Annotated in this window: 52 protein-coding genes and 1 riboswitch (2 of these 53 only partly in view); of the genes, 9 read left to right on the forward strand and 43 right to left on the reverse strand. The window is 63.7% G+C overall.

Annotated elements, in window-relative coordinates; genetic code table 11:
* Nucleotides 1-277: the beginning of a sugar ABC transporter substrate-binding protein gene (locus AC097A_RS16300; RefSeq protein WP_315480507.1), read on the reverse strand. 710 nt of this gene lie to the left of the window's left edge; the window shows 277 of its 987 coding nt (coding positions 1-277); its start codon is at nt 275-277; its stop codon lies beyond the left edge, outside the window.
* Nucleotides 278-411: 134 nt separating this feature from the next.
* Between AC097A_RS16300 and AC097A_RS16305 the strand changes: the two genes are divergently transcribed.
* The gene (locus AC097A_RS16305; protein ID WP_479621640.1) at nt 412-1,056 is read left to right on the forward strand and encodes a nucleoside/nucleotide kinase family protein; all 645 of its coding nucleotides are present in this window, start codon (nt 412-414) and stop codon (nt 1,054-1,056) included.
* Nucleotides 1,057-1,379: 323 nt separating this feature from the next.
* Here AC097A_RS16305 and waaF read toward each other — a convergent pair whose 3' ends face one another.
* The 10 genes from waaF to radA all read right to left on the reverse strand — a co-directional run bounded on the left by waaF (nt 1,380) and on the right by radA (nt 9,336).
* A complete protein-coding gene (gene waaF / locus AC097A_RS16310; protein WP_479621641.1) occupies nt 1,380-2,384 on the reverse strand; it encodes a lipopolysaccharide heptosyltransferase II in 1,005 nt (334 codons plus the stop codon).
* Nucleotides 2,374-2,580 carry a zinc-finger domain-containing protein gene (locus AC097A_RS16315; RefSeq protein ID WP_105261762.1) on the reverse strand — a complete coding sequence of 69 codons (207 nt, stop codon included), beginning with the start codon at nt 2,578-2,580 and terminating at the stop codon, nt 2,374-2,376. Before AC097A_RS16315 ends, waaF begins: the two co-directional genes overlap by 11 nt.
* Before the next feature lie 5 nt (nt 2,581-2,585).
* On the reverse strand, nt 2,586-3,536 hold the full coding sequence (locus AC097A_RS16320; RefSeq protein WP_296510026.1) for a branched-chain amino acid transaminase: 951 nt from the start codon (nt 3,534-3,536) through the stop codon (nt 2,586-2,588).
* Between the two features lie 48 nt (nt 3,537-3,584).
* Entirely contained in the window at nt 3,585-4,019 is a 435-nt protein-coding gene (locus AC097A_RS16325; protein WP_479621642.1) for a glycerate kinase, read from the reverse strand.
* 4 nt (nt 4,020-4,023) lie between these two features.
* Complete coding sequence (locus AC097A_RS16330) at nt 4,024-5,370, reverse strand: ATP-binding protein (protein ID WP_479621643.1); 1,347 nt, start codon at nt 5,368-5,370, stop codon at nt 4,024-4,026.
* 2 nt (nt 5,371-5,372) lie between these two features.
* Nucleotides 5,373-6,041 (reverse strand): winged helix-turn-helix domain-containing protein, encoded by a 669-nt coding sequence (locus tag AC097A_RS16335; protein WP_479621644.1) that lies wholly within the window; start codon nt 6,039-6,041, stop codon nt 5,373-5,375.
* Between the two features lie 48 nt (nt 6,042-6,089).
* Nucleotides 6,090-6,857, reverse strand: a complete 768-nt coding sequence (locus AC097A_RS16340; protein WP_479621645.1) for a cytochrome b/b6 domain-containing protein — start codon at nt 6,855-6,857, stop codon at nt 6,090-6,092.
* Nucleotides 6,858-6,897: 40 nt separating this feature from the next.
* Nucleotides 6,898-7,425 carry a diheme cytochrome c gene (locus AC097A_RS16345; protein WP_479621776.1) on the reverse strand — a complete coding sequence of 176 codons (528 nt, stop codon included), beginning with the start codon at nt 7,423-7,425 and terminating at the stop codon, nt 6,898-6,900.
* 41 nt (nt 7,426-7,466) lie between these two features.
* Nucleotides 7,467-7,865 (reverse strand): DUF1924 domain-containing protein, encoded by a 399-nt coding sequence (locus AC097A_RS16350; protein WP_236635365.1) that lies wholly within the window; start codon nt 7,863-7,865, stop codon nt 7,467-7,469.
* A gap of 103 nt (nt 7,866-7,968) precedes the next feature.
* Nucleotides 7,969-9,336: a DNA repair protein RadA gene (gene radA / locus AC097A_RS16355; protein WP_479621646.1), complete on the reverse strand. Its 1,368-nt coding sequence runs from the start codon at nt 9,334-9,336 to the stop codon at nt 7,969-7,971.
* Nucleotides 9,337-9,573: 237 nt separating this feature from the next.
* Between radA and AC097A_RS16360 the strand changes: the two genes are divergently transcribed.
* Nucleotides 9,574-12,153, forward strand: a complete 2,580-nt coding sequence (locus AC097A_RS16360; RefSeq protein ID WP_479621647.1) for a cation-translocating P-type ATPase — start codon at nt 9,574-9,576, stop codon at nt 12,151-12,153.
* Between the two features lie 3 nt (nt 12,154-12,156).
* Here AC097A_RS16360 and AC097A_RS16365 read toward each other — a convergent pair whose 3' ends face one another.
* Both AC097A_RS16365 and alr read right to left on the reverse strand, forming a co-directional pair.
* A complete protein-coding gene (locus AC097A_RS16365; protein ID WP_479621648.1) occupies nt 12,157-13,368 on the reverse strand; it encodes an HD-GYP domain-containing protein in 1,212 nt (403 codons plus the stop codon).
* 10 nt (nt 13,369-13,378) lie between these two features.
* Nucleotides 13,379-14,473, reverse strand: coding sequence for an alanine racemase (gene alr, locus AC097A_RS16370; RefSeq protein WP_479621649.1), 1,095 nt, complete (start codon nt 14,471-14,473; stop codon nt 13,379-13,381).
* 127 nt (nt 14,474-14,600) lie between these two features.
* On the opposite strand from alr, the gene lplT reads away from it, so the two are divergent.
* Nucleotides 14,601-15,884 (forward strand): lysophospholipid transporter LplT, encoded by a 1,284-nt coding sequence (gene lplT / locus AC097A_RS16375; protein ID WP_479621650.1) that lies wholly within the window; start codon nt 14,601-14,603, stop codon nt 15,882-15,884.
* On the opposite strand, the gene AC097A_RS16380 is transcribed toward lplT, so the two are convergent.
* The gene (locus AC097A_RS16380; protein ID WP_479621651.1) at nt 15,881-17,107 is read right to left on the reverse strand and encodes a GGDEF domain-containing protein; all 1,227 of its coding nucleotides are present in this window, start codon (nt 17,105-17,107) and stop codon (nt 15,881-15,883) included. The two genes, lplT and AC097A_RS16380, sit on opposite strands and share 4 nt — an antisense overlap.
* Before the next feature lie 103 nt (nt 17,108-17,210).
* Between AC097A_RS16380 and AC097A_RS16385 the strand changes: the two genes are divergently transcribed.
* The 3 genes from AC097A_RS16385 to AC097A_RS16395 all read left to right on the forward strand — a co-directional run bounded on the left by AC097A_RS16385 (nt 17,211) and on the right by AC097A_RS16395 (nt 20,671).
* Nucleotides 17,211-17,696 carry a glutathione peroxidase gene (locus AC097A_RS16385; protein ID WP_315494262.1) on the forward strand — a complete coding sequence of 162 codons (486 nt, stop codon included), beginning with the start codon at nt 17,211-17,213 and terminating at the stop codon, nt 17,694-17,696.
* A gap of 81 nt (nt 17,697-17,777) precedes the next feature.
* Entirely contained in the window at nt 17,778-18,698 is a 921-nt protein-coding gene (locus AC097A_RS16390) for a hypothetical protein (protein WP_315480494.1), read from the forward strand.
* 11 nt (nt 18,699-18,709) lie between these two features.
* On the forward strand, nt 18,710-20,671 hold the full coding sequence (locus AC097A_RS16395; RefSeq protein ID WP_479621652.1) for a hypothetical protein: 1,962 nt from the start codon (nt 18,710-18,712) through the stop codon (nt 20,669-20,671).
* A gap of 21 nt (nt 20,672-20,692) precedes the next feature.
* Here the strand turns inward: AC097A_RS16395 and AC097A_RS16400 are convergent, their stop codons facing one another.
* The 7 genes from AC097A_RS16400 to glnK all read right to left on the reverse strand — a co-directional run bounded on the left by AC097A_RS16400 (nt 20,693) and on the right by glnK (nt 27,831).
* Nucleotides 20,693-21,439: a FecR family protein gene (locus AC097A_RS16400; RefSeq protein WP_479621653.1), complete on the reverse strand. Its 747-nt coding sequence runs from the start codon at nt 21,437-21,439 to the stop codon at nt 20,693-20,695.
* Nucleotides 21,440-21,503: 64 nt separating this feature from the next.
* Nucleotides 21,504-22,757, reverse strand: coding sequence for a glycolate oxidase subunit GlcF (gene glcF / locus AC097A_RS16405; protein WP_479621654.1), 1,254 nt, complete (start codon nt 22,755-22,757; stop codon nt 21,504-21,506).
* Between the two features lie 9 nt (nt 22,758-22,766).
* Nucleotides 22,767-23,918 (reverse strand): glycolate oxidase subunit GlcE, encoded by a 1,152-nt coding sequence (gene glcE, locus AC097A_RS16410; protein ID WP_479621655.1) that lies wholly within the window; start codon nt 23,916-23,918, stop codon nt 22,767-22,769.
* 151 nt (nt 23,919-24,069) lie between these two features.
* Entirely contained in the window at nt 24,070-24,981 is a 912-nt protein-coding gene (locus AC097A_RS16415) for an SMP-30/gluconolactonase/LRE family protein (protein WP_479621656.1), read from the reverse strand.
* Nucleotides 24,978-25,844, reverse strand: coding sequence for an aldose 1-epimerase (locus AC097A_RS16420; protein ID WP_479621657.1), 867 nt, complete (start codon nt 25,842-25,844; stop codon nt 24,978-24,980). Before AC097A_RS16420 ends, AC097A_RS16415 begins: the two co-directional genes overlap by 4 nt.
* Nucleotides 25,845-25,954: 110 nt before the next feature.
* Nucleotides 25,955-27,472, reverse strand: a complete 1,518-nt coding sequence (locus AC097A_RS16425; protein ID WP_479621658.1) for an ammonium transporter — start codon at nt 27,470-27,472, stop codon at nt 25,955-25,957.
* A 20-nt stretch (nt 27,473-27,492) separates the two neighbouring features.
* Nucleotides 27,493-27,831 (reverse strand): P-II family nitrogen regulator, encoded by a 339-nt coding sequence (glnK, locus tag AC097A_RS16430; RefSeq protein ID WP_094476942.1) that lies wholly within the window; start codon nt 27,829-27,831, stop codon nt 27,493-27,495.
* A gap of 251 nt (nt 27,832-28,082) precedes the next feature.
* Between glnK and AC097A_RS16435 the strand changes: the two genes are divergently transcribed.
* Nucleotides 28,083-29,627, forward strand: a complete 1,545-nt coding sequence (locus AC097A_RS16435; protein ID WP_479621659.1) for a YifB family Mg chelatase-like AAA ATPase — start codon at nt 28,083-28,085, stop codon at nt 29,625-29,627.
* Nucleotides 29,628-29,690: 63 nt separating this feature from the next.
* On the opposite strand, the gene AC097A_RS16440 is transcribed toward AC097A_RS16435, so the two are convergent.
* The 13 genes from AC097A_RS16440 to AC097A_RS16500 all read right to left on the reverse strand — a co-directional run bounded on the left by AC097A_RS16440 (nt 29,691) and on the right by AC097A_RS16500 (nt 42,903).
* The gene (locus tag AC097A_RS16440; protein ID WP_479621660.1) at nt 29,691-30,452 is read right to left on the reverse strand and encodes a substrate-binding periplasmic protein; all 762 of its coding nucleotides are present in this window, start codon (nt 30,450-30,452) and stop codon (nt 29,691-29,693) included.
* An 8-nt stretch (nt 30,453-30,460) separates the two neighbouring features.
* Nucleotides 30,461-31,582: a tetratricopeptide repeat protein gene (locus AC097A_RS16445; protein WP_479621661.1), complete on the reverse strand. Its 1,122-nt coding sequence runs from the start codon at nt 31,580-31,582 to the stop codon at nt 30,461-30,463.
* On the reverse strand, nt 31,579-32,478 hold the full coding sequence (locus AC097A_RS16450; RefSeq protein ID WP_105261782.1) for an ExeA family protein: 900 nt from the start codon (nt 32,476-32,478) through the stop codon (nt 31,579-31,581). Before AC097A_RS16450 ends, AC097A_RS16445 begins: the two co-directional genes overlap by 4 nt.
* Nucleotides 32,478-34,229, reverse strand: a complete 1,752-nt coding sequence (locus AC097A_RS16455; RefSeq protein WP_479621662.1) for a secretin N-terminal domain-containing protein — start codon at nt 34,227-34,229, stop codon at nt 32,478-32,480. The genes AC097A_RS16450 and AC097A_RS16455 overlap by 1 nt, the downstream gene beginning before the upstream one ends.
* Nucleotides 34,226-34,687: a hypothetical protein gene (locus tag AC097A_RS16460; protein ID WP_479621663.1), complete on the reverse strand. Its 462-nt coding sequence runs from the start codon at nt 34,685-34,687 to the stop codon at nt 34,226-34,228. The genes AC097A_RS16455 and AC097A_RS16460 overlap by 4 nt, the downstream gene beginning before the upstream one ends.
* Entirely contained in the window at nt 34,684-35,301 is a 618-nt protein-coding gene (locus tag AC097A_RS16465; protein ID WP_479621664.1) for a hypothetical protein, read from the reverse strand. Before AC097A_RS16465 ends, AC097A_RS16460 begins: the two co-directional genes overlap by 4 nt.
* A complete protein-coding gene (locus tag AC097A_RS16470; protein WP_479621665.1) occupies nt 35,298-35,951 on the reverse strand; it encodes a PilN domain-containing protein in 654 nt (217 codons plus the stop codon). The genes AC097A_RS16465 and AC097A_RS16470 overlap by 4 nt, the downstream gene beginning before the upstream one ends.
* A gap of 8 nt (nt 35,952-35,959) precedes the next feature.
* Nucleotides 35,960-37,051, reverse strand: a complete 1,092-nt coding sequence (gene pilM, locus AC097A_RS16475; RefSeq protein ID WP_479621666.1) for a pilus assembly protein PilM — start codon at nt 37,049-37,051, stop codon at nt 35,960-35,962.
* 167 nt (nt 37,052-37,218) lie between these two features.
* Complete coding sequence (locus AC097A_RS16480) at nt 37,219-40,647, reverse strand: DUF6701 domain-containing protein (RefSeq protein ID WP_479621667.1); 3,429 nt, start codon at nt 40,645-40,647, stop codon at nt 37,219-37,221.
* A gap of 73 nt (nt 40,648-40,720) precedes the next feature.
* Nucleotides 40,721-41,056, reverse strand: coding sequence for a hypothetical protein (locus tag AC097A_RS16485; RefSeq protein ID WP_315494187.1), 336 nt, complete (start codon nt 41,054-41,056; stop codon nt 40,721-40,723).
* Between the two features lie 32 nt (nt 41,057-41,088).
* Nucleotides 41,089-41,943, reverse strand: a complete 855-nt coding sequence (locus AC097A_RS16490; RefSeq protein WP_255413709.1) for a prepilin-type N-terminal cleavage/methylation domain-containing protein — start codon at nt 41,941-41,943, stop codon at nt 41,089-41,091.
* Nucleotides 41,940-42,392: a prepilin-type N-terminal cleavage/methylation domain-containing protein gene (locus tag AC097A_RS16495; protein ID WP_479621668.1), complete on the reverse strand. Its 453-nt coding sequence runs from the start codon at nt 42,390-42,392 to the stop codon at nt 41,940-41,942. Before AC097A_RS16495 ends, AC097A_RS16490 begins: the two co-directional genes overlap by 4 nt.
* On the reverse strand, nt 42,385-42,903 hold the full coding sequence (locus AC097A_RS16500; protein WP_479621669.1) for a pilus assembly FimT family protein: 519 nt from the start codon (nt 42,901-42,903) through the stop codon (nt 42,385-42,387). Before AC097A_RS16500 ends, AC097A_RS16495 begins: the two co-directional genes overlap by 8 nt.
* A gap of 130 nt (nt 42,904-43,033) precedes the next feature.
* On the opposite strand from AC097A_RS16500, the gene AC097A_RS16505 reads away from it, so the two are divergent.
* Complete coding sequence (locus AC097A_RS16505) at nt 43,034-45,193, forward strand: O-antigen ligase family protein (RefSeq protein ID WP_479621670.1); 2,160 nt, start codon at nt 43,034-43,036, stop codon at nt 45,191-45,193.
* Nucleotides 45,194-45,237: 44 nt separating this feature from the next.
* Here the strand turns inward: AC097A_RS16505 and AC097A_RS16510 are convergent, their stop codons facing one another.
* From AC097A_RS16510 to AC097A_RS16545, 8 genes are all read right to left on the reverse strand, one after another.
* Nucleotides 45,238-45,624 (reverse strand): prepilin-type N-terminal cleavage/methylation domain-containing protein, encoded by a 387-nt coding sequence (locus AC097A_RS16510; RefSeq protein ID WP_315494182.1) that lies wholly within the window; start codon nt 45,622-45,624, stop codon nt 45,238-45,240.
* A gap of 192 nt (nt 45,625-45,816) precedes the next feature.
* On the reverse strand, nt 45,817-46,332 hold the full coding sequence (locus tag AC097A_RS16515; protein WP_479621671.1) for a hypothetical protein: 516 nt from the start codon (nt 46,330-46,332) through the stop codon (nt 45,817-45,819).
* A gap of 3 nt (nt 46,333-46,335) precedes the next feature.
* Complete coding sequence (locus AC097A_RS16520; RefSeq protein ID WP_479621672.1) at nt 46,336-47,574, reverse strand: type II secretion system F family protein; 1,239 nt, start codon at nt 47,572-47,574, stop codon at nt 46,336-46,338.
* 2 nt (nt 47,575-47,576) lie between these two features.
* Complete coding sequence (locus AC097A_RS16525) at nt 47,577-49,352, reverse strand: GspE/PulE family protein (protein WP_479621777.1); 1,776 nt, start codon at nt 49,350-49,352, stop codon at nt 47,577-47,579.
* Nucleotides 49,353-49,405: 53 nt separating this feature from the next.
* Nucleotides 49,406-50,209 carry an outer membrane lipoprotein gene (locus AC097A_RS16530; RefSeq protein WP_479621673.1) on the reverse strand — a complete coding sequence of 268 codons (804 nt, stop codon included), beginning with the start codon at nt 50,207-50,209 and terminating at the stop codon, nt 49,406-49,408.
* A 161-nt stretch (nt 50,210-50,370) separates the two neighbouring features.
* Entirely contained in the window at nt 50,371-53,136 is a 2,766-nt protein-coding gene (gene metH, locus AC097A_RS16535; protein ID WP_479621674.1) for a methionine synthase, read from the reverse strand.
* A gap of 29 nt (nt 53,137-53,165) precedes the next feature.
* Nucleotides 53,166-54,164, reverse strand: a complete 999-nt coding sequence (locus AC097A_RS16540) for a Gfo/Idh/MocA family protein (protein ID WP_479621675.1) — start codon at nt 54,162-54,164, stop codon at nt 53,166-53,168.
* Between the two features lie 15 nt (nt 54,165-54,179).
* The gene (locus AC097A_RS16545) at nt 54,180-55,256 is read right to left on the reverse strand and encodes a homocysteine S-methyltransferase family protein (protein WP_479621676.1); all 1,077 of its coding nucleotides are present in this window, start codon (nt 55,254-55,256) and stop codon (nt 54,180-54,182) included.
* Between the two features lie 24 nt (nt 55,257-55,280).
* A riboswitch (S-adenosyl-L-homocysteine riboswitch) is annotated at nt 55,281-55,380 on the reverse strand.
* A 152-nt stretch (nt 55,381-55,532) separates the two neighbouring features.
* Here AC097A_RS16545 and recQ point away from each other — a divergent pair.
* Entirely contained in the window at nt 55,533-57,380 is a 1,848-nt protein-coding gene (gene recQ, locus AC097A_RS16550; protein ID WP_479621677.1) for a DNA helicase RecQ, read from the forward strand.
* A gap of 53 nt (nt 57,381-57,433) precedes the next feature.
* Here the strand turns inward: recQ and AC097A_RS16555 are convergent, their stop codons facing one another.
* Nucleotides 57,434-57,671 carry the 3' portion of a hypothetical protein gene (locus tag AC097A_RS16555; protein ID WP_479621678.1) on the reverse strand. 35 nt of this gene lie beyond the right edge of the window, so only the last 238 of its 273 coding nucleotides appear in the window; the start codon falls outside the window, past its right edge; the stop codon is at nt 57,434-57,436.

Below are 57,671 nucleotides of genomic sequence, written 5' to 3' on the forward strand. Positions count from 1 at the left end.
CGCCGGACGAGGTGATCAGGATGGTCTTGGCGCCGCGGGCGGTCATGTTCTCAATGGCGGCGATCTGAGAGGCGGTGTCACCGTCTTTCTTGCCAGAGGCGCTCATCAGCTTGGCGCCCAGTTTTTTGGCTTCGGCTTCGGCGCCTTCCTTCATCTTCACGAAGAAGGGGTTGGTTTCGGTTTTGGTGATCAGGCCGATGACGGGCTCACCGGCGGCAAACGCGCTGGAAGCGGCCAGGGCCAATGCGGACAGGATCAGGGGGGTGGACTTCTTCATCAGGTATCTCCTCGGTCTGTGCGACCTTTTTCTGGCTGGGTGGTCAGGGGAACGGGCCCCCGGGAAATTACGCTCTCTCACGGCGTGGCTGGACTATAGTTCCATTCATTTACTTAAATCAAGTTACTTTAATTATGGAAAACCCTAATCCACCGGTACTTTTTTTATCCCCCGTCGATACCCAGCAGCGCATAGCCGCCCTGCTCGCCACCGGGCAGCGCAAGGTATTGGGCATCGTGGCGCCACCCGGGGCCGGCAAGTCCACCCTGGCCCAGGCGCTGCAGGCGCAGTACCCCGGCCAGAGCCAGTACCTGCCCATGGACGGTTTCCATTTGGCGCAAGCCGAACTGGAACGCCTGGGCCGCGCCCAGCGCAAGGGCGCGCCCGACACCTTTGACAGCGCGGGCTTCATCGCCCTGCTGCAACGTATCCGCCAGCAAACCGCGGGCGAAACGGTCTATGCGCCCGACTTCAACCGCGCCCTCGAAGAGCCGATTGCCGGCGCCATCCCCATCACGCATGGCGTCCCTTTGGTCATTACCGAAGGCAACTACCTGCTGCTGGAGGACGATGGCTGGGCTGGTGTACGCGCGCTGCTGGACGAGGTCTGGTACCTGGACGTGGCCCCTGCCGTGCGCCACAGTCGCCTGCTGGCGCGCCACATGTTGTTTGGCCGTACACGGGAAGAGGCGCTGCAGTGGATGGCGCAGACCGACGAACCCAACGCAAGGCGTATTGAGGCCAGCCGGCACCGGGCGGATGGGGTGGTGACGGGGTGAAACGGGTGATTTCGGCACTTAGGTGGCCCCAAAAATGACGACGCAGGTCAAAAACTCCCATTTATTTGCAAAAAAGACTGCAAATTCACCCGAATGGGGGATACCGCTTTTGCCGGCCAAGGCAGAAAATTCATCCCAGCTGCTGTCACAGTTCACAAGGATCGAAGCGAAACCAGCCAAATAGGTTTCCTTCAACAGGTTCCAACGACGTCCCTTCGGGGACTTTACAAAGCCACCTTCGGGTGGCTTTTTTTTGTGCGCTGTTGGCGGGCACAGTTTGATGCCAAATTGGCACTTGGCGCCCGTGGATACTGCGCAAACAGCTACAAATAAGATAGCACTTTCGCAGGGGCAATGTCGTTCAGGCAGCGTGTGTGGCCCAGCGGGCAGTCGCGCGCAAAGCAGGGGGCGCAGTCCAGCGGCGGCTGGTAGCTGGGGTCGTTCTTGAGCCAGAGCACCGTGGCCTTGTCACTCAGCGGTGGTGTGTGCAGCGGGCTGGACGAGCCGAACACCGCCACCTGGGGCACGCCAAAGGCGGCGGCTACGTGCATCAGGCCTGAATCGTTGCTGACCATGGCTTTGGCCGAGGCTATCAGCGCAATCGCCTGGTCCAAAGAGGTTTTGCCGGCCAGGTCCACACAATGGCCGGGCTGGCGGGTATTCACCGCGCTGGCGATTTCGGCGCATACCGCCGCATCTTTGCCCGAACCCAAGAGCAACACGGGCAGCGTCAATTGGCTGGCGAGTGCGGCAAAGTGGGCCGCCGGCCAGCGTTTGGCCGGGCCGTATTCGGCGCCAGGCGCCAGCACATAAAAACCTTGGGCCGGCAGGCCCTGCGCAGCCAAGGCCTGCTCGGCCGCGCCAGGGGCCAGTTGCAGCTGCGGCTGGTCGGCATCCAGTCCAGCTTCACCACTCAACGCCGAATAAAACGCCACCATGGGCGGGCGTTCGCCCTCCGGCGGATTGGGCAGGCGCTGGTTCAGCAGGCCCCAGCGGACCTCGCCGGAGTACCCCACCCGTTTGGGAATACCGGCCCACCAGGGGATCAGCGCACTTTTGAGGGAGTTAGGCCCCACGTAGGCCACATCGAAGCGGCCACGCAGACTGTGGGCCATGGCCCGGCGCGCCGCCCATTGCAGACCGCCGCGGGCGAACGGAAACTCCATCACCTCGGCCACCTGGGGCATGGCCCGGTACACCGGTGCCACCCAGGGTAAGGCCCCGACCGTGAGTCGCTCGCCCCGCGCCGCCAAGCGGCGCATCAGCGGCTCGGTCATCACCGCATCCCCAATCCATTGGGGCGCGATGATCAGGGACTTAATGTCCACCCGCGAAGTGCTCGCCGTCTTTCAGTTTGTAGACCGTGCCGCAGTAGGGGCACTTGGCTTCGCCCGTGCGGCCTACATCCAGGTACACCTTGGGGTGGGTGTTCCAGGTTTTCATGTCGGCCAGCGGGCTGGGGCAGAACACGCCACCTTGGTGGTTCAGGTCTTTGGCCAGCAGTTCAATTTTTGCGTTTGTCATGGGTCTCAGACCTTCGTGAGCCAGTGGGCGTATTTCGGGTTGCGGCCGTTGACGATGTCAAAGAACGCAGATTGGATTTTTTCAGTGATCGGGCCACGGCTACCCACGTAGTCACCCTTGCCCATGGCGATGCGGTCCAGCTCGCGAATGGGGGTCACTTCAGCCGCAGTACCGGTGAAGAAGGCTTCGTCAGCGATGTAGACCTCGTCACGCGTGATGCGTTTTTGCACGATCTCCAGGCCCAGGTCTTTGGCGATGTGGAACACGGTGTTGCGGGTGATGCCGTTCAGCGCACCAGCCGACAGGTCGGGGGTGTAGATCACGCCGTTTTTGATGACAAAGATGTTTTCACCCGCGCCTTCGGACACAAAACCCGAGCTGTCCAGCAACAGGGCTTCGTCGTAGCCGTCGTCGGTGGCTTCCATGTTGGCGAGGATGGAGTTGGTGTAGTTGCTCACCGCCTTGGCCTGCGTCATGGTGATGTTGACGTGGTGGCGGGTGTAGCTGCTGGTCTTCACGCGGATGCCGCGCTTCATGCCCTCTTCGCCCAGGTAGGCGCCCCAGGGCCAGGCAGCCACCATCAGGTGGATGGTGTTGCCCTTGGGGGACACACCCAGCTTCTTGTCACCGATCCAGGTCAGCGGCCGCAGGTAGCCAGACTCCAACTTGTTCTCGCGGATCACGGCGCACTGGGCTTCGTTCACCTGTTCCTGGGTAAACGGGATGGTCATGCGCAGGATCTTGGCGCTGTTGAACAGGCGCTCCGTGTGCTCCTGCAGGCGGAAGATGGCCGGACCGTTGACCGTGTTGTAGGCGCGCACGCCTTCAAACGCGCCGCAGCCGTAGTGCAGCGTGTGGCTCAGCACGTGGATCTTGGCGTCGCGCCATTCCACCATCTGGCCATCCATCCAGATTTTTCCGTCGCGGTCAGACATGGAGGGAGGAAGTACGCTCATCGGGGTGTCCTTGGTTGGGTGGGCTGCAAACAATACAAAACGCCGATTTTACGGGGCCAGCGCCACATCATCGGCCCGCGCAGTGGGCGCCTCCGTGGCCGGTCGTGTCAGCTCCCAGCTCTGCAGCTTGCCCCCCAGAAACACACACAACACGCTGGACTGCGACGTGTCGGTCCAGCGGAACCGCTCGGGTTGGGTGTCCTTGGGCGACTCCAGCAAGCCCAGCGACCGCGTAAGTGCGACCACGTGCAGCAGCGGCTGGCCGGCCGCCAGCTTGGCGTGCAGCATGACCGCGCTGTCCACATGGCCGATAGGGCGGTGGGCCGCCCGCTTGAGGATTTGCAGCATGCGCGTGAAGTGCAACAGCTGCCACATCACCAGACCACCCGCCACCAAGGCCAGACCCGCCCAACCATACGCCCGGTAGCCGGCTACCGCGACTACCAATGCCGCGACGGGCACTACAATTTTTTGAATTTGCATCCACCTATTTTCGCAGGCCGGGCCATGCCACCTGAACCTGCAGTCCGCCCAGCAACGCCGACGACTGCACAGTCACCTGCGCCCCGGTCACATCGGCAATACGGCGCACGATAGACCAGCCCAGGCCGCTGCCAGACTGCGTATGCCCCAGCACCCGGAAAAACCGCTCGCCCAGGCGCTGCATGTCGGCACTGGCCATGCCTGGGCCGCTGTCGTGCACATCCAGCACCACCCGCTCGGGTGTGCAAGCCACACGAACCAGCACGCGCGCACCGTCGGGGCTATAGCGCAGGGCGTTGTCCAGCAGGTTGCGCAGTAGCATGGTCAACCAGGTCGCCTGCGCGGAAACGGCACAGGCCGCATCCCCATCCGCATCCAGCGCCAAGTCCTGCCCGCGGGTTAGTGCCGCAGGGGCTAAGTCTGCGGCCACCTGCTGGGCCAGAGCCCGCAGATCGCAGACATCTGCCGCGGGCACCGTGGTTCCGGCTTCCAGGCGGGCCAGCGCAAGCAACTGGTCCACCAAATGCGCGGCCCGGTCGCACCCAGCCAGGGTGGTGTGCAAAGCCAGGTCGCGCTGGCCTGCATCGGCCCCGGCACCCAAAGCCACCTGGGCTTGGGCGCGGATGGCCGCAATCGGCGTGCGCAGCTCGTGCGCGGCATCCGCCGTAAATCGGCGCTCGCTTTGCACCATGCGCTCAATGCGGGCCAGCAGGCCATTGAGTTCAGCCACCAGCGGTTGCATCTCAGACGGCACATCGGGTACCACCACCGGGCTGAGGGCATCGGGCGCACGCTGGCCCAAGGTGTGGCCCAGTGTGCGCAGCGGCAGCAGCGCCCGGTGCACCGCCCACCAGAGCAAGGCTGCGAGCACGGGCAAGGCCAGCGCCATGGGCAGCAACATGCCGCGCAACATGGCCCAGACGATGTCATTGCGCGAGTCGACCTGCTCGCCCACGTACACCTGCACATCGCCCTCGGCGCCACGCGTGGCAAACACACGCCAGTTTTCACCGCCGTGGCGCACCGTATCAAAGCCGCGGCGTGCATCGCTCAGAGGCTCGATTCCAGCGTTGGCCGAGCGCATGACCAAGGTGCCTTCATGGAACACTTGAAACGCCACGCGTGCGCTGTATTTGTGCAAGGCCGGGGCATCGGCCACAGCATCGTCCTCCAAATCCAGCGGCTGCACCACCAAGATGGAGGCCGCCTGGGCCAGGTGGCTGTCCATGAGTTCGTCGACTTCGTGGCGGGCGTCCACCCACGTCCACGCGGCCACAGCCAACCACACCAGGGTCAGGGAGACGGACAACAGCACCAGCAGGCGCAGTTGCAGCGAGCGGCCGGCCTCCATGGTCAGGCGCCCGGCTGCGGGTTGACGCGGTAGCCCACGCCCCGCACGGTCTGGATGGCATCGGCCTGCAGCTTGCGCCGCAGGTGGTGGATGTGCACCTCAATGGCGTTGCTCTCCACCTCGTGGCCCCAGCTGTACATCTGCTGCTCCAGCTGCTCGCGCGAGAGCACCCGCCCTGCACTGCGCATCAGCGCATGCAACAGATCAAATTCGCGGGTGGACAAGGTCACCTCCGCACCTCGCCAGAGCACCCGGCGGGTGCCGGGCTCCAGCGCCAAGACGCCCATCTGCAAAACCTCTTGCGCCACCCCGTGGGAGCGCCGCACCAGCGAGCGCAGGCGCGCCGCCAGTTCATGCAAGTCCACAGGCTTGAGCACATAGTCATCGGCCCCAAGATCCAGCCCGCGGATGCGGTCGGGCACGGCATCGCGCGCGGTCAGCACCAGCACCGGGGTGGACACGCCAGCGCTGCGCAGGGCCTGCAGCACATCCAAACCGTCTTTGCTTGGCAAACCCAGGTCCAGCACGGCGGCGGTGTACTCGCCGCCCGACAACTCGCGCTCGGCCGCCATGCCGTCGCGCACCCAGTCCACCTGAAACCCCAGCTGGCGCAGCCCGGCCCGCAGGCCATCGCCCAACATGGCATCGTCTTCGGCAAGCAACACGCGCATTCAATGGACTCCGTGGGTACTGGTCAGACGATTGTGCATGGCGGTTGCTCAGTCGTCCTCGTCATCACCTTGCCCACTCAGCACAGCGCTGAGCGCTGACCCGGAGATCAGCCCTTGGGGCGACTGCTGCCACTCCCAAGTCCAGTACGCCAACACGGCACACAGCAGCAAGGCCGCCAACCCGCCGTGGTTGCGCTTGGCGAGGTCCGGGCCCGCTCCATCGGCACGGCCGGTCACCATCTGCGTCACCAGATTCTTGCGGCGCAACACACTTAAGGCCACGATGGCGGCAATGTGCGCCAGCACCACGGCCAGCACGGTGTTGCCAAAGAATTCGTGCACGTCCTCGATCCAGTCACCCCCCAGAAAGTCGCCCCATTCGTTATAGGTGGCGTAACCCGACAGCGTGAGTGGCAGCACCAGCACCAGCAAGGCCACGATGGCCAGCGCCATGAACAGGTTTTGCCCCTGGCGCCAGTTCACCGCCGGGGGTGCGTCCACTTTCGCAGTGGTGTTCACGGCGGCCTTGAGCGATTGCGCCCAGGGCCAGAGCCCGCTGAGCTTTCGCCATAACAAGGCCAGGCCCGCCTGGCGCGGCCCCAGCAGACCGTACAGCACCCGAAAGACCAACAAGCCCGCCATGGTGTAGCCCAGCGTGACGTGCAGCAGGCGAAAGCGCTCGCCATCGGCGGTGAGGTAAGCGCCTAGAAAGCTCAGGGCAAACAGCCAGTGAAAGACGCGGGTGGGCGCGTCCACCACACGGCGACGCGCAGCTTGTGCGGGTGCGGCGACAGAGGGAAAAGTGGTGGTGGTCATGGGGAGCCTCGTCAAACAGGGCAAGGGGGTGAAAGGTCAGTCAGTCGGCCCAGTGGCGGCGAAAGCGCGCGTCCAGGCCTTTGGGGAAAGTGATTTCGCGTTCACTGAAGCTGCCTTTGTCAGCCCGCGTGTGGCAGGCGATGCAGTTGGTCGCGCTCTTGACCGCAGCCTGTTTCCAGATGGCGGGGTCCAGTTCATCGTGCTTGCGCACAAACCAGGCCGAGGTGGAGATACGGTCTTGCGGTGGCTCCTCGCGCACCCGCTTGTAAGTACCGGCGTTCACCTGCAGCCACTGGCTGATCTCGCGCACACTGGCTTCGTCCAGCGACGCGTCGGTGCCATAGTGTTTGTCCAGCGAACCCATGACCCGCTTCCAAGACGCTGCGGGCAACATGCCCGCCGGGTAGGCGATGTGGCAGGCCGCACATTCGGCCTGGTACTTGGGCAGGGGCGGCACCATGGGGCCTTTGGAGTCGGCCCAGGCGCTACCCACTGTCAAGCCGGCCAAGGCCCAAATTGCTATCCATTTAGGAGCTGTTTGCGCATATTGCACGGGGTCTAGAGGCATGTTTGGCATAAATTTCTTTGGGGTTGGCGTTCCGTGGGCCGTCAGCGTTTGAGGCTGATCAGCCAGGCCAGCACATCGGCCTTCTCGGCGGCGGTGCACTCGCGGGCCAGCACGTCGTTGCAATTGCGGCGGAACCACTTCTCGCTCTTGGCCGGATCGGTAAACCGCTCGGGGTTGAACGCGGGTGCTAGCGGGGTGATGGCTTTGCCCGTGCTCGCGTGTTTGGCGTCGCCAGTGGGCAGGGCGTTGTGGCAGGACGCGCAGCTCCACTCACGGCCGTGTTTTGCATTGAAAAACTGCTGCCCTTGGCCCGGGTTGGGACTGCGGCCGGCCTGGGTGGACAGGGCGTTCAGTTGCTCAGCGGGGCTGCCGGCCCACACAGCAGTGGTGCACAAACCGGCAGCCAACAAAGGCAGCAGAGTGCGACGAAAACGGTGCATAAAAACCTCCATGCCTTGCATGGTAGGAAGCACACATTAACGGGGACTTAAGGCAATAAAAGACGCCCCCCATAGGGGACGCACTGCCGAGGGTGCCTGTGCGTTAACCCAGCCCGCGCACCACGTTCATGGCTTCTTCCACCCGGTCCACGGCATGGATGGTCATGCCGTCTATGGGCTTTTTGGGCGCATTGGCTTTGGGCACCACGGCCACGCTGAAACCCAGCTTGGCGGCTTCCTTCAGGCGCTCCTGCCCGCGCGGTGCCGGGCGCACCTCACCGGCCAGCCCCACTTCGCCAAAGGCGATGAAGCCCTTGGGCAGCGGCTTGCCGCGCAGGCTGGAGGTGATGGAGAGCATCACCGCCAAGTCAGCCGCGGGCTCGCCGATGCGCACGCCACCCACGGCGTTGATGAACACGTCCTGGTCCATACACGCTACGCCAGCATGGCGGTGCAACACGGCCAGCAGCATGGCCAGGCGGTCTTTGTCCAGGCCCACCGACAGGCGCCGTGGCGACGGCCCGCCGCTGTCCACCAGCGCCTGGATCTCGACCAGCAGCGGGCGCGTGCCTTCCAGCGTGACCATCACACAGCTGCCGGGCACAGGCTCGGCGTGCTGGCTCAGGAAGATGGCGCTGGGGTTGCTCACGCCCTTGAGGCCTTTTTCCGTCATGGCGAAGACGCCGATTTCGTTGACCGCGCCAAAGCGGTTCTTGATGGCGCGCACCAGGCGGAACTGGCTGTGGGTGTCGCCCTCGAAGTACAACACCGTGTCCACCATGTGCTCCAGCACACGCGGGCCGGCCAAGGCGCCTTCCTTGGTCACATGGCCGACCAGCACGATGGCGGTGCCGCTGGCCTTGGCGGCGCGGGTCAGGTGGGCCGCGCATTCGCGCACCTGGGCGACTGAGCCTGGGGCGCTGGTGAGTTGTTCGGAATACACCGTCTGGATGGAGTCGATCACCGCCACATCGGGGCGATTCGCTTCCAGCGTGGCGAGGATTTTTTCGAGCTGGATTTCGGCCAGCACGCGCACCTGGCTGTGGTCCAGCCCCAGGCGGCGTGAGCGCAGCGCCACCTGCGCCCCACTCTCTTCGCCCGTCACATACAGGGTGTTTTTGCCCGAGCGCTGCAGCGAATCCAGCGCCTGCAACAGCAGCGTGGACTTGCCAATGCCGGGGTCGCCGCCAATCAGCACCACACCGCCCTCCACCATGCCGCCGCCCAGCACGCGGTCCAGCTCCTCGTGGCCGGTGGGGGTGCGCTCCACATCCGAGGCTTCGATGTCGGACAGCACCGCCACTTCGGCGGTTTTGGCCAGCGAGGCGAAGCGGTTTTTGGCCGGACCGTCGCTGCTGGCCACCGACTCGATCAGTGTGTTCCAGGCCTGGCAGTGCGGGCATTTGCCCAGCCACTTGGGGCTGATGCCGCCGCATTCGTTGCAGGTGTAAACGGTTTTGTCTTTGGCCATGGCCGAATAATACTGTATGTATTTACAGATACCAAGCCGTCACAGCCGGTGGCTGGCCGGCTTTTGGGCGATGTTTGCGCCACATCAGGGTCCGCCCCCGCGGCAGACCGTACGCTGGCGCACCCACGGCCACAGGTGGGGGGGTGCATCATCCAACGCGGGCAGTGCAGTTGCCTCCAAGCGACTTCATTTTGCTATGGTTTCAGGAGCTGCTCGCGCATACTCCATGAGGGCTAGATGCCAATTTCACCACAAAACACGACGACTGGCCTGAGCCAGACCGAGGCAGCGCAGCGCCTGCTGACCGACGGCCCCAATGTGCTGCCGGGTGAGCAACCGCGCCGGCTGGCCGCCATCGTGCAGGAAACGCTGAAGGAGCCCATGTTCATGCTGCTGCTGGCCGCCGCCGTGTTGTACGGCGTGTTGGGCGACTGGCAGGAGGGCGGCATATTGATGGGCTTGGTGGTCGTAGTGCTGGGGCTCACGCTGTACCAGGAAGGGAAAACTGAACGTGCCATGCAGGCCCTGCGCCAGCTCTCCAGCCCGCGCGCGCTGGTGCTGCGCGATGGCCAGCCCCAGCGCATTGCCGGGCAGGACGTGGTGGTGGGCGACCTGCTGGTGGTGGCCGAGGGCGACCGCATTGCCGCCGACGCCGTGCTGCTGGACGGCAGCGAGGTGATGGCCGACGAATCGCTGCTGACCGGGGAATCCACTCCGGTGGACAAGCTGGCCGCACCGGCAGGTGGCGACACCCCGACCACCCTGCCACCACAGGCCGGCGGTAACCAGACACCGTTTTTGTACTGCGGCACGCTGGTGGTTAAAGGGCATGGCACGGCGCGCGTGCTGGCCACCGGCGAACGCACCGCCATGGGCCGCATTGGCAGCGCCTTGCAAAGCCTGCAGGCCGAAGCCTCGCCGCTGCGCGCGCAGACGGCGCGGCTGGTGCGCACACTGGCGGTAGTGGCGCTGGCCGCCAGCGTGTGCCTGGTGCTGGCCTACGGCCTGATGCGCGGCGACTGGATGGGCGCCGTGCTGGCCGGCATTGCGCTCGCCATGGCGCTACTGCCGCAAGAGTTCACCGTGGTGCTAACCGTGCTACCGGCCTTGGGCGCGTGGCGCCTGTCCAAACTGCAGGTGCTGACCCGGCGCATTGCCGCCATCGAGACGCTGGGCGCGACCTCGGTGCTGTGTGTGGACAAAACCGGCACCCTGACCGAAAACCGCATGACCGTGGCCCAGCTCTACGCCTATGGCGGCGCGCAGGCCGACGCCACACTGGCCGTGGACTACAGCGAGCAATCCGAACTGCCAGAGGCCTTCCACACCGTGGCCGAATTCGCCATTCTGGCCAGTGTGCAAGACCCGTACGACCCGATGGAGCTGGCCTTTCACCGCCTGGGCGCGCACTTTTTGCAGGGCACCGAACACCTGCACCGCGACTGGACTCTGGTGCGCGAGTACGGCCTGACGCCCCAGCTGCGCGCCATGTCCCATGTGTGGACGGTGACCCGAGACAACACCCGCATCGTGGCCGCCAAGGGCGCGCCCGAAGCCGTGGTGGACCTGTGCCACTTGCCCGAGGTCGAGCGCCAGCGCATTGCCGCCGCCGTGGACGCCATGGCCGGGCAGGGCCTGCGGGTGCTAGGGGTGGCGCAAGGCCAGTTTGAGGGCACCGACTGGCCCGCGCAGGAACACGACTTCACCTTCCAGTTTGTCGGCCTGCTGGGCTTGCAAGACCCGCTGCGCCCTGGCATTCCCGAAACCGTGGCCCAGTGCCACACGGCCGGCATTCGGGTGGTGATGATCACCGGTGACTACCCCGCCACCGCCCATGCCATTGCGCAAACCGCCGGCCTGGCCCAGGGCAATGCGGCCGGGGTGCTGAGCGGTGACGAAATTGCCACGCTGGACGATGCCGCCCTGCGCGCCCGCATGCGCGAGGTGGCCGTGTGTGCCCGCGTGGCCCCGGCGCAAAAGCTGCGCATTGTGCAGGCCCTGCAGGCCGACGGCCAGGTGGTGGCCATGACCGGTGACGGCGTGAACGACGCCCCCGCACTGAAAGCGGCCCATGTGGGTATTGCCATGGGCGGGCGCGGCACCGACGTGGCACGCGAGTCCGCCGCCCTGGTGCTGCTGGACGACAACTTTGCCTCTATCGTGGGGGCCATCCGGCTGGGGCGGCGCATTTTTGACAATGTGCGCAAGTCCATGTCCTACATCCTGGCGGTGCACGTACCGATTGCCGGCATGGCCCTGCTGCCGGTGCTGCTGGGTTGGCCCACGGTGCTGTTTCCGCTGCACATCGCGTTTCTGGAGCTGGTGATCGACCCGGCCTGCTCCATGGTGTTTGAAAACGAACCCACCGAGGCCGATGGCATGCGCAAGCCCCCACGCGATGTGCAAGCCCCCTTGTTAGGCCGGCGCACCCTGGGGCTTGCCCTGCTGCAGGGCGCTGGGGCCCTTGCCGTGGTGATGGCGGCGCAGTGGTGGGCGATGGGCCAGTGGGGAGAGGACGGCGGAAGGGCCTTGGCGTTCATCACGCTGGTGCTGGGCAATCTGGGCCTGATTTTTTGCAACCGCAGCCACCTGCCGCTGTGGCGTTCGGTGGGCACGCCCAACCGCACGCTGCGGGTGGTGGCCGGCTTGGCGTTGCTGCTGACCCTGGCCGCTGTCTATGTGCCCGGGCTGCAGCGCCTGTTTGCATTTGCGCCGTTGCCGGGTGTCGGGCTGGCGCTCGCAGGTGGGCTCGGCCTGCTGTGTGTGGCATGGTTTGAGGCGCTCAAGGCCTGGCAGCGCCCACCATCCATAACGTGACGCTTAGGGCTTTGGAATCCGCTCGCGGGCACGGCGCACTTTGTCCGCGCTGATGGCGAGCTTGACGGTCTCGAAGTTCACCGGCGCGACGATGCTGGTCTCGCCACCCACCGCCTCGACGGCCTGGTAGCGCGTAATGGGCATGCTGTTTTTGTCCATCACCCCCACCACCCACGGCGTAGTGGCCTTGGCGCCGCGCTGCACGGCCACGGCGGTGTCGCCGTTGGCCAGCAGCAGATAGGTGCCGGGCGGGTAAAAGCCCATGACCGTTGCCATGGCGGCGCCCACGGCGGCGGCATCGCCCTCGGCCGCCAGGTAGATGGACTTGGCCGCGCCCAGCGGCGAGAGGGGCGCGCGGGTTTTGCGCGCGGCCATCTTGGCCACAAAGGCGTCGGCCGTGCTCAGGATTTTGCGGGCGCGCAGGTTGCGGGGCAGGGCCTCGGCCGTGTCGGGTGCGTGGTGCCAGCGCACTAGGTCCAGGGTGTCGGGGTCGTCCACCCCAAAGGATTGCAGGATGGCGGCGCTGCGCTCGGGGTGTTCGCGGATCAGGGTGCGCTGCCAGTCGGTCAGTGGCGTGGCCTGGCGCGCCAGGCTGTCCTGGTCGCGCGCCATGGCGATGTTCATGGTCAGGGCGGCGTCCACCAGGCTGCGCCGCGCATGCGGGTCCAGCCCCAGCTTGTGCGCTGTGAGCGCACTGACCACACCGCACAGCAGGGCGTGGGTGGCGCAGTAGCCCAGGCTGTCATCGGCCAGGGCCTGGAACAGGCAGAACAGGCTGTCGTCGGAATCGGCCTCCAGCAGGGCCAGCAGCTTGCGGGCGATGCCGTCGAGCCGGTTCAGCGGGTTGATGGCTAGGCCGCCCTGGTACAGGATGCCGCGCAGCACCTCCTGCAAATCCAGCCAGCCGCCGCTGAGCTGGGCGCCCACCACGTAGTCGGCCTCGCGGATCTCGCTGGGCATGCCGGCCTGGGCAATCGTCATCACGTCCACACCGTCGCGCAGCAGCTCGTGCACCATACGCTCGTAGGCGCGCTGCCAGGCCAGTGCGTCGCTGGGGGTGGACGAGGCATTGAAGGCATGCAGCTTGTCGCGGTGCTGCTCAGAGACGACAGGCTGGCCCTTGCGCAGCAAGAGCTGGCCGGTGTCGCTCCAGATATTGACCGGGATGGGCCGCCCGATGGCAAGCAGGGCGACCGGAATAGGGACGTACTTCAAGGCGGGCGCTTCAGTCAGCCACCACCACGGGCACGCGCAGGGCCAGTGCACACATGAGCTCATAGCCCACGGTGCCGGCACTGGCAGCCACCTCGTCAATGGACAGCACCGTGCCGTTGGCAGCGCGGCCCCAGAGCGTGGCCTCACTGCCCATGCCGGCCTGGGGCACGGGCTCCAGGTCCACGGTCACCATGTCCATGCTCACGCGGCCCACGGTGCGGGTGCGCACGCCGTCCACCAGCACCGGGGTACCGGTGGGGCACAGGCGCGGGTAGCCGTCGGCATAGCCACAGGCCACCACGCCAATGCGCATCGGCCGGTCGGCCACAAAATTGGAGCCATATCCGACCGTATCTCCCGTAGATAGTGCGCGGACAGCTATGATTTTTGCAGCAAGCGTCATGGTTGGCTGCAGGCCCCAGTGGGCGGCGTTGTGCTCGGGATAGTCGGGCGCACTGCCGTACACGGCAATGCCGGGGCGCACCCAGTCGGACACCAGGCCGGGGCCGGAGTGGCGCAGCGTGGCGGCGCTGTTGCTCACCGTGCGCTCACCGGGCAGGTCGTCGGTGGCAGCCTTGAAGACGGCCATCTGCGCCTCTATGCCCTTGGGGCCATCGGCGTCGCTGAAGTGGGTCATCAGCGAAATCTCGTCCACCTGGGGCAGCGCGTTCAGCCGCGTCCAGGCCGAGCGCACCTGCTCGGGCTGGAAGCCCAGGCGGTTCATGCCGGAGTTGACCTTGAGGAACACCCGGTGCGGCTCGTTGGTCTTGTGGATGGCCAACATGTTGATCTGCTCCTCGCAGTGCACCGTGTGCCACAGGCCCAGGCGCGAACACAACTCCAGGTCGCGCTGGTCGAACGCACCTTCCAATAAGAGGATGGGGCCGCGCCAGCCCAGCTTGCGCACGCGCTGGGCCTCGTCCAGGTCCAGCAGGGCAATGCCGTCGGCGCCGCGCAGGCCGTCAAACGCCCGCTCGATGCCGTGCCCGTAGGCATTGGCCTTGACCACCGCCCAGACCCGCGCATCGGGCGCGGCGCGGCGCGCCACCTCCAGGTTGTGGCGCAGGGATTGGGGGTGGATGGTGGCTTGGATGGGGCGGGGCATGGGGGCAATTGGGGCGTGAAACTACAAAGATTTTGACATTCAGCGGCATGCTATAACCGCAGCACGTTTGGAGACCTACAACAATACCTAGCGCATTAGTCACGCTAATGTGCCTTATCCCCCACCCATGAAACGCGGTTTTTACACCATCATGTCAGCGCAGTTTTTTAGCTCGCTGGCCGACAATGCCTTGTTTGTGGGAGCCGTGCAGTTGCTGCGCAGCAGTGGTGCACCGGAATGGCAGCAAGCCGCGCTCGTCCCCATGTTTGCCCTGTTTTACGTGGTGTTGGCGCCTTTTGTCGGGGCGTTCGCCGACGCCATGCCCAAAGGCCGGGTGATGCTGATCAGCAATGGCATCAAGATTGTGGGTTGCCTGCTAATGCTGTTTGGCACCCACCCGCTGATGTCCTACGCCATCGTGGGCCTGGGTGCGGCGGCCTACTCGCCGGCCAAGTACGGCATCCTGACCGAGCTGCTGCCCGCCAGCCAGTTGGTCAAGGCCAATGGCTGGATCGAGGGGCTCACCATTTCTTCCATCATTCTGGGCGTGCTGCTGGGCGGCCAGCTGGTCAGCCCCATGATCTCGCAGGCCCTGCTCTCCTTTGACTTCCCGCTGATTGACACCAGCATCGACACAGCACCCGAAGCAGCGATTGGCATCCTGATCTTTATCTACCTGGCTGCGGCCTGGTTCAACACGCGCATCCCCGACACCGGCGTGTCCATGCGCGCCATGCCCAAGAACCTGCTGACCCTGCTGCCCGACTTCTGGCACTGCAACATCAAGCTGTGGAAAGACCGCCTGGGCCAGATTTCGCTGAGCACCACCACGCTGTTCTGGGGCGTGAGCGGCAACCTGCGCTACATCGTGCTGGCCTGGGCCTCGGCGGCGTTGGGTTACAGCGTGACACAGGCCTCGGCATTGGTGGGGGTGGTGGCGATTGGCACCGCCGTGGGCGCGGTGGCGGCCTCACTGCGCATGCGGCTGGAGCATGCGGTGAACGTGATGCCGCTGGGCATTGCCATGGGCCTTTTGGTGATTCTGCTGAACTTCATCAACAATGTGTGGGTGGCCGCACCCTTCCTGATTTTGCTGGGTGGCCTGGGCGGCTTTTTGGTGGTGCCCATGAATGCATTGCTGCAACACCGCGGCCACAACCTGATGGGCGCGGGCCGCTCCATTGCCGTGCAAAACTTCAACGAACAGGCCTGCATTTTGGGCCTGGGCGCGTTCTACAGCCTGTCCACCGGCATGGGCCTGTCGGCCTTTGGCGCCATTACCGTGTTTGGCGTGGTGGTGGCGGGCTTCATGTGGTGGATCAAACGCTGGCACGAGCGCAACTGCCGCGAACACGCGGCCGAAGTGACCCACCTGCTGGACATCGCTCGCAACGACAACCTGCACGGTTAGGCCGGGGGCGCCGCAAGCTCCGAAACTTCGGGCGCGGCGTACTGCACCTGGTCACGGCCCAGCTGTTTGGCCACATAGAGCGCCCGGTCGGCTGCGGCGTAGATGCTCTCCACCACCACCTTTTGCCCCTGCGCGGTGCCGCTCACGCCAAAGCTGGCGGTGATGGGCAGCTCCACCCCCAGGTAGACCAGCGGCGTAGAGCGCACCAGCAGGCGCAGCTTCTCGGCCACATCGCAGGCACCCGGGCGTGCCGTATCGGGCAGCAGCACAATGAACTCCTCGCCGCCCAGCCGCGCTACGGTGTCGGTGCTGCGCACGCCACGCAGCAGCACAGCCGCCACGTGCTGCAGCATGGCGTCGCCCACCGGGTGGCCATGCACATCGTTGACTTTTTTGAAGTAGTCCAGGTCCACCATCACGCAGTGGGTGTGCACCCCTGCGCGCACCGCGCGGTTGAGCTCCATTTGGGCCTGGCGCATGAATTCACGCCGATTGAACAGGCCCGTCAGGGTGTCGTGGTCGGCCAAAAAGGCCAGCTCGCGTTGCTGGGCCACCAGCGCCTGGTTGCTGCGGCTGAGCTGGCGGCGCAACATGACGGCCTTGGCGTACTGGCTCCAGACCATCAGCGAGGCCAGCAAGGCCATGAGCGGGCTGAAAAAAGCCAGGATGTGCAGGCTGTTGTTGTGCGCCGGGGGAATGGGTGCGTTGCGCAACATCAGCGCAAAAACCAGGTAGGTGCCAAGGTACAGCGGCACCGAAATGGCCGGGCGCATCAGACCTAACACGCCAAACATGATGCAGATGAGCATGAAGCTGGACAGGCCTGCGCCTGCACTGGCCACCAGGTCGGCCAGGGTAATGTAGGCGCCGAAGTAGATATAGCCAACTGCAATCAGCACCTGCAGGCCAATGGCCCCCGCCGTGGCCCGCGCCTGGCGCAGCACGTACTGGGTCAGGGCCCCGGCCACCGCCACCAGCGCGGCGGCCACCCAGTGGGCCTGTGCCAGCGTTTGCGCCCAGTGCCGCAGTTCGGGGTGGTTGGCAGGTGCCGCGTAATCGGACAGCAGCAGGGCCAGCGCAATGTGCAGCGGCACCATAAGGCCCACCACCCAGCGAAAGCGGCGCAGGGACTCCATGGTGCCCTCACCCTGCACCAGGTCGTATTCTTGTTTGGTTAGCCGCAGCCAGTCCGCGTAGGGCTGGTACCAGGGGGCTTTGTTCACCGCATCTCCTTGATGGCAAGAATCTTCTCAGCAAAATCCGGCAGGGACAAGTGTTTTCACACATGCTATCGTGGGTGACCCGCCACCTGAGAAAGCCCCAGACATGTCTTCCGTGTACGACTTCGACGCCCTGCAAATCAACGGCCAGTCGGTCCCCCTGAAGCAGTACCAGGGCAAGCCCCTGCTGATCGTCAACACCGCCAGCGCCTGCGGCTTTACCCCCCAGTTCGCCGGCCTGGAAGCGCTGCACAAGGCGTATGGCGACAAGGGCCTGGTGGTGCTGGGCTTTCCGTGCAACCAGTTTGGCGCACAAGACAAGGGCAGCAACGACGAAATTTCCGAGTTCTGCCAGCTCAATTACGGCGTGAGTTTCTCCATGATGGCCAAAATCGATGTGAACGGTGGCGACGCCCACCCGCTCTACCAGTGGCTGGTCAAAGAGGCACCAGGCTTTTTGGGCACCAAAGCCATCAAATGGAACTTCACCAAGTTCCTGATCGGCAAGGACGGCCAGGTGCTCAAGCGCTACGCCCCCACCGACACACCAGCCAGCCTGGCGCAAGACATTGAGGCGGCGCTGGCGGCGTGAGCCCCCCTTTGTAGCTGTATCCAAGCCGCAAGGCTTGCTTTAGACTCACTAACATCGTGGCTCTTGCGAGGGGCAGTCGGCATGGCTTCTACACCGTCATTGCGTACACGCCCCAGCCTGCTGCGGGGCTTGCCAGGCACGGCCTGGGTGCTGGCCCTGCTGTGGGCGGCCCCTTGGGCCGCGCTGGCAGACACCAGCAACGGTTTTGGTTTGTTGCTCGATGTGGGTCTGACGCTGGACGACAACGTGACCCGCGCCAAAGAAGGCAACGACCGGCTCAGCGACAGTGCCTATGCGGTCAATATCTCCAAGGGCCTCACGCTTCCCGTGTCGGCCCAAAGCCGCCTGTTGCTCACGGGCATCGTGGGCGGTGAGCGCTTCCAGACCTACGCCGGCCTTAGCCACCTGGACGCCGCCGTGGAAGCAGAGCTGCAGTACCGCGAGTCCTCCGAGTTTTCTTCCCCCACCCTGGGCCTGTTTGCCAAGTTCAAGTTCGAGGACTACGAATCGGATGTCCGCGACGGCCACCGCTACAGCCTGGGGCTGTCCATCAGCCAGCCCCTGACCGACCGGATCAGCTGGTCTGCCGCACTGGCCAGCAACCAGCGGCTCAGCACCAGCAAGGTGTTCAGCACCGTGGACACCTCGGCACGCGTGAACCTGGACTACGCGCTGAGCGCCCGCAAGGCCCTGTACCTGGGTGCTGAATACCGTGTGGGTGATGTAGTGTCCACCGGCCGCGCCTCGCTGGAGAACGTCACCATCTCCAAGGTGTTTGTGCTGGACAACGCCTTCACCGGTGGCCAGTTTTTCAGCTACAAGATCCATGGCAGCACCTGGCTGACCACGGTGGGCTACAACCACTCGTTGGGGCCCAACGGGTCCGTCGATGTGGCCTGGAGGCGCGTGGAGTCCACGCCGGAGCTGCGGCCCAGCTGGGCCACATCACCGCGCAGTTACATCAGCAACCAGCTGCTGGCAACGTACCTGTTGCGCTTTTAAGGGAGATCCGCATGCCGTGGCAACGTAACGCATCCCTCGGCCTCTGTCTGGCATTGCCCTGGATTTTGGTCGCCTGCGGTGGTGGCGGAAGCTCAGGCGACGTAGACCCCAACGCGGCCCGCACCACGCTCCCCACCAGTGGCCCCGACAGTTTTTTGCTGTTTCCCAACCCGCAAAAACAGGACGATGGCACGCTGCAAGTGGCCTCACTGGCCTACGCTACCGCGTATTACGAGGCCATCGACCCCGCCAATGAGCGCGACACGCTGGCCAAGTTCAAGGCCAAAAACCTGTTTGGCACCGCAGCAGGCACGCTGGGCGAAGAGACCGTGATCGTCGGCGACCAGCGCGACCTGGGCTATGGCCGCAAGATGACGGCGCGCCAAAATCCTGACGGCACCCTGGCCTTTGTAGTGGAAAACTACATGGTGGGGGCCTACGGCGCGTACAACGCACTGAACCTGGAGGCCGCTGTGATGCCCGAGGCCAAATGGCACCTGGGCACCAATGCCATCGAGTTCAGCCCCGGCCCGGGCGGCACCATCAAGTTCGTCAAGTTCTACACCTACGACCCGGTCACCGGTGCGCGCCTGATGATGGGCAATCTGGACGGTCGTGGTGCCAAGGCAATGCCCACGGTCTGTGCCTCCTGCCACGGCGGGCGGGGTGACCCCCTGACACCCGCTTTGGCGGGCAAACCCTTGTTCCCGCGGCTGATGAACGTGAAATCGGCCGCCGATGCCACGGGCTTCAACCAGGGCGGTGTGCGGGGGGATATCGCTGCCCAGTTGCATCCGCTGGAACCCGCCTCCTTCGACTTTTCCAGCCTACCCGGTTTCACGCGCCTGATGCAGGAGGCCAAGATCAAGACCATCAACAAGATGGTGCTGTGCTCCCTGCCTATTACGGCGGCAGCCGGGGGCGAAGATGCCTGCCGCCGCACGGCCATTGGCAATGAATACCAGGGCACGGTGGCCGAACACCTCAAAGACATGTACGGCGGCGCCGGCCTGCCCCTAACCAACACCGCCACCACCGACACCTATGTGCCCGCTGGCTGGGCCGGGCAGTCGGCGCTGTACCTCAACACCCAGGCACAGGCCTGCCGGGTCTGCCACCTGCTGCGTGGCAATGGCAACCAGTCCGACATCGACTTTGCCACCTTTGCCAAGTTTGATGGTTACTCAGCCCGTATCAAGGCCCACGTGCTGGACCGCGGCAACATGCCGCTGGCCAAGCTGATTTACGACAACTACTGGGCCAGCAGCAGTACCTACACCCCCATGGGCACCTACCTGGCGGGCTTGGGTATGGGCTACACCAACACGACCACCCAGCCCGGTGCACCGGTGGCCGACCCCGGGCCGGGCCGTGTGGTGAAAGGTCCAGGCACACCACTCTCCGCAGCCATGAGCCTCTATTCCAGCAGCTACGAGTGGTCAATCATCACGGACCCTGTGGGTGGCGCAACCATCACCAACCCCACAGCACTACAGGCCACGCTCAACACCCTGGGGGACGGTACCTACGTGGTCCAACTTGTCACCCGCAATGGCAGCCGCACCAGCCCTGCCACCACGCTCACGGTCGTCGTGAACGCGGCCCTGGCCTACACCCCGTCCGCCCTGCGCTTCAGTGACATCAAAACCATTTTGCAAGGCGCTGGCACCTGCACCGGCTGCCACACGTCGGGGATGGGTGACTCCGGCCAGCCCCCCATCTGGTACTCCAACTTTGACCGCGATGCAGACAACGACATTGACGCCACTGATGACCATTGGTTCTACACCGAGCTGCGCGGACGCATCAACTTCACGGACATCGTGGCCAGCCCGCTGCTACGCAAGCCCTCGGGAAATCACCATGGGGGTAATTTGGTGGGGGGGTTTAACACCAGCCTCGCACCAGGCAATGCGGGCCGCATTTACTACGACACCTTCCTCAACTGGATTTTGAACGGTGCCCCCGAATAAGGCGGGCACCCCACCCCGTCTTCAGTACCCGCGTCGCGGCCCGCTGTAAGCGTCGGTGGCGAACACAAACGGCGTCTTGCGCCCCACCAGGGTTTCAATCAGTGCCAGTTCTTGGTCGGTGTGGTTCAGGAACGGGGCGTTGCGGATGTTCTTGCCCTTGCCGCCGTCCTTCACGATGTAGAGCGGCCGGTCGTGGTGCGACGCCACCACCTGCTCACGGCTCTCCGGATCGTCATTGGCCTGAACTTCGGTAGCGCCGTAACACGTACAAAAGTAGGTCTGTTCCGGGTCGGACTCCACATAAAAACCGGTACCCCGAATGCCAATGGTGGAGGTGGACGTGGTGACCCGCATGGGCGAGTTGCGCGACACCGACAGGAGCTTACCCGTAACCATGCGCAAACCACCAATCAGCAGCCCGCTGATGGACGTGTCGGCCGGCGCCCCGGCAGGGGCTTCAATGACCAGCTTGCTGTCGCCGCGCAAGATCATGGAATGGGTGTTGACCACAAAGATGACCTGGCTGTCCTTGGCGGTCTGCAGGGTGTCGCCGGGTTTGATGGGGGTGCTCAGCGTGGCGGGCTGGTCGTTGACACGCACATTGCCGCTGAGGCTGTAAATGGACTGCCCGGGTGGCAGTTTGCTGGGACGGTTGCCAAACAGGCTTTGCGCCTGGGCCAGTCCCATGGCGGGGCCAAAGAATCCGGCGGCCAGCGCCTGGATCAGCCACTGGCGGCGCGGGTCATCAATGTGGTCGGACGGGTTCATGGGGCCCCCTTGGGTCAAACGTGTGCAACCTGCGGCACCCGACACGGGCGACCACTCGCCAAGATTATGCGGCGAACGCAGGCTGCGTGGCAGACAAAGCCGCATCCAGCACCTCCACCCAGTGCCGCACGGGCGTGGCCGTGCCACCCTGCAGATGGGTGATACAGCCGATGTTGGCACTGATGATGACTTCGTCCGCCGCGGGCGCCAGGTGGCCCAGCTTGCGGTCGCGCAGCTGGGTGGAAATCTCGGGGTTCAGCACGGAATAAGTGCCGGCCGAGCCACAGCACAAGTGGGATTCGTTGGCGGCGATGCGCACCGCAAAGCCCAGCGCCGCCATGTGTGTCTCCACACCCCCTTTGAGTTTTTGCCCATGTTGCAAGGTGCAGGGCGGGTGAAACACCAGCGCGGGCTGCTGCCGTGCGCCCTCGCCCAGCCGGGCCTGGAGCGCGGGCAACAACTCGGGCAACAGCTCGCTAAGGTCACGTGTGAGCGCGCTGATGCGGGCGGCCTTGTCGGCGTACTGCGGGTCATCACGCAGGATGTGTCCGTATTCCTTCACAGTCACCCCGCAACCGGACGCATTCATCACCAGCGCATCGGCGCCCTGCTCCACATAGGGCCACCAGGCGTCGATGTTGGCGCGCATTTGAGCCTTGCCGCCGTCCTGGTCGTTGAGGTGGAACTTCACGGCGCCGCAGCAGCCCGCCTTGGCCACCCGCTGCACCTGCACCCCCGCCGCGTCCAACACACGGGCGGTGGCGCTGTTGATATTGGGGGCCATGGCGGGCTGCACACAGCCTTCCAGCATCAGCACCTTGCGCGCGTGCTGGCGCGTGGGCCAGGAGCCAGACGCCTGCGGCGCGGGCACCTTGTTTTTGAGCGCCTGCGGCAGCAGCGGGCGCACCCATTGCCCCAGCTTCATGGCAGGTGCAAACAGCGGTGAGGGCAGCCCTTCTTTCAGCGCCCAGCGCACCGCTTTTTCGCCCAGCGGGCGCGGTACTTTGGCGTCCACCAGCTTGCGGCCGATGTCCACCAGGTGGCCGTAGTCCACCCCGCTGGGGCAGGTGCTTTCGCAGTTGCGGCAGGTCAGGCAGCGGTCCAAGTGCAGCTGCGTGGCGCGTGTGGGTGTCTGCCCTTCCAGCACCTGCTTCATGAGGTAGATGCGGCCGCGCGGGCCGTCCAGCTCATCGCCCAGCAGTTGGTAGGTGGGGCAGGTGGCGGTGCAGAAGCCGCAGTGCACACATTTGCGCAGGATGGCCTCTGCGGCCTGGCCGTCGGCCGTGTTCTGGTATTCGGGGGCGAGTTGGGTTTGCATGGTCAGCGCTCACAGGTCGGCGCACAGGCGCCCCGGATTGAACAGGCCCAGGGGGTCAAACGCCGCCTTCAGGCGTTGGGTGATCGCATCCTTGGCCGCGTTTTTTGCATCAAATTGGCACCCGGCCCTTATGGAATCTGCGCGAGCAGCTACAAAAACAGTAGCATTCCCACCGGCTGCGCGGGCCGCAGTCTGCAACTGGGCACCTGCCTGCTGGGGCGCCCAGAGCCAGCGCAGCCCGCCCTGCCATTCCACCAACTGTGGCCAGGGCAGCTCCAGCACCGGTGCGGTGGGCGCCACCGACAGGCGCCATAACGCCAGCTCGGGCGCAGGTGCATCGGCAAAAAACGGCAGGCGCTGGTCGCGGCACAGGGCCCAGTCGGGGCCGGCTTGGGCGTTGTCCATGCGTTCACCGGGGACCTCGGCCAGCATCTTGCGGCAGGCGGCTTCTACCGCCGCCACGGCACCACGCAGGCGCACAAACAGCAGGTCTTGCCCGCCGCCGGGGGCCGTGGGGTCATGCACCCAGCAGCTGGCGTTGAGCGGCAGCGGCTCGCCACCCCAGCGGTGCAGCTGCTCCAGCGCCGTGGCCTGGTCCAGACCAAACACCAACGTAGCCTCGGCCGGGGCCACTGGCAAGACCTTGAGCGAGACCTGGGTGATCACCCCCAGTGTGCCCATGGCACCGGCCATGAGGCGCGAGACGTCGTACCCCGCCACGTTTTTCATGACCTGGCCGCCGAAGGTGAGGTGCTCGCCCTGGCCGTTGATGCACTGCAGACCCAGCACGTAATCGCGCACGCTGCCCACAGTCGCGCGGGCCGGGCCGGCCAGGCCGCTGGCCACCAAACCGCCGACAGTAGCAGCGCGGTCGGCACCCGACCAAGCGAAGTGGGGTGGCTCAAACGGCAGGCACTGGCCCTTGTCGGCCAGTGCAGCTTCCAGTTCGGCCAGCGGTGTACCGGCCGCCACGGTCACCACCAGCTCACTGGGGGCGTAGTCCAAGATGCCGCGATGGCCCCGCGTATCGAGCAGCTGAGCGGGCTGGATAGTGCCAACAAAATCTTTGCTGCCGCCGCCACGGATCTGCAGCGGGGTGCGTTCGGCCACGGCGGTGCAGACCTGGTCCAGCAGTGTTTGGAGAGAGGGTGCAGCTTGCATGGCGCCGATGGTAAGGCGCCACCCCGCCGCCGCGCGTGAATTTTTTGGCGCCTGTGCCACCAAAAATTTGGCAGCAACCCGCCGCCGGACCGCCCCAAGGCGGGTTAGCCCCCTCGGGGGCAGCGACCCGCGCAGCGGTGGAGCGTGGGGGCTAGTCCACGAAGAAATTAACCGGCAAGCCGGGCACATCCACCCGCATGGAGAACACCGCACCCGACAGTGGCATCTGCGCCAGCTCGGCTGCACTGCGGCCGTGGCGGGCCGTGGTCACGTACAGGGTCTTGAGGTCTTCGCCGCCAAAACAGGGCATGGTGGGGCACTGCGCCGGCACCGGGATCTCAGCCAGAAGCGCACCGTCGGGGGCGAACTTGCAGATGCGCCGGCCTTCAAACATGGCGGCGTAGTAGTTGCCTTCTACATCCACGGCCGCACCATCGGGGCGGCCTGCGTAACTGGTGATCTCAAAGGTCCAGCCCGCAGGCTTGGGCGCACATTGCTGGAAGCTGCGTTGCCCATCCAGGGTATTGGTCTGCAGGTCGTAGTCCCAGGCGTGCACCACATGGTTGGGTGTGTCGGACCAGTAAATCGTCTGGTTGTCGGGGCTCCACGCCAGGCCGTTGCCAGTCAGGGCACCCGCCGCATGCTGCACCACCTCGGGCAGGCCACGGCGGCAGTCGATGCTGAACAGCGCCGCGACACGGCCAGCCTTGGGCTCGTCGATGGTGCCGACCCAAAAGCGGCCCAGCGCGTCGCACTTGCCGTCGTTGGCGCGCACCACTGCCGTGTCATAGGGCAACGCGACGATGGGCTCCAGCGCCCCGCCCCACTCGCGTGCGCGGAACACGCCGTGGCGCAGCGCCACCACGAGCCCACCCGACGCAGCGGGGGCAATACAACCGGGCTCGGTGGGCATGTCCCAGCGCTGTACCGTGCCCATGTACACATTGGCGCGCAGCAGGGCTTTGCCTGGAATGTCGACCCAATAGAGCTGTTGTTCGTGCGGGTGCCAGAAGGGCGACTCACCCAGTTCAAAGAGGTCTTGGCTCAAGGTTTGCCAGCTCATACGGTGCGCTCCACTTCAATACGCATCTCACACGAATAGGTTTGGCCCGCCTGCAGGATGACCACGCCCAAGTCCTCGGCACGCGCGCCTGTCTGGGTCATGAGGTTGAGCGCGTTGTTCACATGGCTGACCGGTTCCACAGCGATGTTGTCTCGCTCGGGATGGGTGTACACCACCAGGCGGCTCAGCGCGGACGAGACGCGCACGCGCATCACCGCATCCTGCAAGGTCAGTACGCCGCCCCAGCCGTCAAAACAATTGTCTACGGTGAGCGACTCCACGCTTTGCTGCAAGCCGGGGTGCGCCACGCGGTGCGTGGGCAGCTTGTCCGAGCCCATCTCCCAGCGGCCGGTGGCCGAGAACTGCACTTCGGTACCGGGGCGTTTGGGAAAGAAAGGGTGCCAGCCCAAGCCCACAGGCGCCGCCACAGGCGACTGGTTGGTGATGGAGAGCGACATCTCCAGCGCCCCGGCTTCCAGCTTGAAGGCCTGGGAGCAATCGAAATCAAACGGCCAGGCGGCATCGGCTCGGTGCTCCAGGGACAGCAACGCAAACGTATCGGACGACTCCAGCACCGCCCAGGGGCGCTGCCAGCCCACGCCGTGGATGGCATGCGGCTCGGGGTCAAAGTTGCGGACCAGCGGATGGCTGGTGCCTGCCCATTGCAGTTGGGCCTGTCCAATGCGGTTGGAAAACGGCACCAGCGGGTAACTGCCGGACTGGCGCACCGTCTGCATTTGCGCACCGGGCACGGAGCTCAATACGGGATCGGTCCCCAACCACAGGCCGGCAATGCTACCGCCCAATTCAGGTTTGATGTCGCACAGCAAATCGCCGTGGCGCAGGGTGAGTGTGGAAGTCATGGCGGGATTGTGCACCGCGAAGCGGCGAAAAAAGGCCCGGCGGGACCAAAGTCCGACCGGGCCAATGTCTCAAGAAGAATTGAAACTAGTTCGTAACCGAATCCTGGGGATTAACGGTTGTAGGCGGTTTCGCCATGGCTGGAGATGTCCAGACCTTCGCGCTCGTCTTCTTCGCTGACGCGCAGACCAATCACCAGGTCCACCAGCTTGAAGGCGATGAAGGAAACCACAGCAGACCACACGATGGTGACCAGCACGCCTTGGGTCTGGATCCAGACTTGGGTGCCGATGGAGTAGCCTTCGGCCACTGCGTTGGTCACGTAGTCGTACACGCCTGTGCCGCCCAGAGAAGGCGAAGCGAACACGCCAGTCAAAATGGCACCAACGATACCGCCGACGCCGTGCACACCGAACACGTCCAGGGAGTCATCGGCACCCAGCAGGCGCTTCAGACCGTTCACACCCCACAGGCAGGCAAAACCGCCCACCAGGCCGATGATGATGGCGCCCATGGGGCCCACAAAACCGCAAGCAGGCGTGATGGCAACCAGACCAGCCACGGCGCCGGAAGCAGCACCCAGCATGGAGGCTTTGCCACGGGTCAGGGCTTCACCGGTAATCCAGGCCAGGGTCGCAGCAGCGGTGGCCAACAAGGTGTTGATGAAGGCCAAGGCGGTCAGGCCGTTGGCTTCCAGGTTGGAGCCGGCGTTGAAGCCGAACCAGCCAAACCACAGCATGGCAGCGCCGACCATGGTCAATGTCAGGCTGTGAGGGGCCATGGCTTCTTTGCCGTAACCGATGCGCTTGCCCACCACGTAGGCACCAACCAAACCAGCAACCGCGGCGTTGATGTGCACCACGGTGCCACCAGCGAAGTCCAGTGCGCCCTTGGCCCACAAGAAACCAGCTGCGCCCACCACTTTTTCCAGCGAAGCAGCGTCAGAGATCGCGTCAGGGCCGGCCCAGTACCAGACCATGTGTGCCATGGGCAGGTAGCTGAAGGTGAACCACAACACGCTGAAAGCCAGCACGGCGGAGAACTTGATACGTTCGGCGAAGGCACCAACGATCAGTGCGCAGGTGATGGCGGCAAACGTTGCCTGGAAGGCCACGAATGTCAGTTCAGGAATGACCACGCCTTTGCTGAAGGTTGCTGCCACGGATTCCGTGGTTACGCCCTTGAGGAACAGCTTGTCCAGTGTGCCAATGAATGCACCGTCGCCACCGAAGGCCAGGGTGTAACCGTAGACAGCCCACAGGATGTAGATCAGTGCACTGACCACAAACACCTGCATCAGCACGGACAGCATGTTTTTGCTGCGCACCAAGCCGCCGTAGAACAGGGCCAGACCAGGCAATGTCATGAAGATCACCAAGGCGGTAGCCGTGGTCATCCAGGCGGTGTCACCTTTGTTAGGGACCAGGGGAGCCGCAGCGGGGGCGGCAGGCGCCGCTTCAGCCGCGGCGGGTGCCGGGGCAGCAGCAGGCGCCGCCGCATCAGCGGGGGCAGCAGCGGCCGGTGCGGCAGCCGCTGGGGCTTCGGCGGGTTTGGCGTCTTGGGCCAGCGCAATGGATCCGGCCGTCAGCAGGCTCAGGCCCAAGGCCAGGGAAGCAAGCAATTTTTTCATGTTGTGGGCTCTCTTTCTGGTTACAGCGCTTCTTTGCCGGTTTCGCCGGTACGAATGCGCACAACCTGTTCCAGGTTGTAGACAAAAATCTTGCCGTCGCCGATCTTGCCGGTGCGGGCTGCACCTTCGATGGCTTCGATCACGCGGTCCACCAAAGCGTCGTCAATCGCCGCTTCAATCTTCACCTTGGGCAAAAAGTCGACCACGTACTCTGCACCGCGGTACAGCTCTGTGTGGCCTTTTTGGCGACCAAAGCCTTTGACTTCGGTCACGGTAATCCCTTGCACACCAATGCCAGACAAGGCTTCTCGCACCTCATCGAGCTTGAACGGTTTGATAATGGCCGTTACGAGTTTCATGTGTTCACCTCAGCTTGATAACAGTTGAATACAGACACCGGGTCTGGCTGGTCTGCCTCTCCATACGTCTGGAGATACACCCAATAAAGCAGAAGGCATGCCAAGTTAAAAGCCCCTCAAATCCGCGGGGCCGCGCCCCAAACGGCGCGGACTGGAGTAACATACCTGTACATAAATACAGCATGCACAGCATTGGTGCAAACACACTGCATGCACTGTGATGCGGCGCACCGTTTTGGGAGTATGGGTCCATGAGCTTGTCTTTGGTGCAGGGGCGCGCCCTGCTGGGGCTAGACGCGGTGCAGGTCACGGTGGAGGTGCACCTGGCCAATGGCCTGCCCAGCTTCAGTCTGGTCGGTTTGGCCGATGTGGAGGTCAAAGAGGCGCGCGAACGGGTGCGTTGCGCCATCCAGAACAGCGGACTCGAATTTCCCCATAACAAGCGTATTACCGTCAATTTGGCCCCGGCAGACCTGCCCAAAGACTCCGGACGGCTGGATTTGCCAATTGCCTTGGGCATTCTGGCGGCCAGCGGCCAAATCGACGGAGCCGCCTTGGCCCAGTACGAGTTTGCCGGGGAGTTGTCCTTGTCCGGCGCGCTGCGGCCTGTGCGCGGCGCCCTGGCCATGGCGCTGGCTTTGCGCACCGCCCAGGTAAGCACCCGTTTGGTGCTTCCACCCGAGAGTGCGGAAGAAGCGGCGCTGGTGCCAGACTCCCATGTGGTGCGTGCGCGCCATCTGCTCGATGTGGTGCGCCACTTTGCCCCGCCCCCCACCGGCGATGCCCCCGCTGTGCCCGAAGACCCCGAGGGCTGGGTGCGCATCCAGGGGGCACCACCCGGCCTGCAGCTGCGTGGCCCCGACATGGCCGACGTGAAAGGCCAGGCCGGCGCCAAACGCGCGCTGGAAATTGCCGCCGCTGGCGGCCATTCATTGTTGTTGGTCGGTCCGCCGGGCTCGGGCAAGTCCATGCTGGCGCAGCGGTTTGCCGGGCTCTTGCCCGACATGGACACCAACGAGGCCCTGCAAAGCGCCGCCATTGGCAGCCTGTGCGGCCGTTTTGCCATGGAGCGCTGGGGCCAGCGCCCCACCTGCAGCCCGCACCACACGGCAAGCGCCGTAGCCCTGGTGGGTGGTGGTTCGCCGCCGCGGCCCGGTGAAATTTCGCTGGCCCATCACGGGGTCCTGTTTTTGGACGAACTGCCCGAATTTCCCAGAGCGGCGCTGGAAGCCCTGCGTGAACCGCTGGAGACCGGCAGCATCACCATCGCCCGCGCGGCTCGGCGGGCCGAGTTCCCCGCGCGTTTTCAGCTAATTGCCGCCATGAACCCCTGTCCCTGCGGCTACCAGGGCTCACCCAGCCACAGCTGCCGCTGCACGCCCGACCAGGTGCACCGCTACCAGGCCAAACTCAGCGGCCCGCTGATGGACCGCATCGACCTGCACATCGAGGTGCCCGCCCTGCCCGCCCACGAGCTGCTGGGCAGTCCGGCTGGCGAGTCGACCGACCGCATTCGCGCCCGCTGCAGCGACGCACGCCAACGCGCGGTGGCACGCCAGGGCGTCCCCAACCAGGCCCTGACCGGCCAAGCCATCGACACCCACACCCAGCTGGATGCCGCGGCCAGCAAATTTCTGCAGGCTGCGGCGGCCCAACTGGGCTGGTCGGCCCGCAGCACCCACCGCACGCTGAAGATTGCCCGCACCATTGCCGACCTGGCGGGTGCCGAAGGCACGGGCCTGGCCCATGTGGCCGAGGCCATGCAGTACCGCCGGGTATTACGTGCGAGCAGCTAACCGGGCCCTGCAATTGCTATCTTATTGGTAGCTTTTTGCGCAGTATCGACGGGCGCTAGAGGCCTATTTGGCTTGCATTTTGTGCCGCGCCAGAATTTTGGCGTACGTGCCGTTCTTCTGGATGCGGGCCAGGCCGCTATTGAAACGCTCCAGCCACTGCTGCGCCTGCGGCAGCTGGCGCGAGATGATGAGGTACAACTCCACCGGGTACTCCAGCCCCAAGGTCAGTGGCTTGAAACGCAGTCCCTCGCGGCGCAGGTCGCGGGTCACAAACTCGGCCACCGTTTCGCTGCTCCACACCGCCTGCACCCGCCCACGCTGCAGCATCTGAAAACAGTTGAGCATGTCTGGTGGACGCTCCACGCGGGCTTGCTGACTCTCGATAAAAGGGGCCACACGCGCCATGTTGTAGCCCTGCGGTATACAAATGGCCTTGCCAGCCCAGTCCATGTTGGTGTCGGTATCCGAGGGCACAAAAATACGCACCACGTCGGGATACAGGGGCTGGGAGAACCAGAAGTCGCGCTGGCGCTCTTCGTTCTTGACGTAGGGGAAGGTGGCGGTGTGCAGACCGTTGCGGGTTTCCATATAACCGCGCTGCCAAGGCATGAACCGCAGCTGGGCGGCAACACCCTGCTCCTTGAACGCCGCCATCACGACTTCAGACAAGACCCCCATGGCAGGGGCCTCTTCGCTGGAAAACGGTGGGTAGTCACCCGTCACCAGTTCGACGCTGGCGGTTTGGGCCTGCACTGGCAGCGCCAGGCCCAAGGCAGTGGCACAGAGCGCAAGAAACCGGGCCCCGGCAAACAGGCAATGGCGCATCACAAACCTCACGGTCGGTCGGTCAACGGTACTCCCTGTTGGCGCAAGTATGCCAGTACCTCGCGGCTCACAGGGCCGACGGCGCGGGCTTTGTCGGCCATCTCGGCCGCGGGTCCGGTTTGACCCAACGCGGCCAATGACACCGCCGCCCCCAGAAGCCAACGCTGCTCGCTGGGGCGCGATTGCAAGGCCGTGGTGTAGGCCTGCACACTGTCCTGGTGGCGGCCCAGACGTTGGGCCGCATTGGCCCGCAGCGCCCATAACTCAGGCTGGTTGGCCAGCAAAGGCTCCAGGCGCAACAACATGTCCCACACCGCGGCGGGCCGGCCCTCGGCCAGCTCCATGCGGGCGAGTTCACGGACCATGGGTACCAGCGTATTGGCAATACCGCCACCCTGGTTGCTGCGCTCTGCCGTCGCCACCGCCTCCTGCAGGGTGCTGATGGCGGTGTCGCGAGAGCCACTCGCCCACAAGGCTTGGGCTTGGGCCAGCGCCTCTCGCCCGGCCTGCTGTTGGCGTGCACCCGCAGGCACAGCCTCCGCCACAGGCAGCGGGGGCTTGGCTGGCATCTGGGCAGCCACAGGGGCGACGGGGGTGGGTGGCACTATGGCACTGGCGCTCGCCACCGCCGCTTTGGCCGCAGAAGCTGCGGGCAGGGCCACCGGTGTTGCCTGCGGCAGCGCGGAGGACGGGTTGGACAAGGTCGCATCCATGCGCAAGCCCACACTGAGTGGCGCCTTGGCAGAGGCTGGTGCGGCAGGCAAAGGTGGTACGGTGCTCACGGGCGCAGGCGCAGGCATCGGGGAGGCAAGTGCAGCGGGCTCCGGTGCGGGGGCCACAGGCTCCACTACAGGAGCAACAGCAGGAGCCGGGCTAGGCGCTTGAACGACAGGTGCGGGCGCGGACGGTGCGGCCGGGAGCTGCTGCTGAAAACTCCACCAAACCAAGCCGCCAGCCAACATGGTAGCCACAGGCAACAACGCGGTGGCCCAGCGCAGGGCGGGTGAGCGGCGACGCACCGTGGGCGGTGTGGCCACGCTGGTGGTGTCACGGCGCAACAGATCGGCAGCGCCTGCGGCCGGGGTCTGGCGCTGGTCCAGGTCGCGCAGCATTTTGTTGATCACACTCATTCCGACTCTCCTTGTGCGCTACGCAGCCCACGCGCTCCAGCTCCGGGCCACAGGCTGCGCCACCAAGGGCGGCGCAGCAGCACACCCGGTGTGTCCCGCGCAGCCAAACGCGCGTGCGCAGCGCTGACCCGGTGCTGGTCCTCCCCGTATGCCAGCATCAGGCATTTGTGCGCGAGGATATTGATCAGCCGCGGCACACCACCGCTGGCTTGCGCAATCGCGCGAGCCGCCGCTGGCGTGAACACCTGGGTGTCGGTGGACTCGCCCAAGGCGGCCCGCTGCAAGCGGTGCGCCAAGTAGCCCGGCACGCGCTGGGCTTGCATGGGGCCCAGGTACTCGCTGAAAGTAATGCGCTGCAGTAGCTGGCGAATTTCGGGCCGCGCCAGCTTGTCGTCCAGGTCTGGCTGGCCCAGCAGCACCAGCTGCAGCAGCTTGCGCTTTTCGGTCTCCAGGTTGGAAAGCAGGCGCAGGCTCTCGACGGTACGCACCGGGATGGCCTGTGCCTCGTCGATACACACCACCACCCGGCGACCCTGTGCAGCCTGCTCCAGCAGGCACTGGTTCAGCGTGGCCATGATCTGGTGGCGTTGGGGCGGTGAGGTGATGGGAAGCTTGAGCTCGGTGGCCAGGGCCAGCAAGAGCTCGTCGGGGCCCATATTCGGGTTAGGGATGTAGGCCGTCAGGCACTCGCCCTGCAGGGTCTTGAGCAGTTGGCGGCACAGCACGGTTTTGCCACAGCCCAGCTCTCCCACTACTTTGAGAAAACCCTCGCCACTGCGCAAGGCCACCAGCAGCATGTTGAGCGAGGCCTGCGCGCCCTCATGGGCGAAGAAAAAATCCGTATCCGGTGTGATGGAAAACGGGGCCTCCCGCAGCGAAAAGTGCCCCAGGTACATTATTTGGCTTGGTTGCCGTCGATCTGGATCACCCGGGCACGGGTGGCGTCCATGTCGTCCAGCGCGGCACGGGCGCGGCGGCCCTGAGCGTCCCAGTCGGCCGCAGTGCGGATGATGGTGGGCTTGATCAGCACGATCACTTCTTTCTTGCGGCCTTGCGTGGCGCGGTTGCCAAACAGAGCCCCCAGACCCGGCATACCGGTGGTACCCGGAATGCCCGATGCGTTGCGGCTGGACTCCAGCTGCATCAGACCACCAATCGCCACAATGTTGCCGTCCTGGATACGCACCAGCGTGTCGGTTTCATTCACCGCGCTCGACGCCAGCGGCAGGCGGTAGTTACCCACACTGCCCAGGTCTACCTGTTTGGTTTTTTCGGTCACTGTGGTGAGCGAGGGATGCACGTGCAGGGTCACATTCACACCGTCGTCAATTTGGGGGGTCACGTCCAGCGAGATGCCTGAGAAAAACGGCGTCAGAGTGACCGTGGGCATGGTCGTTGTCGTGCCCGAACTGGAAGAACCGCTGCTGGAAGTACTGCCACTGGTGACGGCGGTCACATAAAAATCGTCCGACCCCACCTTGAGCACAGCCTTCTGGTTGTTCATCGTCGCCAGGCGCGGGCTGGACAGGGTCTGCACATCGCCCTGGGTTTCCAGGAAACCCAGCACTGCGCCAAACTGGCTGGTGGCCAGTGCCAGGCCAAACAGGCCCCCACCGCTGGCAACGGCCGGAAAGGCCACTGCACCGTTGATGGTGGTGGTGCCCTGCACAAACGCGTTGGTGCTGGAAACACCACTGCCAATGACGCCCACGGCGGCCTGCCCGTTCACATCACTGCCCATGGCGCCCCAGTTCACACCACTCTGGTAACCATCGCGCAACTCCACCTCCACCACTTTGGCTTCGAGCATGACCTGCCGCTCCACCGAAGCCTGGGTAGCTTTCAGAAACTTGTCGACCTGGCGCAGCTCTTCGGGCATGGCACGCACGGCCAAAATGCCGGCCTGCGGGCTGGAGACCACATTGCGTCCTTCGCCGGTGCCCACCAGGCTGCGCACGGAAGCGGCCAGCTCACCCCAAAAATCGGAACGCGAGGTGGTGGAGACGCGGCTGTTCTCGGGCTGCTGTGCTGCTGTGCCGGCATTGCTGCTGGAGGCCGTGGTACCGGTTGCAGAGCTTTGTAGTGCGGCGCCCGAAGACACACGCAGCTCACTGCTGCCCGAGCGCAAGGAGGTCGGGTAATTGATGGTGAAAATTCGTGTTTGCAAGGTCGGTGCATACACAGTGATGCGACGGCCATCGACTTTGAAGTCGTAGCCATAAACATCGCGAATCGCCTCCAACGCCTCGGTCACCGTGACGCCACGCAGCGTGACCGACAGCGTGCCCGACACGTCAGGGTGCATCAGCATGCTGTAGCGGGTGTCGGCCACGATGGCCAAAAACACCTCACGCGCCTGCGCATTGTTTACCAGCAAGTCCAAACGGGGTTCGGGTGGCAGGGCCACGGGAGGCGCTGCGGGCTCGGCTAGCGCGTCGGATACCTTGGCTGGCACGACCGTCGTAGGCATGGGAGCCGGAAGCTCGGCACGCACCGCGGCACTCACATCAGGGGTCCGCAAAGGGCGGTCCAGCGCCGCGCAGCCGCTAAGCAGGCTCACCCCCAGCAGGGACCACAGAGCCAGCGGGGGGCGGAGCACGAGTGTCAGGGTGGACGTGTCAAATTCATTCATGGGGCGGGACTTCACGGTTGCACTCCTTCGCAGGGAGCTGCGGGTGTCACGGCTTGCTTGGCGGTCGCAGACGATGGTTTGGTTCGGGTGCCGGATTTGGCGACGGGTGTTTTGCAGGGGCCCAAGGGCTTGGCAACGCTGCGCTGGATGCCACTGAAGCGTGACTGTTTGGTGATCTGTTTGCCCTCACGCAACCAGATTTCAGTTTCAGTAATGCGCTCCAGCCTCGCATTGCCGACTTTTTGACCAACCGCCACCAGCCGCGTCCCGACCACCAAATAGGACTTTCCGCCTTGCACCACCACGGCCGTTGCGGGTGCGGGCGCTACTTTGCCCGGCTCATCGGGCAGCGTGCTGGCCTCGGACGGCGCTAGCGTGGGGTCACGCAGTTCCTGGGCAGAAACCTGGCACGCCAGCCACACCATGGCAACACCCGCCAGCAAACGAACGGCACGGCAGCACATCCACGTCATGGCTGTACCTCAAGCACAAACACTTGCAAGGTCAGCTCTGGTGGCTGTTTTTCGCTGCGCAACAGCATGGGGCCCCAGCGCAAATTGGGCAAGGCCTGCTCCAGGCTTCTCACATACTTCACCAGCTCCGCGTAAGGGCCAGACACCTTGAGTTCCACACCGCGGCGGGCAATACCGGTCGTGGTGGCAGCGGCTTTGCCTGCAGCCACATCGGCGCTCAAGGTTGCAGTGGAGAGCAGCATCAGCTCTGGGCGGCGGCGCAAAAACTCCGCCAGCACGGGCTCCAGGGCAGGGCTGTTGCCACCCGCGGCTACCGTCACCTGGCTCTGCACCTCCACCAGTTGCTGCTGCAGCGCCGCCAACTCGGTCCGCAAAGGCAGGTTCACATCGACCGGTGCAGGCATACTTTGCAACTCGGTGCGCAAGCGCTGCAACTCCGCGTTTTGCGCTGCGTGCTGCTGGGTCTGCAACTGGTGAGTCCCCATGGCGGGCGACAACCAGAGGGCATCGGCCAAGGCCAGGCAACTGGCAATGAGCGAAACAAATATGAACGCCCGTTCACGCAAACTCAGGGCATTGATGCGCGCACTCTGCTGCAACCACCACTGTTTCATGGGGTACTCCCTTTAGCCGGTGCTGCCGGCTGAGCACTTACCAGGGTGAATGACCAGGCCTCACGCCCGACCGGAGCGGTGCCAGCGGCCGCCGGCAAGAGGCGTGCACTTTGCACTTTGACGGTCGCCAGGCGCAGTCCCTGCATCAAGGGGCTAAAGGACAGCCGGTTGACCCATTCATTCAGGGCCGATGGCTCCAGCGTATAGCCCGTCACCTCAAAACGCGAGGCGTCGGCCTCCACCCCTGTGACCCAAACTTGCGCAGGAATACTGCGTGACACCAATGCCAGGCGGTCCGAATGCGCAGAGCCAGGCGCCATACGTCCGTCTTGCAATGCCAGCAATACTTTCTGCTGGGCCAGCACCTGGCCGCGTACGTCTTGCACCTGGGTTTGCAGCTCTAGGCTCAGGGGCGCAGCGCTGAGCGCATGGGTTTGCAAAGCCGCCTTGAGATCAGCCAGCTCCTTGGTCTGGGTTTGCATGAGTTGCTGCAACCCGGTGGCAGCGCGGTTCAGATTCCAGACCCATGCGCCACACAGTACCCCCCCAATCACGACGAAAAGGGCCAGGGCTTGCACCATGGTTTGCGCGGAAAAGTAGCGCTTGGGCGCCAACAGGAGTGGGGTACACAGATTGATTTGCTGCGGCATGGCGGGCTCTACAGAGTACGGCCTTCGGTGCGCAACAGCACGCCAGCCAAAGGCAAGCAGTACGCGGCATCGGCTGTGTCAGCGGGCGTCAGCCCCTTGAGGTGGGGGGTGGCGTCCAGCACGCCTACGGTTTGGCCAATTTCACGGCTCAGCCATTCAGCCAGTTCTTGCGAACGCGCACCAGCAAAAACACGCACGCCAGCGAGGGGCAGTTGGGTCCAGGAACGCTCCCACAGGTCCAGCGAGCGCTGCACTTCAACCACCAGCCGTTGGGCGCGCTCGTAGTCCGCTTGCGCGCCACTGTTGGCAGCAACACCGCCCACAGCAGACGCACCGCGCGCATCGGAGTAGTCGTTTCCGTAGGCCACGCCACCCACGCTGTAGTCGGGCACGTACTCACTGACCGGGGTGTAACTCTCGGTGGGAGCAGCAGCATCGCCCTGCCCCCAGGCCATGGTCATAAAGCCTTCCGGCAACTCCAGACGGCGGGTGTAATACAGCTCCTCGTTGGCACTGATGGTCAACATCGCCTGCTTGTTATCGATCAGCACCAGCGCCGCCGTAGCCCGCTCCAGGCGACCTTCACTCTGGGCCACCAGGCTTTGCAGGTTGCGCTGCGCGGTTTCCTGCACATCAATGACGCTCACATCCCAATGCAGTGCCTCGGCCAGCGCCATGGCGTCGCGCACCACGGCACTTTTGGCAGCCACCACAAACAGGTGTGCCTGGCCTTTTTCCTGGCCATCACCCAGGCGCATCACGTCCAGGGTGATGTCGTCCAGGTGGGCATCGACCAGCTCTCTCACTTGGTAGCGGGCGGCGGAGCGCAGCTCCTCCGGTGGAACGGCGGGGGCATCAATCTGCAGGAATTGGTACTGCTCTGGGCGCAGCATGATGTGGGTACGCAAGCCCTTGAGTCCCTGGGCCTGTAGGCGGTGCACCAAGTCTTCGCGACTGTCGACGCCCTGGCGCTCGACCCCCACGCGGGTAACCTCATATCCTTTGCCGGCAGGGCGTGCTTGCAGATACGCCAGGGTTTGGTCGGCCCACGACACGATCAACAGGTCACCGGAAGACTTGCGTTGCCACGGCCAGCGCATGGTTAGCGGGCCCTCCGGGCGGGAGCAGGCAATGTGTGGTGGAGCGTTGCTTCGATCATGTGAGGTGACAGGCAGAGCGACTTGCTCTCATTTTAATAGCTGGTTGCGCAATCATGACAGCCTTCGGAGGCAGTATTTCACATGAATTGAGAAATACTGGACCAGATTCAATAGTTCTCCCGGCGATACAGCAAGGGGCTGCGATAGACGCCAAAAGTAGCGCGCCCTTTGGGGTTGGCAACCGTACCGGTCCAATTGAACTGCAACCAGGCCGGCACGGTGGCCGTGACATCCACCGAACCGGCAGTGCCAGCCCCCGGGGCTTGGAGCCACAGATTGAAATCGCCCGCAAAGCCAGCAACGCCGCTCTCCAGGTAACCGCGGCTAACCACGGCAGGCGCGACGGCGCAACCCGCACCACTGTTGTTGCCGGCTTCTACAACACAGGTGCTCGCCACCATACTGGGGGTCGATGCGGCCGTCAGCGCCAGTGTCGCAGCGGTACAGCTGTCCGCGGTGTTGGTGACCCAACCGCTGGCGGCACTGGCCCAGAACTCAGCACGAAAGACCATGGGCAAATCCAGCCGGTCCGAGCCCAGGGCGTTGGCGAGCCGGGCACGTCCGCTACGGATTTCGGTCGTGCCCTCGGTAGCAGTGGCTGCTGTGCCATCGGTCCCCGTGGCAGAAGACACGCCATCCGTGTCAGTCGCACGCAGCTTGAGCGCCCCCGGGGCCGTGGTCTTGCTGGTAAAGGTAAACACCGGCGCCAGGGTTGCCACACCTGCAGTGAAGCTCGATGCAGCCAATGTGGCAGGCACCATACCCCCCACCAGGCCATTCGCATCAGACAAAGTCACCACCCTGGCAAAGGTGGGGGTGGTATTGGCCGTTCCATCGTAGTTCACGGTCACATTGCCAGCACGGTTGCGGGCACGCACGATCGATGCAAAGGGCTGCGCAGAGTAGGAGTAACTTCCCGCTGCACACCCCTGAGTGACCAGCGTCGCAAAGTGGTCTGGAACAAAGGCGCCCACCGCGCCTGCAGTGCCCGTGTTGCCTGTCGCTGTGATAGCACTCCCCAGGTAGCTGGCACTGCTCAGCGTGGCGCTCAGATCGATGGTGCCAACTTCGCTCCAATTCAAATTGCTCGCAGTTGCGCTACCCGCGGTGAAGGTGCCCAATGCGCCCGAGAAACTGCCGTTGGACGCCCCCACACCCGTGGGGGAGGCCTTGGCAAAAGCCAAAACCACGCTCTCTGGGGAAGTTTCTTTGCCAAAGTTCGGGGTCGCAGCGTTCACATTGTTCTGCGCAGACACCGTGGCACTGAAGTTCACCCCGGCTTTGAGCGGTGCCGGGGTGATGCCACTAAAAGCGAATTTGGCCGGGGCTGCAATAAAGATGTCAGAACCGGTCATGGTGACGCCAGCGGTAGTCTCCTGGGCCGACAGGGTGACCCGCCCCACATCAGCGTATTGCACGCTGGTGGTAGCCACACCCGTGGCATTAAATGCCAGACTCACCGCCTGCCCCGTGGCATCGCAGGCGGAGGTGGCTGAGTTTGCGGCATTCAAGGCACTGCCGCCCACCCGCACTGGCAGGGTGCCGGTAGTCGGGTTGGTGTAGGCACAGGTAAAGCTCAAGCTGCGGCTGGTGTTGGCATAGGCCGGCACACAGGCAGCGCTGCTGTCTGACTTTTTGACCGCTCTTACCGTCACAGACTGGCTGATTTCAGCGACATGGTTGGGTACGTCAAACAGGTAACCAGACTCGACAAAGTTCAGGTTGGCATCGCAGCTGGTGCCCACGGTGTAGTCCTGCGACACACACACGGCGGCAGTTCCCGAACTCTCGGTGATGCCGCCGGAGTTGAGGTTGATGTTGAGGCTTTCTAAAAAAGTATTGGACAAGCCCAGTACCACGGTGGACTCGTTGCTGAAGGTGTAGCTGCCATTGCCGTTGCCGGCGTTCACCACCGGGTTGATCGTGGAGACACTGGACCAGTTGCCATGCCCGGTGTTGGTGGACATCTGCATGGTGGTACCCGCCAGGCTGATCAGACCGTGCGTGGCATCGTGGGCCTCCACGGTGATACTGGCCACTGCACCGCCGCAACCCACCTGCTCCCCCGTATGCACGATGTGAAAGTGATCCAGCGAGGTGCACACAGGGCGTGTCAGCGCCATGTCGGCCGCGGCCTGGGTGGCATTGATGTCGATGGGGTAGATGTACACCTCGTCAATCGTGCCGTTGGCACCATTGGCTGACCCGGTGTTGGGCAGTACGCCCGAGGTACGGTTGTCTCCGATATAGAGCGTGCCAGGGGTTGCAATGGCGCCGGTGGTGGTGGTGCGGTAGGGCGTGGTGCCGGTCGTGTTGGCCAGCACCCCATCGACAATGATTTGTTGCACCGTCTGGTTGGTACCCGGCGTAAAGGCCCAGCTCACGGCAATGTGGTGCCAAGTACCCGCGCCAAAAGTGTACGCCGTGGAGGTCTCCGCCGTGCGCACCGTTCCGCCACTGTCTGTGACCGCAAAACGCAGGGCACCGGTAGAACGCTTCATGAGGAAAAAAGGCTGCGCCGCCGTGGTGGTTGCATCCAACAGCATGGCGTTTGCGGAGTTCCACGCCGCATTCGATTTGAACCAAAAACTGACCGCCCCACGGTTGACCGGAACGATGGGCGTGGATACGGCATCCACCGTCAGGTTCAGGGTGTTGTTGGTAAAACTACCGCCCCGGCACAACCTGCCCGCCGCGACACTGGAACTGAGCCCGACTTTGCTGGCGTGCTGCGCATTGCCGGAGGTGTCCTTGATCTCCCCCGCCACACCCAACCACACCCCTTCGTCAAAACGGTATTCGGCGCTCTTGCCCGCCAGCTGATTGGCCGGATACCAAAGAATGGCCGTCCCCACCGCTGTATCAATGAAATTTTGGTTATAGGCGTATTGCGTGTAGTCGGTGGTACTGAGCTGCACACCTACCGCCGCCCCCACCCCGGTGGTGGAGCCGGTGGTGTACTGGTAGCGGAAATTCCCATTCACGCCGCTGAGACTGGAATACAAAGCGATCTGAAAGCTGTAACGAGTGCCCGCATTGCCGTACAGGGCTACGTTGTTCCAGGTGATCACAAATCGCTTTTGCCCCGACCCATCGGTGAGAAGCTCATGCTTGACGGACGCATTGGTAATGCCGCTGGCCGTGCCGGCAATGATGTCGACCCAATACCCAATCATGAGTTTGCTGGGAACGGCATTGGCACAGCCGGTGAAAGCGGCACCGGCAGCGGTGATGGGCAGGGCCTGCGGCGTGTAATCCCGGTGAAAACCCGACACATCGGCGCCAAAAGCCAATATGCCGTTGGAATAGGCCCTCACACTGGAGTAGTTGACACCGCCAAACGTAAAAGTGAATCCGGCCGGGAAAGTAATGTCGGCCCAATCGTCATCCCCGTTCGGATAGGAGGTACAGGCTGGTGAAGCTCCGCTGGCATGCCAGGCCACACTGGCCGCGGTGCCCGAGGGCGTGTCGTACGCAAACGTGTCCGAGCGGTAAGCGTAGGTTGAGGTCTGCGCCACGGCACCTAGCCCCAGCATAAGCATCACCGCCCCAACGCCCAGATGCCGGAGCCCGCGACCGATCAAACCCGCAAGTGTCGGAATGTGCATCTCATCGCTCCATGGCAGCGGAAACACTGCGTTCTATATTGCCGGCTGCCGCGGTGGCCCGGAACTGGTAAATCACCCGATTGCCGCTGTCGACATAAGTATCAGAGGTGCAGGTAACCGCCACATTGAATCCTTCAATCGTCAGATTATTGATAGCCGCCGGACAGGCGTTGTTCTGCATCACAATGCCAACGCCCCACTCCAACCCGGCACGGGCCGCCCAGTAGGCACGCGTGCCCTGCACATCCTGGGCGTGGGTGAGGTGCTGTGCATTGGAAAAGCTGACCATAAATCCACCCAGAGCCGCTAGCACCACCAGCAAAAACAATGCGGCCATGGCGGCAAACCCCTGCTGAAACCGCGATGTGGTCATGGCGTACTGCTCACATGGACTTCGCTTTGTAGCGATACAGTTTCCGCCGAGTCAGTAATCTGCACACTCAGCGAAATCAGTGCGTTGCGCTGCAGGTCCACCGCCGCGGCCACAAAGCTGCAGGCCGTCACATTGCGCGCCAAGCTTGGCGATGCGGCTAGCGCCGCGGCGGTCGGACACGCCGCAGGTGCCGGGTACGGCAGGTTGCGCACGTAGCGGCGCAGCGTGCCGTCGCCAGGGCAGGCATAGCCCACCACTGGCTCTGCAGCGGGCACCACATGGAAGCGGTTGCTGGCAGAGGCCAGGGGAAATTTTTTGGCGCTGATCGGAATCGAGGTTTCAGGCGGTGTGCCCGCCACCACCGGTGCGCCCGACACGGTGGCCGTATTGTCATTGGCATATGCTGTGGCACCGGCCACGTCCAGGTTGTACACCACCACCAGATCGCCCGCTGCAATGCGCTGGTCCGCGGGCAAGGCGCTATTGCTGCCTAGCAGGTTGAACGCGGTGTCCGCCGTTGAAAAGTCCAGGCTTGTGTTGTCCCCCGCCACCAGCTCCTCGGTACGGTAGCGGCCTCCGGTTTTGGTGGGAATGAACTCGATGCACTGCGCTGCAGGGGTACGAATGCTGTTGGGCAAGGCCACGCGCAAATCACGTGACACGCGCCGCAAGGTGGTGTCCGCCACATCCGTGAGACCGGCGCGGCGGCCGCTGGCCAGATACGCTTCGATGGGGTTGCGCATAAACACCGCCACCATCCCCCCCACCACGCCCATGATCACAATCACCATGATCAACTCGATCAGGGTGAACCCCTGTGCACGATGGAATGGTCGAGACCGGGGGATCAATTGTTGCTCCTGTAGCCGACCAGGGATACCGTGCCCCCAGGACCGGTGATCGACACCGTGACGCGCAAGGCCGGTATGCCATTCCAGTTGGCCACGGCCAGCACAGCCACCGCAGGTGAGGCGTTGTAGCTTGCCAACGCAGCAATCGCAGTGCCTTGGGCATCCACCATGCCGGCAGCAGTGGTGTAGCCGTTGTAGTCGGCCACGTCATCGAACAGGGCACGGTTGGCACCTCCATAGCCGCCCACTGGATTGGCGAAATCTTTTTGCAGAATCTCTTCCATCAGCGACTCGGCCAACGCCACGGACTGCTTGGTGAGCATGGGGTCGGCACTGGTGCGTACGACCTGGTCCGACACCGCCAGAATGCCGGCCAAACCGGTGCCCACCACCACAATGAAGAAGATCAGCTCAAGCAGGGTGAAGCCCCGATGCGGGCGCTTAGTCATGCACATAACCGGTCACCTCTTCCACCGTGATGGTGCGGCCCGTGTTGACCACCTGCATGCTGCGCACCGCGGGCAGCACGCTGGCCGGCAGCGCCTGGCCCAGGCCATCAAAACGAAAAGCGGCAGGCGCGGCCGTAAACGCTACATTCACCGGCGCCTGCAGCACCAGCTCTCCAGCCGGCCCCGCCACTGCGGTGTCACAAACATTGCTGGCCTCCACCGAGGCACGCGTCAGGGTCACCGTGTTGATGGTGAAGGCCACGCAAACCACTCGGCGCTGCGCAATCGCGGTCTTCTGCGCAAAGCGCAGGGCCGCCAAGGTCTGGTCATGAAACCCGCGAGCCTCAAAGTCACTGCGGTTGAACACGCGCGGCGCCGCAAACACCGCCAGTACCCCCAGCATCACCATCACCATCACCAGCTCCACGAGGGTGAAGCCGCCTTGGAATAGGCCGCGCTGTCGCACCGCGGGTGCGGCCAACCATCGGGTAATCACAGGCTGGAAGTTCATTTGTTTGCTATGTTTTTACTAGCTGTTCGCGCAATATCCACGCCGCACAGAGCCCTATTTAATCACTTTTTTGGCGGACAATGTGCGGTCCAACGCAGCAGGCGCACAGCTTAACCAATCCATGACCCCCGTGCCGAATTCTTCCTTGCCCGCGCCAACGACCATCGGTGTGAATCAGGCTATCTTCGCGGGTTCCAACAAGGTGGGCTGGATACTGGCCGGCATGCTGGCCCTACTGCCTACGCTGGGCGTGCCGAGTGAACTCGTCTTGCAAGATACCCTGAAATCTGCCCTGCTGGCGATGGGCACCCTGGCAGCGGCTTGGGCTTGGCTGCAGGCACGCCCGGCCACTGTGCTCTGGCATGGCCTGCTGGCCTTGCCCGTCACACTGATGCTTTATGCCGTGGGTAGTATGGCCTGGTCACACCCCTACTTGGCAGGGGTCGAGGCCGCACGCTGGGCCCTACTGGGTCTGCTGCTGTGGTTAGGGCTACAAGGCCTGCAACCCTGCCACTGGCAGCGTATTGCCTGGGGCGTTCATGCCGGTGCGGTAGGCGCATCCGTATGGGCAGCAGCCCAATTTTGGGCCAACCTGGGCTGGTTCAACCAGGCCGCGCCACCTGCCTCCACCTTTGTGAACCGCAATTTCTTCGCCGAGTATGCCGTGTGTGCTCTGCCCTTTTCGGTGCTGGTACTCGCACAACTCCAGACTCCCCGCTGGCGCCAACTGGTGGCTTTATCCATCGGCTTCAACATCGTGGCACTCATGATGACCGGAACGCGCTCAGCCCTGGTCTCGCTGTTGCTCATCTGCCCCCTGCTGGGGTACGTACTGTGGCGCTATCGCGGACAGCTGGCCTGGGGCCGGTGGAGCCGGACATCCACCGCGTCGGTGCTATTGATAGGAACGTTGACAGTACTGGCCCTGGGCGGCATTCGCTCCAACCACCCCGAGAGCCAGGGGCAAACCGCACTCACCCGCAGCTGGACCCGTGCCGCCACGATGGCCGATAGCACGGTGTATCGAGAAGGCTCTTTCTCTTACCGCAGCATGATGTGGAAAGGCTCTGCACGCATGCTCATGGAAAAACCCTGGACCGGCGTGGGTGCGGGTGCCTGGGAGGTATACATACCGCTCTACCAGGGCCCGCAGTCCAATGAAGAACCCGACTACTACGCCCACAACGAATACCTGCAGCTGCTAGCGGAGTACGGATTTCTGGTGGGAGGTGCGGTATTGGTCGTCCTTCTGGCCTATCTGTTGGCGGCAGCGCGCAACACTTGGCGCTTGTCCACCGTCGACTGCCCGGAAGCCCCGCTGCGCGCCGTCGCCCTCGCCAGCCTGCTTGCACTCCTGGTGGTCAGCCTAGCGGGATTTCCGTGGCGACTGGCAAGTACTGGCGCCCTGTTCATGCTCTGCCTCGGCATCCTGGCCAGCACAGACACCCGCTTGCGGGTGCGTGATGCTCTGGGCCAGGGTACGAACGTGATGAGCACACGGTTGCGACGGATTGTGCTGGGCTTACTATTCGCGGGCAGCGTATTGGCCACGCTCATTACAGTGCAAGCCATGCGGGCCGAGGCCCTGATTGTGGGAGGTATTCATGCGCTGAATAGCGCCCAACAAAAACTGCCAACAGATGCCTCCGCAGCCCGGGCCTTACAGGCCCGTGGAGTGGAATTGCTGAAGGAAGGGCTGTCCGTCAATGCGCACTACCGCAAGGTCATTGCGATTGCCTCTGAGCAGCTAGCCAGCCTAAAGGACTGGGAGCACGCCGCCATGGTGCTGCAAAGCATCGCAGACTCGCGCCCCCACATTGCCAATGTTTGGAGCAACCTGGTGATTGCCCATATCGAACTGGGCCAAGCGGAGCCGGCCATGACCGCTTGGCAGGAGCTGAGGCGCTTACAACCTGACGCCCCGCGTACGCGCGCACTAGAACTGCTAACACTGAGCCGCACGGGCCAGGAAGCACAGGCCATCGCCAAGCTGGACGGCTATTTTGATACGGGGGTAGTGGAGTACGACATGACCCAACTTGCCTACAGCTTGGGCCTGCGCCTGCGCCTGTGGGATCTGGCGGAGCGTGGCTTGCTGCTGCGGGCGCAGGCTTGGCCAGAGACTGAAGCCGACAGCTACTTCCGCCTAGGTAATGTGTACAAGGAGGCCGGTATTGGCTTTGAAGACCGTGCCCTCGCGGCATTCAAGCGCGGCTGGCAAGCGGTACCGAGGGAAGAAAAAGCGAACTACCGGGGACAAGTGCCTGCGCCCTACCGCGAACAGCTGTAAAAAAAACGCCCGAAGGCGGTTTTTTTACAGGCATTAGCACCGTGTCAGGGAATAACAACGGCGGAGAAGCTGGCGGTGGCGTTAGGCGTAACTGTCGTATTGGTAAGAACACAGCTGCCGGTACCCGCAGCAGAACCACTAATGGAATATCCAGCAGGCAAGCCACCTTGCAGATTCGTGCCGATTGCCGTGCATCCCGCTGCGTCAGCAGTGACTGCGTAACTTGCAGTTGTGCTGCCCCGAACACTTCGGGTTGCATAGTTAATAGACGATGCTGAAGACAACGCACCTGCAACACCTTGCGTGGCTGCCGTCGCAGCATCACCCTTCAAATCCACAAACTTAGGCAATGCCACGGCGGCCAGCACGCCCAAAATCACAATGACCATCACCAATTCAATCAGCGTAAAGCCGCGTTGTACTTGTTTCATGTTGTCCGCCTTTCGTTTGAAAAATCTTGCAGCGCTACCGGTTGGCAGGGCCCCCAACGTCATCTCGATCGTTGCATGACGAATTAATTCTATTGCAATGAACTATTGTTGTGCATGAAGTTTGCGGCCTAAGTGTGTGAGCTAACTCACCATTTCCGCGTTTTTGTTCCGTTTGCAGGCACGGGCTGTCTCTCAGTCAACGGCCTGCCCCATCCACACATAGGGCTGCTGGGCGGTGATCTGCAGAGGCCCGTTGAGGGATCCCACGCGGAACCACATGGCCCCCACGCCCTCGGGGGACTGTAGCCAGGCGGCCTCGGTAGGGCGGTAGCCAATGCAGCTGCACTCGGGGTCAAACACCCAACTGCCGCCCGGCAGAGCAGCCAACGCGTCTGGACTGGCCAGTCCCGCGTAATTGGGGGGCAGTTGCTGCAGCGCAGCAAAAGGATTGCGTTGTGCTTGCACCACAAGTGCTCTCTTTGCACGGGTGCTGGCCACGGCTTCTTCCAGGTGCGCCACCACCATCGCGGTGCGCAAGGCTCCCAGGGTGCTTTTGATCTGTGCCAGCTCGGCTTGCCCGCGCACCTCGCGCGCTTGGTGGGCAAACACCACGCCCAAAATAATCACCAGCGCCACCATCACCCCCCATTCGGTGAGGCGCGTACTCCACACCGGCGACGGCTGGGCAGCGGGGCGCAGCGCCGCCACGGCCTAGCCGCCGCCTCGGCCCATGGCGGCCTGGCCCATGTTCCACAAAGGCAGAAAAACGCCCAACGCGAGCAAGAGCACCAGCACCCCGATCACGGCCAGCAGAATCGGCTCAATCGAGGCCGATAGGCCTTTGATGCTGTAGTCGGTGTCGCGCTCGTACATGGCAGCAATCTCGAACAGCAGGTTGTCCAGCTCGCCGGTTTCTTCGCCCACATTAATCATCTGCAGCACCACAGGGGTGAACACGCCCGTGGCTGCCGCGCAGCGCGAGATGCTTTCGCCGCGTTCGATGCCATCGCGCATTTGCTCGATGCGGCTGCCAATAAAAGCGTTGTCCACCGTTTGTGCCACCACGGTGAGGGCCTGCACCAGCGGCACACCGCTTTGGCTAGAGAGCGCAAAGCTGCGCGCAAAACGCGCCAGCGTGGCCTTCAAAATGATGTCGCCCACGATGGGCAGCTTGAGCTTGCGGGAGTCCCAGCGGTAACGCCCCTCGGGCGTACGCAGGTAGGCGCGCACGCCCACTACCGAGCCCGCCACCAGCACCAACAACATCGGCCACCAGGCAATCATCCAGCCAGAGAAGGCCAGCAGCCCGCGCGTGATCAGTGGCAGCTGGGTATTGAAACCGGCAAACACCTTGGCGAACACCGGGATCACAAAAATGTTCAGGATCACGATGGCAACCACCATGGCAATCATCACAAACAGGGGATAACGCATGGCCTGCTTGATGCGCTCACGCACATCGCGTTCAAACTCCATGTGCTCAGTCAGGCGCAAGAACACCTCGGTCAGCCGCCCGGTCATCTCGCCGACACGGATCATGGAAATGTAAAACCCGCCAAACAAGTCGCTATGGCGCGCCAGTGCGGCAGACAGCTCGCGCCCCTGGTCCAGGCTGGCACGGATGTCCTTGAGCATGTCCACCATGGCGGGTTTGGTGGCCGAGGCTTCCAGCCCGGCAAAGGCACGCAGGATGGGCACGCCCGCCTTGTTCAAGGTGTACATCTGGCGCGAGAAGATCAGCAGGTCCTCCACCACCACAGGTTTGCGGTTGAGCCAGGCCAGTACCGAACCGCTGGACTTCTCCTCTTTGACCTCGGCCAGCGCAATGTGCACGGGGGAGACACCGATGGACAGCAGCTGATCCGCCACGCCGCCCTCGGTCAAGGCTTCGAGCTGGCCGTTGACGGCCTCGCCCCGGTTGTTGCGGCCGCGCCAGGAATAAACGGCCATGCTCAGGCGCCCTGGGGCTCTTCGTCATCGTCCGCATCAAAACCGATGCGCAAGGCCTCGGCCAGCGATGTGCGGCCCTGGCGCACCAGCTCCAGCGCATGGTGGGCCATGGTGTGGCCCTTCATGCGGTCGCGTGCCGTGCGCATGAAGCTGGCGGGATCGGAATGCGAGGCCGCGTGTGTGAGCACGGCGTCCATCTCCAGCAATTCATACACACCCTGGCGTCCGGCGTAACCCGTGCCGTTGCAAGACGAGCAACCCAAACCGCGCTTGGGGGTGAGCGTGGTCCCGGGCTCCAACATCGAGTCCAGCCAAGACTGCTCTTGGGGTGTGGGCGCGTGCGGTGCCGAACACTCGGGACAATTCATGCGCACCAAACGCTGGGCAATCACGGCCTGCAGGCTGGTGGCCACCATGAAAGGAGGCACCCCCATGTCGAGCAAGCGGAATGGGGTGCTGATGGCATCACGCGTGTGCAAGGTGGACAACACCAAGTGCCCGGTGATGGCGGCGCGCAGGCCAATCTCGGCCGTCTCGGCATCGCGCATTTCGCCCACCAAAATCACGTCCGGGTCTTGGCGCAAACAGGCGCGCAGCACGCGGGCAAAGGTCAGCTCAATCTTGTCATTCACCTGCACCTGGGTGATGGCGGGCAGGCGGTATTCCACCGGGTCTTCCACAGTGATGACCTTGAGCTCGGCGGCGTTGATTTCAGCCAGCGCCGCATACAGCGTGGTGGTTTTGCCCGAGCCGGTGGGGCCGGTGACCAGCACCATGCCGGAGGTGCGCGCCAGCACTTCCCGAAAACGCTTGAGCATCTCGGCGGGCATGCCAATGCTGTCCAGTCGGCGCATGCCGGCGCCTTGGTTTAGCAAACGCATAACCGCCGACTCGCCATAAGTAGTTGGCAGCGTGGAGAGCCGCACATCGATGGTGTTGTCCTTCAGGCGCACGCTGAAACGGCCGTCCTGGGGCAGGCGTTTTTCTGAGATATCCAACCCCGCCATGAGTTTCAGGCGCTGGGCCAGGGCACCGCCAATGCGTTTATCGGCCTGCGTCTGGGTCTGCAGCACCCCGTCCACGCGCACGCGGATTTGCAAAAACCCCTCTTGCGGCTCGATATGCACGTCCGACGCGCCGACCTGCATGGCGTCTTCAAACAGCGACTGCAGCAGGCGCACCACGGGTGCGCCTTCAATGCCTACCGTGGCGGTCAGCTCGCCAAAGTCCACCGCGTCGCCCAGGTCTTTTTCCAGGGCGCGGGCCAGTCCGCTGATCTCTTCAGTGCGGCGGTACAGGCGGTCAAACGCCAGCGCCAACTGACTCTCGGGCACCGCAGCGATGCCAATGTTGCGCTTGAGCAGGCGGGTCAGCTCGTCGTAGGCAAACAGGTCCAGCGGGTCGCCCAGCGCCACCAAGAGGCTATCGCCCTTGTCTTCCAGCACCAGTGCGCGAAAACGCCGTGCTGCGCTTTCGGGCAACAGTTTGGTAACTTCCGCACGAAACGGAAAGGTCTTGAGGTTGACGAAGGGGATGCGCAGCTGGCGTGCTAGGCCATTGGCCAGCAGCTCTTCGGTGATGACACCGGTCTCGATCAGCAGGCGCCCCACCTTTTTGCCGGTGGTGCGCTGCAACTCCAGGGTTTGCTGCAGTTGCTCTTGGGAAATCAGGCGCTGCTGGACCAGCACGTCACCCAGCCGCAGTTTCTCAGGGCGGCCCGGTGGCGGAGGCGGGGACGGGCGAGTCCCGTCGGGCGCACCGGGCGCTGCCGTTGCCATGTTCATGCGCTATTCCTTTTGCGGTTTGCAAAAATAATAGCATGCAAGGCACGTCAGGTGGCGTTACGCGCGCCTGGCAAGGGTGTTGGTGCAGGCGCTGCAGCCGGATTCAGGGTGTTGCCCTCCACCGTCACCCGGGCGCCCACGGCCACCGGGCTGCTCTGCTCTAGGCGGCGCAAGGAGCCGTCTTCCATGCGCACGCCCACCTGGTAGACGGTTTCTTTCTTCATGTTCTTCTCCACCGCGTTCCCGGCGATACCACCGCCAAAAATGCCGGCAATGGTGGCCAGAGTCTTGCCATCCCCGCCACCCACTTGGTTGCCCAACAACCCACCCAGCACGGCGCCCACGGCGGCGCCCGCACCACTGGGGGCAGCCTCGCGCTGGACCGGCGTCACGGTTTCTACGGTGCCACAGCTGGCGCACACCACTTTGGGGGCGGGCAGGGGCGCCGCAGCCACGGGCTCCCAGGACTGGTCGCGGCCAGGCAGGCTGTCTACCACTGCCGGTTCCACAGCAGTCGTTGTTTTTGCTACTGTTTTAGGAGCTGCTTGCGCATATTTCACGGGGGGTTTGGCTACTTTTTGCACCTTTTCTGGTGCTGGAGTAATCGGTTTGGCTGGTGCCGCTTGCACCACGGGCAACTCGGGCACAGGCAAAACCGCAGCCACCGTGGCGGCGGGGGTCAGCGGTGTGGCGGGCGCCACCTCGTCCGCACTGCGGTGGTTAACCTGCACCAGTGCGGCCCCCAGGGCCAGCGTGGTGACGCCCAAGGCGCCGACCGAGGCCCACAAGAAACGGTTGGTAGACGAAACGGCGGCCGGCACGGTACCGGGCATAGACATGGCACTGCTCATAGATCACTCCTTTGGCAAGGGACGGAATCGCCCTTTCACACCTTGGTCGCCTTACAACGACCAGGGCAGGCCAAAGGTACACAGCGCAGGGCTCGCCAAGGTGTCTGATTTGTAACGCTGGGTAAAGCAGCGCCCAGCCGGACCCCAGGCCCGGCGACGGTTTACAAATTAGGCGCCAGCAGGCGCTCCAGCTCGGCCTGGTTCAGGTTGCGGCGCTGGGCCAGGTCCTGCACCTGGTCGTCGCTGATCTTGCCAACGTTGAAGTAGGTCGCGTCCGGGTGCCCGATGTAGAAGCCGCTCACGCTGGCCGCCGGCGTCATCGCCAAGCTTTCAGTCACCGCCATGCCAATTTCTGCGCACTGCAGCAGGTCAAACATGTCTTTTTTGACACTGTGGTCGGGGCAGGCCGGGTAGCCAGGCGCGGGGCGGATGCCCTTGTACTGCTCGGCAATCAGGGCCTCGTTGCTCAGCGCCTCGTCGGCCGCGTAGCCCCACAGGTCGGTGCGCACGCGGTGGTGCAGGGCCTCGGCAAAGGCTTCGGCCAGGCGGTCGGCAATCGACTTGAGCATGATGGCGGAGTAGTCGTCCAGGTCGTCCAGGAAGTACTTTTCCTTCTTGTCCACGCCAATGCCTGCGGTCACTGCGAACAGACCCGCGTAGTCGGCCTTCACCCCCTTGGGTGCCACAAAGTCGGCCAGACAGCGGCTGGGGCGCATCACGCCGTCGATCTCCTGCTTCTCGGTCTGCTGGCGCAGGCCGTACCAGGTCATGGCGACCTCGCTGCGGCTCTCGTCGGTATAGAACTCGATGTCATCGTCGTTCACCGTGTTGGCCGGGTACAGCGCCACCACCGCGTTGGCGGTCAGCCAACGGCCCTCGATCAGGCGCTTGAGCATGCGCTGGCCATCGGCGTAGACGCGCACGGCCTCGGTGCCCACCACCTCGTCCTTCAGGATGGCGGGGAACGGTCCTGCCAAGTCCCAGGTCTGGAAGAACGGGCCCCAGTCGATGTATTTGGCCAGCTCGCCCAGGTCAAAGTTCTTGAAAACACGGCGACCAATGAACTTCGGCACCGTGGGTTGGTGGGCGGCCCAGTCGATCGGCGTCTTGTTGGCGCGTGCCTTGGCCAGGGGCCACATCGGTGTCTGCTTCTTGTTGGCGTGCTGGTGGCGCACCTTGTCGTAGTCGGTGTTGAGTTCGTCGATGTACTTGGCCGCCTGCTCGCTCAGCAGGCTCTGCGCCACGCTCACGCTGCGTGAGGCATCGGGCACGTAGACCACAGGGCCTTCGTAATGCGGCGAGATCTTCACCGCGGTGTGCACGCGGCTGCAGGTAGCGCCGCCGATGAGCAGCGGAATCTTTTTGATGCGGAAGTAGTCGTCCTTCTGCATCTCACCCGCCACATACTGCATCTCTTCCAGGCTGGGTGTGATCAGACCCGACAGGCCGATGATGTCCGCGCCTTCGATCTTGGCGCGCGCCAGAATCTCGTGGCAGGGCACCATCACGCCCATATTGACCACGTCAAAGTTGTTGCACTGCAGAACCACGGTGACGATGTTCTTGCCGATGTCGTGCACGTCGCCTTTGACCGTGGCAATCACGATCTTGCCCTTGGCCTTGGCTTCGCCACCGGCCTCCACCATGGCCAGCTTCTCGGCCTCGATGTAGGGCAGCAGATGCGCCACGGCGCTTTTCATCACGCGTGCGCTTTTCACCACCTGGGGCAGGAACATCTTGCCCTGGCCGAACAAGTCGCCCACCACATTCATGCCGTCCATCAGCGGGCCTTCGATCACATGCAGCGGGCGGCCACCCTTGGCCAGCACGTCTTGGTAGGCCTCTTCGGTGTCCTGGGTGATGAAATCGGTGATGCCATGCACCAGCGCATGGCTGAGACGCGCGCCTACCGACGCGGGCGCCTCGGGCGTGCCGCGCCACTCCAGCTTCTTGCTTTCGTCCTTGGCACCGCTTTTGGCGGTTTCGGCAATCTCCACCAGGCGCTCGCCGGCGTCGGGGCGGCGGTTCAGCACCACGTCTTCCACGCGCTCGCGCAGCACGGGCTCCAGGTCGTCGTACACACCCACCATGCCGGCGTTCACGATGCCCATGTCCATGCCCGCCTGGATGGCGTGGTACAGGAACACGGTGTGGATGGCCTCACGCACCGGGTCGTTGCCGCGGAAGCTGAACGACACGTTGCTCACACCACCGCTCACCTTGGCACCCGGCAGGTTGTCCTTGATCCAGCGCGTGGCGTTGATAAAGTCCACCGCATAGTTGTTGTGCTCTTCAATGCCGGTGGCGATGGCGAAGATGTTGGGGTCGAAGATGATGTCCTCCGCAGGAAAGTCCACCTCATCCACCAGGATGCGGTAGGCGCGTTCGCAAATCTCCACCTTGCGCTCGTAGGTGTCAGCCTGACCTTTTTCGTCAAATGCCATGACCACGGCGGCCGCGCCGTACCGGCGCAGCAGCTTGGCCTGGTGCTTGAAGGCGTCCACGCCCTCCTTCATGCTGATGGAGTTCACCACCGCCTTGCCTTGCACGCAGCGCAGGCCAGCCTCGATCACGCTCCACTTGGAGCTGTCGATCATGATGGGCACGCGCGAAATATCGGGCTCAGACGCGATCAGGTTCAGAAAGCGCACCATGGCGGCCTGGCTGTCCAGCATGGCCTCGTCCATGTTGATGTCGATGATCTGCGCGCCGTTTTCCACCTGCTGGCGTGCTACGGCCAAGGCTTCTTCAAACTGACCGTTCAAGATCATGCGGGCAAAGGCTTTGGAACCGGTGACGTTGGTGCGCTCACCCACGTTGACGAACAGGCTGCTGCTGTCGATCAACACCGGCTCCAGGCCGGACAACATCATGGGCGCTACGTTTTTAATAGCTGCTTGCGCAGTATTCGCGGGTGCTTGGGGCATAAAAGACCTCTAATGGTGTGTATGGCGGCCTAGACCGATTCCCAGCGGCCGCTGGCCTGCGAGGCAAACAGCGCGTCGATGATGCGCATGTTCTGGATGGCGTCTTCCACGCCGTACTGCAGGGGGTGCGTGCCGCGGATGGCCAGCGAGAAAGCATCACCCTCCAGGCTGTACTGGTCGCAGGCGGCAAAGGTTTCGGTAACGGCCGAACCACCACCTGGCACCTTGCCGTCGTCCACAAAAATACGGGTTTCCTGGCCCTGGGGCGCGTTGAACGGAATTTCGATTTCCACGCGCTTCTCGGTGCCAATGGCCTGCACGCGCTGGTAGGGCGTGCTCTGCATGGAAACTGTGAAGTCCAGCCGGCGACCATTGCCAAAATCCAGCAGGGCACTGAACCCACGGTCTACGCCAAAGTCGGGGTCCATATCGGCCAATGCCATCACACGCAGCGGCTCGGCCCCAAACAAAAAGCGCCCTGCGACGATGGGGTAACAGCCGATGTCCATCAAGGCGCCGCCGCCTTTGCTCGCATCGTTGCGGATGTTGGCCGCATTGCGGTTGAAGTAGGAGAACCACACCTGCACGGTACGCAAATCCCCCAAGGCGCCACTTTGCACCAGCTCACGCGTGCGCAGCCACTGCGGGTGAAAGCGCACCATGAAGGCTTCCATGATGTGCACTTTGCCTGCCACCTCGCGCAGCTGCGCGGCCTCATTCGCGTTGAGCGCAATCGGCTTCTCGCACAACACATGTTTGCCCGCGCGCGCAGCAGCCAGCGTCATGGGCACATGCAGGTCGTTGGGCAAGGGGTTGTAGATCGCCTCAATGGCGGGGTCAGCCAACAATTCTTCATACGAACCATAGGCCTTGGGAATGCCCAGCTTGCCTGCCGCAGCCTGCGCACTCTCCAGCGAGCGAGACGCAATCGCCTGCACATCACACCACTGGCTGCGCATAAGCGCAGGGGTGACCTTTTCCATACCAATCTTGGCGGTGCTCAGCACGCCCCAGGTGACTTTTTTCATGGCTGTGTTCTCGCTTCAGGCGGCTTCTTTGTAGAAGAAATTGCGCTGCACGTTGCGCGCAGCCACCGGGTTCACCGCATGGGCGATGGCGCCAATGTGGTCGGGTGTGGTGCCGCAGCAGCCGCCCACGATGTTGACCAGGCCCTCTTCGGCGAACTCGCGCACCAGGCGGCTGGTCACGTCGGGCGTTTCGTCAAAGCCGGTGTCGCTCATGGGGTTGGGCAGGCCGGCGTTGGGGTAACAGCTGATGAAGGTGTCGGGCGCCACCTTGTTCAGCTCCTGGATATAGGGACGCATCAGTGCCGCACCCAGCGCGCAGTTCAGGCCAATGGCCAGGGGCTGCGCATGGCGCACACTGTGCCAGAAGGCCGTCACGGTCTGGCCGCTCAAAATGCGGCCCGAAGCGTCGGTCACCGTGCCGCTGATGATGATGGGCAGGCGCTCACCGCTGGCCTCGAAGTACTCATCCACGGCAAACAGCGCAGCCTTGGCGTTCAGCGTATCAAAAATGGTTTCCACCAGGATCACGTCGCTGCCGCCCTCCACCAGCGCCTTGGTCTGGTCGTAGTAGGCGGCGCGCAGCTCTTCAAAGGTCACATTGCGTGCGCCGGGGTCGTTCACATCGGGGCTGATGCTGGCCGTCTTGGGCGTGGGGCCCAGGGCGCCGCAGACAAAGCGGGGCTTGTCGGGCGTGCTGTATTTGTCGCAGGCGGCGCGGGCCAGCTTGGCAGACACCAGGTTCATCTCAACGGCCAGATCGGCCATGTCGTAGTCCGCCTGGGCCACGGTGGTGGCACCAAAGGTGTTGGTCTCGATCATGTCCGCACCGGCGGCCAAGTAGCGTTCGTGGATGTCGCTGATGACATCGGGCCGCGTCAGGCTCAGCAGCTCGTTGTTGCCTTTGACGTCTTTGTGGAAAGCCTTGAAGCGGTCGCCCTGGCTGCCGGGGCCGGTGTAGCCCTCGCCGCGGTACTGGGCCTCGCCCAGCTTGAAGCGCTGGATCATGGTGCCCATGGCGCCGTCCAAAATGGCGATGCGCTGCGCCAGAATGCCTGGCAAGGCTTGTGCACGGGTGTAGGTGATGGGCTTCATTCGGCGGCTCACTGTGTGGATTTAAACAAGTGAGCGCGGTTGGAGTCCCCAAGCCTGACTGGAGGCCTGCCTGCACACGATGAACCGGTGAAGACAGGCGCCAGCTGCAGCGCCCCTTGGGAAGCCGTGATTTTAGTCGACAAGCGCCATCGCTGCTGCTGCACCATCTCGCTTGCACGACAATAGAGCGCACCTCCGTCGGCACAAATATTGGTCTTTTAGTGCCCTAGCCCTTATAGATATTGCGCAAGCAGCTCTTATTTTTATAGCATTCCCGTGCCCCAATTGCAGATCCTCCGCGATGTATTCGGCTACGAGCAGTTCCGTGGCCCCCAAGCGGCCATCGTGGAGCACGTCATTGCCGGTGGTGACGCGCTGGTGCTCATGCCCACAGGCGGGGGCAAATCGCTGTGTTACCAGATCCCTGCCATTGCGCGACAACAGAGCGGGCTGGGCGCCACGCTGGTCATTTCGCCCCTGATTGCGCTGATGCACGACCAGGTGGGTGCGCTGCACGAGGCGGGCGTGAGCGCCGCCTTCCTGAACTCCACGTTGAGTGGCGACGAGGCCTACCAGATCGAGCAACAACTGCTGCGCGGCGAAATCACCATGCTCTACGCCGCGCCCGAGCGGGTCAACAACGCACGCTTTTTAGCGCTGCTGGATTCGCTGTTCGAGCGCGGCAAGCTCAGCCTGTTCGCGATTGACGAAGCGCATTGCGTGAGCCAGTGGGGCCATGACTTTCGACCCGACTACCGCAACCTCACGGTGCTGCACGAGCGCTACCCCGGCATTCCCCGCATTGCGCTCACCGCCACCGCCGACGACCTGACACGCGCCGACATTCTGGAGCGGCTGCAGCTCGAAGACGCGCGCGCCTTTGTCAGCAGCTTTGACCGCCCCAACATTCGTTACACCATCGTCGAGAAGAAAGACTCCACCACCCAGCTGCTGCGGTTCATTGAGCGCGAACACGAGGGAGAGGCCGGCATCGTCTACTGCCAGAGCCGCAAAAAGGTGGAAGACATGGCGCAGACCCTGGTGGATGCCGGCATCAAGGCCCTGCCCTACCATGCGGGCCTGGACGCCAAGCTGCGCCAGACCCATCAGGACCGGTTTTTGCGCGAAGAAGGCATCGTGATGGTGGCCACCATTGCCTTTGGCATGGGCATCGACAAGCCAGATGTGCGTTTTGTAGCCCACCGCGACATGCCTAAGAACATCGAAGGCTACTACCAGGAGACCGGCCGCGCCGGCCGCGATGGCCAGGCCGCCGACGCCTGGATGGCCTATGGCCTGCAAGACGTCGTGAACCAGCGCCGCATGATTGACGAGAGCCCGGCCAGCGAGGAATTCAAACAGGTCATGCGCGGCAAGCTGGATGCTTTGCTGGGCCTGGCCGAGGCCACCGACTGCCGCCGTGTGCGGCTGCTAAGTTACTTTGGCGAAGCCAGCCAGCCCTGTGGCAACTGCGACAACTGCCTGAACCCACCCGCAGTGTGGGACGGCACGGATGCGGCCCGCAAGCTGCTGTCCACCATCTACCGCATTCAGCAAATGAATGGTGTCAGTTTTGGCGCCGGCCACCTGATGGACATCGTACGTGGCAAGACCACGGAAAAAGTCACCCAGTACGGCCACACCAGCCTCAGCACTTTTGGATTGGGCGCCGATTTTTCGGAACTGCAATTGCGCGGCGTGTTGCGCCAGCTGATTGCCATGGGCGCGGTGGCGGTACAAGGGGGGGAGTTCAGCACGCTGCAACTGACGGCCGAATCGCGTGCGGTGCTCAAAGGCGAGGTGCCGGTGATGTTGCGCGAATCGGTCTCGGCCCCGGCCGACCGCAAGAGCCGGCGCAACCCGCGCCTGGGTGCGGTGGTCAAGGCGCCCATCAACCTGGACAGCGAAGGCCTGCTGCGTTATTCGGCCCTCAAGGCCTGGCGGGCCGAGGTGGCCAAAGAGCACAACCTGCCCGCCTATGTGATTTTCCACGACGCCACGCTGGCGGCCATTGCGCAACGTGCGCCCCAGAGCCTGGATGACCTGCAGGGCATCAGCGGCATAGGCGCCAAGAAGCTGGAAGCCTATGCCAGCGATGTGCTGCGGGTGGTGGCGCTGGAGTAGAAACTGCCGCAGCCAGGATAAAACGTCCTGGGTCGACGTCCCAGCGCGGGGGCTCAGTGGCGGTGAAAACCGCTCTCGTAGGCCATGGCAGCGCCCGACATGGTGTTTTGCAGGCGCTGGATGGCGCGCATGTGGCGGGCGGCGCAGGCTGTATCGGCGGCCTTGGCGCGGTGGTGCTGCATCAGTGCCTGGAATTTGGTGCGGCAAGCCTCCAGGGCGCCGGCAAAGTTCAGGGCGATGTAGGCCGAATGGTCTGCATGGGTTTGGCGGAATTCGCCAGACCAGTAGTCA

The sequence above is a fragment of the Rhodoferax sp. XS2R6 genome (genome assembly GCF_056521365.1).

Coding starts and splice junctions, on each gene's coding strand:
- AC097A_RS16305 (WP_479621640.1), top strand. CDS start 412: ATGGAAAACCCTAATCCACCGGTACTTTTTTTATCCCCCGTCGATACC.
- AC097A_RS16315 (WP_105261762.1), bottom strand. CDS start 2,580: ATGACAAACGCAAAAATTGAACTGCTGGCCAAAGACCTGAACCACCAA.
- AC097A_RS16320 (WP_296510026.1), bottom strand. CDS start 3,536: ATGAGCGTACTTCCTCCCTCCATGTCTGACCGCGACGGAAAAATCTGG.
- AC097A_RS16325 (WP_479621642.1), bottom strand. CDS start 4,019: ATGCAAATTCAAAAAATTGTAGTGCCCGTCGCGGCATTGGTAGTCGCG.
- AC097A_RS16330 (WP_479621643.1), bottom strand. CDS start 5,370: ATGGAGGCCGGCCGCTCGCTGCAACTGCGCCTGCTGGTGCTGTTGTCC.
- AC097A_RS16335 (WP_479621644.1), bottom strand. CDS start 6,041: ATGCGCGTGTTGCTTGCCGAAGACGATGCCATGTTGGGCGATGGCCTG.
- AC097A_RS16340 (WP_479621645.1), bottom strand. CDS start 6,857: ATGACCACCACCACTTTTCCCTCTGTCGCCGCACCCGCACAAGCTGCG.
- AC097A_RS16345 (WP_479621776.1), bottom strand. CDS start 7,425: ATGCCTCTAGACCCCGTGCAATATGCGCAAACAGCTCCTAAATGGATA.
- AC097A_RS16350 (WP_236635365.1), bottom strand. CDS start 7,865: ATGCACCGTTTTCGTCGCACTCTGCTGCCTTTGTTGGCTGCCGGTTTG.
- radA (WP_479621646.1), bottom strand. CDS start 9,336: ATGGCCAAAGACAAAACCGTTTACACCTGCAACGAATGCGGCGGCATC.
- AC097A_RS16360 (WP_479621647.1), top strand. CDS start 9,574: ATGCCAATTTCACCACAAAACACGACGACTGGCCTGAGCCAGACCGAG.
- alr (WP_479621649.1), bottom strand. CDS start 14,473: ATGCCCCGCCCCATCCAAGCCACCATCCACCCCCAATCCCTGCGCCAC.
- lplT (WP_479621650.1), top strand. CDS start 14,601: ATGAAACGCGGTTTTTACACCATCATGTCAGCGCAGTTTTTTAGCTCG.
- AC097A_RS16385 (WP_315494262.1), top strand. CDS start 17,211: ATGTCTTCCGTGTACGACTTCGACGCCCTGCAAATCAACGGCCAGTCG.
- AC097A_RS16390 (WP_315480494.1), top strand. CDS start 17,778: ATGGCTTCTACACCGTCATTGCGTACACGCCCCAGCCTGCTGCGGGGC.
- AC097A_RS16395 (WP_479621652.1), top strand. CDS start 18,710: ATGCCGTGGCAACGTAACGCATCCCTCGGCCTCTGTCTGGCATTGCCC.
- AC097A_RS16400 (WP_479621653.1), bottom strand. CDS start 21,439: ATGAACCCGTCCGACCACATTGATGACCCGCGCCGCCAGTGGCTGATC.
- glcF (WP_479621654.1), bottom strand. CDS start 22,757: ATGCAAACCCAACTCGCCCCCGAATACCAGAACACGGCCGACGGCCAG.
- glcE (WP_479621655.1), bottom strand. CDS start 23,918: ATGCAAGCTGCACCCTCTCTCCAAACACTGCTGGACCAGGTCTGCACC.
- AC097A_RS16415 (WP_479621656.1), bottom strand. CDS start 24,981: ATGAGCTGGCAAACCTTGAGCCAAGACCTCTTTGAACTGGGTGAGTCG.
- AC097A_RS16420 (WP_479621657.1), bottom strand. CDS start 25,844: ATGACTTCCACACTCACCCTGCGCCACGGCGATTTGCTGTGCGACATC.
- AC097A_RS16425 (WP_479621658.1), bottom strand. CDS start 27,472: ATGAAAAAATTGCTTGCTTCCCTGGCCTTGGGCCTGAGCCTGCTGACG.
- glnK (WP_094476942.1), bottom strand. CDS start 27,831: ATGAAACTCGTAACGGCCATTATCAAACCGTTCAAGCTCGATGAGGTG.
- AC097A_RS16435 (WP_479621659.1), top strand. CDS start 28,083: ATGAGCTTGTCTTTGGTGCAGGGGCGCGCCCTGCTGGGGCTAGACGCG.
- AC097A_RS16440 (WP_479621660.1), bottom strand. CDS start 30,452: ATGCGCCATTGCCTGTTTGCCGGGGCCCGGTTTCTTGCGCTCTGTGCC.
- AC097A_RS16445 (WP_479621661.1), bottom strand. CDS start 31,582: ATGAGTGTGATCAACAAAATGCTGCGCGACCTGGACCAGCGCCAGACC.
- AC097A_RS16450 (WP_105261782.1), bottom strand. CDS start 32,478: ATGTACCTGGGGCACTTTTCGCTGCGGGAGGCCCCGTTTTCCATCACA.
- AC097A_RS16460 (WP_479621663.1), bottom strand. CDS start 34,687: ATGACGTGGATGTGCTGCCGTGCCGTTCGTTTGCTGGCGGGTGTTGCC.
- AC097A_RS16465 (WP_479621664.1), bottom strand. CDS start 35,301: ATGAAACAGTGGTGGTTGCAGCAGAGTGCGCGCATCAATGCCCTGAGT.
- AC097A_RS16470 (WP_479621665.1), bottom strand. CDS start 35,951: ATGCCGCAGCAAATCAATCTGTGTACCCCACTCCTGTTGGCGCCCAAG.
- pilM (WP_479621666.1), bottom strand. CDS start 37,051: ATGCGCTGGCCGTGGCAACGCAAGTCTTCCGGTGACCTGTTGATCGTG.
- AC097A_RS16480 (WP_479621667.1), bottom strand. CDS start 40,647: ATGCTGGGGCTAGGTGCCGTGGCGCAGACCTCAACCTACGCTTACCGC.
- AC097A_RS16485 (WP_315494187.1), bottom strand. CDS start 41,056: ATGGCCGCATTGTTTTTGCTGGTGGTGCTAGCGGCTCTGGGTGGATTT.
- AC097A_RS16495 (WP_479621668.1), bottom strand. CDS start 42,392: ATGACTAAGCGCCCGCATCGGGGCTTCACCCTGCTTGAGCTGATCTTC.
- AC097A_RS16500 (WP_479621669.1), bottom strand. CDS start 42,903: ATGAACTTCCAGCCTGTGATTACCCGATGGTTGGCCGCACCCGCGGTG.
- AC097A_RS16510 (WP_315494182.1), bottom strand. CDS start 45,624: ATGAAACAAGTACAACGCGGCTTTACGCTGATTGAATTGGTGATGGTC.
- AC097A_RS16520 (WP_479621672.1), bottom strand. CDS start 47,574: ATGGCCGTTTATTCCTGGCGCGGCCGCAACAACCGGGGCGAGGCCGTC.
- AC097A_RS16525 (WP_479621777.1), bottom strand. CDS start 49,352: ATGGCAACGGCAGCGCCCGGTGCGCCCGACGGGACTCGCCCGTCCCCG.
- AC097A_RS16530 (WP_479621673.1), bottom strand. CDS start 50,209: ATGAGCAGTGCCATGTCTATGCCCGGTACCGTGCCGGCCGCCGTTTCG.
- metH (WP_479621674.1), bottom strand. CDS start 53,136: ATGCCCCAAGCACCCGCGAATACTGCGCAAGCAGCTATTAAAAACGTA.
- AC097A_RS16540 (WP_479621675.1), bottom strand. CDS start 54,164: ATGAAAAAAGTCACCTGGGGCGTGCTGAGCACCGCCAAGATTGGTATG.
- AC097A_RS16545 (WP_479621676.1), bottom strand. CDS start 55,256: ATGAAGCCCATCACCTACACCCGTGCACAAGCCTTGCCAGGCATTCTG.